This is a genomic window from Petrocella sp. FN5, from assembly GCF_029210395.1.
Lineage (GTDB): Bacteria > Bacillota > Clostridia > Lachnospirales > Vallitaleaceae > Petrocella.
In genome coordinates this window covers 1-47611 of the sequence record NZ_JARGDP010000019.1, presented here as the reverse complement: position 1 = coordinate 47611, position 47611 = coordinate 1, and the positions used below count along the sequence as shown (strand labels likewise).

Genomic DNA, 47611 nt, shown 5'->3' with positions numbered 1-47611 from the left:
TACTAAAATACTGAGGGCTTATGGAGACTTCTTTAGAAATATCCGTCAAGCTCAACTCTTCGTTATATCTCGCATCAATATACTCTTTGGCTTTTAATACAATTTTAGAAATATGTAGGTGACGTTTACTCTGAATCATCTGCGATACATATACCATTTTTCTAAGACACCAATTTTGTAGTTCAATCACATGTTCAATACGTCTTAGCTCCCCTAAGTATGTCGAATACCCGACCTCGCCTTCATCTAGATTATGTCTATATGAGCAACTCAGTACCATAACCATCATTTCCGTCATGATATTGGTTAAATCAATCAACGAACTGCCAAATTTTTTCTCGATTTTATTAAAGAAAACACCCAATTCTTTGACCAATAATTCTTCGTTCCCGTTCTCAATCAGCTGAATGATATGTGTCTCATCACCTTTGATATCCACATATGTATACTCGTTATCATGGGGTTCTCTTTCAAATATATCGTTTATATGCAAACTGTGGTCACCGCTCATTCGGTTAAGGGTATGAAGGGCTTCCTCTAGAGAATTTTTAATCTTGTCCAGTTTATAACAAGAACCAATCCCTATATGAATCTTCACATCCATCCATTCATTAATGGCAGTCTGTATACTCTCCGCTAATTTTATTGCCTTTACCCTTTGTTCATACTCTTTTTCAAACTGGTCCTCATATACCATAATCGTAATTCTATTGATGATCATAGGCCCTATAATACATTTACACTTATACTTAATGATACTTTGCACTTTCGGATAAAAAGACTGGGTTCTAACCCCTGTTCCAATTACATTCTGACTTCCTTCTCCTTCTTCAGTGAATTCTAATACCATGATATAGGCTAACTCTTTATTGATTTCAAACAAATCACGGTACTTGTATAATTCATCTCGATAATCTGTGTTCATTAAGATTGAGTAGATGAAACCATGTTCTAAAACCGGTATGACTTTCTCTAGTTTTTCCCTGTTTTCAATCTCACGTTTTTTTTGCTGTCTTTCTTCCTCAATCTCTGACATGATCTTTATCAATACCTGCTTTAAGTTGTCAAAGCTGACCGGTTTTAGTATATAGTCGCTGACACCTAGTTCAACCGCCTGTTTAGCATATTCAAACTGTTCATAAGCAGATATTATTACAAATTTGGTATTATGGTGACGCTTCTTTATGTTGGTAATCGCTTCAATACCATTGATACCGGGCATCTTGATATCCATTAGAACAATATCCGGCACCGTTGTCATGGTTGCTTCTATGGCTTCTCTGCCGGAATTCACTTTAGCAACAACCTCTATATTATCAAATAAATCCTTAACCATGAACTCAATGCCGTCTACGACAATCTGCTCATCGTCTGCTATCATTAATTTAAACATCACATCACTCCTTAACATGAGGAATCTTCATAATAATTTTTACCCCTGTTCCTTTTTCACACTCAATTTTAAATAGGTCGGACTGATGGAAAAATAACTCCAGACGGTCACGTACATTTCTAATACCAATTCCGAATTTAGTATGGGCATAATCTTCTCTTGACTTATTTAGAATCTGATCGGCCACATGGGCCGTCATACCTTTTCCTGTGTCCTTTACTGTAACAAAGGTAGCATCCCATTCATCTACAACATTTATGGTTATCGTTCCACCTTCTTCTAAACCGCTTAAGCCATGAACATAGGCATTCTCAACCAATGGTTGAAGAATCAGCGGCGGCACTTTCATATCCAAAGCTTTGGAGTCAATGTTGAACTCAAAGCGTATGCGATCACCAAATCTGACCTTAAGCAACTCATAGTAATCTTTGATATTCTCGATTTCTTCTTTCAATGTACAACTCGAATCCATTTTTTGAATATTATAACGAAACAAACTTGCCATGGTTTGAAAAAACTGGCTGGTCTTGGTCGCTCTTTCCATAATCGACATCTGGACGCCTGCATTAATGGTGTTAAAGAGAAAATGGGGATTGATTTGAGATTGTAATGCATAAAGTTTTGCATTATCAAGTAAATGCTCCATTTTTACATTTTTGAGCTGCTCATCTTTCAACTTAGCTTCCGTCTCTGCGCTCTTCCTAATTTCACCAATATAACTCTTAATACTGTTTTTCATATGATTAAAAGCAGTCGCAAGCAACAAGAATTCATCTTCTGACTCCACTACAATATCTTCTGTATCAAAATTCCCCAGTGCAATCTCTTCTGCTGCATGAGATAGATTGTTAAAGGGTTTTACCATTCTAGAAGTAATTAAGTAAACAATCATTAAAGATAAACCAATTAAGACAATGACAATCATATAGGTAATATTCTGAAGGATCTTTATTTGTCTAACCAACTGGGTATATGTTACTGAGTTGCGATTGAGCTGTCTATTATTGAGTTGATCAATATAGTCTGCGATAAACCCTTTAATTGTGACACTTTTTTGATAGTGCTCATAATATTTAATTACATTTCTTTGTCTTTTGTAGGCAATGGCCTCATCTGCTTCAATAATATAAGCATCAATCAAGTTCACAATATTTTTCATCATCATATCTTCCACATTATAAGTCATCTGATAAGCATCTTCTACCAGAAGCTCTAACTTTTCACTGTTGATGATATAATCATTAAGCCTCGTCGAGCTTTTCGAACTCAAAAAACCAAGTAAATCTTCATCTAGGCTAATCATTAAATTACCTACTTGTGAAAGAAAAATGTGTTTTTCAAACATGGTTTCTATTTGACCCTGATAACGTTCCATAAAGGTTAGTGAATAGATACTTAACACCGTCATCAGGAATATAATGCTTAAGGTATAGACAATCATGTTGTTTCTTATAGAACTGAATTTATTGATTTTTGTCATAGGCTTCACTCTTTTCAGTCATATAGGCGGCAATATTTTCTTCATCAATCACTTGAAGGCTTGTGTTGATATAGCTTGGAACATAACTGTTGGTTTTGTACTCATAAAAAACCTTCAAAGCTTCCTTCCCAATACCTTTGTAATCGGTAACGACGGAGCTTTCAATGATTTTTCCTCTTTCAATATAGCCCAAAATCTCATCATCATCACCATACCCTACCAAAGCAATGCGATTCACCAAATTATTGTCTACCAATACTTGAACCACACCAAGGGTATTTTCAGCGTTGGTACAAAAAATGCCATTAATATCTGGATGATTTCTAAAGATTTCTGTCGCCAAAATCTCAGCATTCAAAAGACCTTGCTTAGTGTATCTTACCAATTCAAGGCTTAGGCCCGGGTAATCTCTTAATGCATCCGTTATACCAAGAAGTAATAGGTCCTGTTGTTGATTACCCAGCTTTTGATAGTTTTGTTGCTCAACAACAGCTATTTTTCCTATGCCATCTGTCGCTTTTGCTAGTGCGCCGCCTGCCTCTAAGCCAATTTTATATCGATTCACACCCACATAACTAATTCGGTCCGATTGGGGTAAATCTTCATTTAATGTAATTACTGCAATACCTAAGCTCATAAGTTCATCGATTTTATTAATAATTTTAGGGTTGTCAAAAGCATGAACAATCACACCATCAGCTTTAGCGTAAATCGCTAAATCCATTATCTTTAGTACTTCGTCTTCAACATTCTCGCCTTCAAACATAATGACTTCGACGGAGATTTTATAGTCCTCACTAGATTGTTTTAAGCCTTCTCTAAAAGATTGATCATAGGTTTGATTGGACCTATCTAGTATAGCCATAACGTGATACTCTGCCGGCAACATAGATTCCCACAAATATTCACCTTTAGTTGCTTCTGCTATAGTATTTGACAGATATAAACCCATTCCTAAAAGAAACAGGAGAATCATGGACAATATTAAAATCGTCATGGAAGTGATTCTTTTATTCATGGTTTCACTCCTTTGTTCATTCTTATTCTATTTTACATGGGTTTCATGATGATTTAGAACTAAATGCATAGACATTCTTATTGGATGATAGCATTTTTTTAATATCCTAAGGATGGTTAAGGCATCAAAACTATTTAGTGGAACTTGGTTTTGACACTTTAATCAATATCGATTTCTTTTTATTAATTGATAACGTAAGACTAGGTACTCTGCAAAAATCACCATCAAAATAACAAAAATAGTCGTTATTATTACAGAGATATAATCTCCTTTATAACCTTCCTGTGATAAGTGCTTAATGAGAATGCCAATGTAAGCCCATACTATAACAAGCCCATAAGGCATATCTTTTAGGCGAATAAGGGTGATTATACCTATGGTACCTCCGACAATTAAGATGATGTTCATCCAAAAAGGCTCTGAAAGACCAAAACCCTCCCACTGGGAATAAACCAAATAAGTGGTTACATTTGCTATGGTAGCTATTGTAATCCAACCAAAATAAATACTAAAGGGTAATCTAATCAAGAGTTTTTGAGTAAAATTCAAAGTATACTTTTCTATTCTTATACGAATTACAATAAGTAATGATAGAAGCATCAACATTAAGATTAGGGTGATGCCAATAAAATCATAATGCCACATAAAAATCCAAATTGTATTTATAACCGATGATATAGAAAAAAGAATCCCAATCTCGTAAAGCATTTTTTTGGAATGTCGATCGGTAGTCCTTACCTCTATCACTTGATAGACTACATGACCCAGTAGTAATAAGTAAATCAATCCCCATATGCTAAATGTAATGCCTGCCGGCGCAAATAAATTACTATAGCGTTCCGACACAGCCCCTGTACTCATACCATTAATTGGTAAAATATTGGCTAGGGCATTGATTGCAATCATTAAAATATACGTCACAACAGTGATTAGTACCATCCAAGTGTGTTTTGAAACGCTTTTCATAATCAAACCTCCTCTAATACTGTTGATATGGAATAACTTGTTACCTAATACCAGATAGTCTCATCTTGTAGTCCATCAATAATTCCGGATTGGTTTTTCTAAGTTCATGTGGCACCTCAATATTAATTTTTTCTATAATTTTCATCGGTGGCCCATCGAGTATGTAGATGTCATCGGCAATGTATAAGGCATCATCAATATCATGGGTGATAAAATAAGTAAAGGGCTTATGAAGTACCCAATACTTGTAGATGGCGTCCATTAGGTTTTGTTTTAACTTCAAATGCAGTCCCTTAAAAGGTTCATCCATGGCTAACACATCCCCTTCATAGGCGAATGCTCTTGCAATAGATACCCTTTGTCGCATACCCCCACTTAACGCACTGGGATAATACTGGGAGAAATCGCTTAGTTCTACCAACGAAAGGCTTTCCAACACTTTTCTTTCAACATATGCTGGGGCTTTTTCTTGAAGCACGAGGGCTACGTTTTCTTTAACTGTCATCCATGGTAGCAATCTTTCTTCTTGGAATATATAAGAAAAACGTACATCCGAAGACATAATGATTTGCCCTGAATCTGGCTTCAAAATTCCTGCCATCACATGCATCAATGTGGTTTTGCCACAACCTGAAGGTCCGAAAAAACAGTGAATACGGCTTTTATCCAGTTCCAGATTGAAATCTTCTAATACTTTTAACTCTCCATAAGATTTATGTATGTTTTTTATAGATAGATTCATAATGTTTTCCTACTTTCTTTAGCCCACAAAGCAAAAAAGCTTTCAAATATAAAACTTAGTAGGATGACCACTATGGTCCATGCAAAAAGGAGTGGCGTGTCTAAATAGGCTTTTGCACTATGAAGGTTACTACCAATAGCATATTGAGGATGACTCAGTACTTCTGCTGCTACACTGACCTTCCAGCCAAGACCCAATGCCATAATAACCCCTGCTGTAAAAAAAGGCTTTATGTGTGGTAAGTATATTTTTCTAATAATCAAAGATCTTTTTAGTTGATAGACTTTTGCCATCTCAATGAGCTTAACATCTATGTTCCTAATCCCAGAAACCACATTGGTCCATATAATCGGAAAGCACATTAGAAAACTTATAAATATGGGTACATTGGTAGACTTAAACCAAATCAAAGCAATGATAATGAAGGATATAACGGGTGTCGCTCTGATCGCTTTTACAAATGGGTTGATGAAATCAAACAGTAACCCATTCAAACCACACAGAACCCCTATGGAGACACCAAATACCAGCGAAAGAAAGAGTCCTGCCAATACTCGGTATACAGATGCAGCAATAATCTGCCAAAACCGAACGTCTATAATTAATCCTAGTAGCGCCTTCATGACACTCGTTATGGATGGCACATATAAGGCACGATCAACAAGCTTATATGTAATATGCCAAAGCGCTAACCATAAGAGACCTATCACTAACTTTTTTATCCATCTTCTACTTCTCATAATAAAAAGCATGATCTGCCAATTCCCCGCCTATTGAGTTCGGTTCAAAATCATAGAGTACTTCAAAATAGGCATCTAAAAATGGTCTGGCCTCATTGGCGTCGATATATATTATGTTTGATAAAGGGATTGCTTTTTGGGCAATGGCCGCATTAGGGAGTATCCCTGTCGCTTCAACTAGTATTGAAGCTTCTTCTATGTTTTCGTTTACATAAGCGACTGAGCTTTTGTATTCATCTAAAAAAAGATTTAGTGTTTCTTGGTTGGTTTTAGCAAAAGATGTTTGTGCTACAAGAACACCCATTGCCAGTTGATTACCTTGATTAACATCTTCCCACTCTTGGGTCATATCTATAGCAATTCTTAGGTTTGGATTTTTTATCATAGCCGTCGTTACATGCGGTTGTGGTAGCAAGCCAATTGCCACATCGCCTTCTGCCATTGCTGCTGCTAAATCTGCGTGTTGAAGGTTATAGGCCAGTTCTACGTCTTGGTTTATCACTAAACCAGCTTTTTGTAATAAAAACTGTAGAATAAAATCAGGTGAAGCACCTTTACCACTTACATGAACCGTTTTATCCTTAAGGTCGCTAATTTGATGAATCTGATCACCATTTTCCAATAAAGAGAGTACACCTAATGTGTTAACAGCTGTAACTATTACTTTACCTTCCGTCTTATTGTATAACAACAATGCAACATTCGTAGGTACTGCAGCAACATCCACTTCACCGCTAATAATTTTGCTAACCAATTCATCTGGACTATCTAATATTTCAAAGGTATAGTCAAGAGCTGTTTCACCTTTTTCTGATTGATCCATAAGTCTAACCATGCCCATACCCGTCGGTCCCTTAAGGGTACCCACCCTAACAATAGGATGATTTAAAGTTGTAACTCGTTCCGGTTTTTGACAAGCTGTCGTTAATAGGATCATACATACTATGCCAATAATAATTATTTTTAGTTTCCCTCTTATTTTCATTTTGTTCTCCTTATCTGTCTATTGAAACACCATGCCTCTGTTTGACTTAATATCATTTTATTATCACTTTGTTGCACAACACGTAGTTCATCTTCTTCGTGTAATCCTCGACTCTTAATAAACAATGTATGAGCATCCATATACACCGTCTCTATTTCCTTATCATTCAAATACACTTTGCTCCAGGGGGTGAATCCATAACCTTCGATATGAATTTCATCATTGACTTCTTTGATTTGCGTAATACCAATCCCTGAAAATCCCATCTTTAAATTCTTCTGTTTATAAGGTTCCTCTTGATTGTATACATATTTTTCACCATATAACATATCATATTGAAGCATAAGTAATGTCTCTTGATAACTCGGACTGTTACTGCTTATTTGATGTAGCTTTATTAATATGCCTTGATTAATACCGGTTCTTCCTAATACATAAGAACCGAGCTGATAGGTTTCTAAATCTTTTTCACCTTTAATTGACTGATCATTTCGCCAAATAATGTATTCTGTTTGATAGCGGCTGTGATTGTCCAAATCTTCATTATTAATATCAAAACTCGGCAAATGATCCCCATAAAGTACCAATACAACCGATTCATCAAAGTTATTTAATGTATCTATCAACGTACCAATAAACTGATCGACCTCATACAATTGATTGATATAATATTCAAAGGCTACTTTTTTTCCTTCTTCCATAGATGATTGTATCGATATTTTTTGCTCAACATCAACGGGCACTTCAGGATATTTTCCATGGGCTTGTACGGATATTGCAAAAACAAAGTCGCTTTCTACAGTTGACTTCATGGCCTTAAGTATTTCTTCAGTTAGATGTTTGTCTTTGGCCCATCCAATAGGTGAATACGATACTTCACCCATATATTCTATCGAACTAAATGCATCAAAACCAAGATTGGCAAATACTTTGTTCCGATCATAAAACGTTGCTGTATTATTATGAATGGCATGACTTTTATAGCCTAATACATCTAAGTTATTGGGAATAGATTCACTTTGTGATTCTTGAAGAATGGTTTTGTAAGGATACTCACCTGCTCCAAAAAAATCCAGACTCATACCTGTAAGCACTTCAAATTCAGTATTTGCTGTTCCGGCACCTATCGAGGGAACTGTCAAAAAACCTGATGCATATTCCTCTTTTAAATCGGTGAAATTCGGAACTGGATTTTCTGAAAATCCCATATTGTTTAAATAGTTTACATCAAAAAAAGATTCCAATTGAACCATAACAATATTCGGCTTAATCCCTTTTAACTTCTTGGTTTCATCTACATCAAGCCTACTTAATATTTCTTCTATACTTGACTGATTATAGCCATCCGGCTTCTTAATCCCTCTATCTACAACACTTGTAGAAAAACAATATGCAAATCCATAGTCTTCATAAGCATCTGCAAGGTTACCAAAATTGCTTGAGATTGAAACTTTTTCTGAGGCAAGGTTCGGCATGGTGAACATCAAACCTACAAGTGCTACTGTCGTCACAAAAGCTTTTCTATAATAGACTTGCTTTTTGGGTAGTTTTTTCCACGCCATACCAATCCCCAAAAGTGTTAAGAGCACGGCAATACTAATAATTACAATCTGAAAGCTGTTTAAATAAATATGTATGATGCCTAATACAGATTTTATTATATGAAAATCTATAGCCGCTAAGGGTGTTGTCCTAAATCCCAGTACCACAAAATTAATGACGCCTAGGCTTATCCATAATACGGATATCAACACCAAAAAGAAGTCTTTCTTTTTTAGTAGTTCAGCTAATGACAAAGTGAACAACACTATAAGAGCATTATACAAAAACATAGCCGGATTATGAATCGCATATCCTAAGCCATCAACAAATGATCGTCGGTTTAATGCTTCTAATAAAAAAGTGATACCGATAGCATAGCTGAAAATATATGCAATTGGCCAGCTCCTGACCCTATTTCTAGCTTTTGATGATATGCTAAAGTCCTCTACAGCCTTTTTTATAAATGATTTTATTTTAGTGACCATGTTCATACTCGTTTCCTCTTTCTCAAATAAATACTCAATGTAAAAATCAAAAATCTTTCCCCTATAACACATTATACCACTCTAAAAAGACCTTGGCCATACGACGATTAAACCAAACTTATGGCTTTTTGTATTATCATTATTCTAATAAGCCTATAATTTTACCTTTAGATATTCACTTAATACATTGATTACCATTTGGTGGTCTTGTTCTGATGGTAATCCAGAAACCGTTATGGTGCCAATAACACCGGTGTCTCTAATTATGATTGGAAAGGACCCTCCATGAGCTGCAAAATCAGCTGAATCTAAAAAATAGGCCTCTTCCATCGTTCCTCCTTTAATTTCCATCTTAAGACTCATGTACATTGAACTATGCCCAAATCGATTGGCTACATTAGATTTTCTTTTAACCCAGGCATCGTTGTCTGACGAGGTGCCTTCCATGGCTACATGAAAAAGCTGATGATTGTTTCTGGTGATATCAATAGTGACCGGTTTATTCTCTTTTTCAGCTTGTTTTACTAACATTAGGCCTATCTCATAAGCCCTCTTGTTACTAAAAGTATCAAACTGTAACAAGGCTTCTTGATTCAATAAATCCGTCATCTTTTCTTTTATTGTCATGGCTTATCTCCTCGTGTTCGTTGTTTTTATAGCCTTTAAAAGGAGTGCCAAATAGCACTCCTTTTTGCTTTAGCTTAGCTTATTTCCGCATTTATTACAGAATAAGGCATCTTCCGGTACTTGATTCTTACACTGACTACAGATTTTTTCAGCTTGTTGATGTTCTTCTTGAAAGAATGCTCCTAGTTGTTTATTTAACTGAAAGCTCAATTGCTCTTTGGTATAGGCTTGATGGTTGACATAGATCAGACCGTCTTCTTCTTTTTCAATATGAACAAAATGGTTGCATAGGGCTGTAGGTGCTATGAAAAATCTGCCTTTGGTCTCAAAACCATCTTTACCGGCTACTTTAATCTCAATACCTGAGGCTAGAAGCCATGTCCTATAAAACTCAACACCTGTTACATGACCTGCTTCACCAAAGGTCATTATAACATCACCGTCATCTTTTTGTCCTGCATTTTCTGAAAAATTCAAATCCATCAATAGAGAGGCGTGTTTTGCTTCTAACTTTAAGTCTTCTTCTAAAATACTTGGCGTTAAGACCAAGAAGGCAGGTAATAGCCACCTTATATCATTGCTTCCGATTGATTCACTCATCTTTTTTGCAAAATTAGAATACGATAGGGTTAATTCTTCTGTAGATCTATAAGCCAACATATTTTCAAATGTGATCCTTCTAAACATATCAATCCCATGTAATAAAAATAGAAATGCTTCAAGTCTAATTTTAGGCGGCATATAGTTGGCTACTGTGGTCTCGCAATCCCCTCCATAAATTCCCATCCACCAATCTATATAACTTTCTATTTGATCATAAAGGCCTAGGACAAAAATACCCTCTGTGGTTTTTGAAACTGAAACAACAGCCTTACCTTCTGCCTTATTACTATATAGTCTAACTTGGTCAAGATGGGTACTGCCACCACCTATTCTTTGATGAATGATTATATCCGGTGCACCTATGATGCGTCCTATTTTTCCAAAATCAGAATCTTCTAAATAAGCTCTATAGATTTCTTTCAGAGATTTTTCCCTTTCTTTACTAATAGGCTTTAGACCCATAAGGATGGATTCTTTTTGTGGGTTAATACCCAGTTCTTCTGTGAATAAAGCTAAGAGATCTTCCTCATCAACTTCAAAGACTTTTAGTCTTGTACTCTCTAACATCTACCCCTCACTCCTTTCAATTGCATCTATTATTTTCATATACTCACCCTCATCTAAAGCATCCTCTTCAAATTCAAAAGCCATATCATCATCCCACATCTGTCCTTCTTGAATGAACTTGAGCTTATGACTGCCCTCAAGTTCTAAGTAAGGACAGCCTTTAACCATGCTTTTTAGTTGTAGTGACGCATCTTGTGGTTCAATCCACAAAAGCTTTCCACTTCTTATATAAGGGGCCAAATCAAAATCATAATCCATTAAAGAAGGCGTCACACTAACCCATTGTCCAGGTGTTAACATGCCAGAGAAAGCATCTGTTTCCTCCCAGTATCGATCGGTACCCCAGTCATTGACACGTTTTTCACCTTCCAGCATGGGATCGGCATAATAAACCATCATATAACCGGTATGGGCACCTATTTTAACCGTTGATAGTACGGCTTTTATTTGATCAAAAGCCAACAGCCTCGGTATGACAAAAGGAAGATCCGGACCGGGTGTAACTATGAAGGGAGCCACTTCCAATACCGCTTCTAATTTCATCGCCCCATCCATGGCAAAATATGTTTTTGGTAAGTTAGATTCAGGTCTTTTAGGGGATTCATTGTTCCACCAAAGCCCATCAATCCCCCCCACATCCATCCTTAAGGTCATCATTTCTCCTGTAAATGGACATCTAGATACATTGACTTCTGACAATTGGTTCAAATAAGTCTCCACAAGACCTTCCATCTCCAAATTCACTTCTTCAGTGGACATCTCTGTTTCTACAAGTTGCTTCCATTTGACATCCAATTCAAATAAGCGTTCTAATAGCTGACGACGTTCTAATCCTTTTGATATTTGCTCCATATTATCCCACCTCCATGCCTGAGCTTCTAAACAATTCTATAATTGCCTCCACCTCGTCATCGGGTATACCGCTCCAATCACCCTTTAACACTTGATCTAGCTTGTCAACAGGTATCTTAGCACCCGTCTGATAAGTAGAAGTTGGTTTGTTCAGTGGATTAAAAGTTGTTAAACCTTTTTCGCCTTCTTTTGCTGCGTTGATCATTTTTGCTTTTGCTTTTAGATCAAAGGCGGCCTTTTCTTCATTAACCCATGACATCAGATCTTCATGCATAACGTTTGAATCCGGTGTTTTTCCAAGCTTATCCATGACTTGTTTCTTAATTGAAGGCCTAACAGGCGTACCATCAAAATTAGTAACGTCAAAACCATCTAAATCGCCCGTGATGTATTTTTTGCTTTTAATATCAAAAACACGTCCCTCAATAACCTTGTACTTGCCTTGAGCCTCATACTGCTTCATGACTTTGCTAAGCTTATGGTATTCTCTTCGACGTTCCACATATTTCTTAACAATTTCTTTTTGTGTGTTCGGGTGCAAGGACCGCATAACATTCTTAGGTGGTAACTTGGGCTTATAGTAGCCTACTAAACCTTCTGTGTTTTTAGGTCCACCAAGGATTTCATCCACGACATCCAGTGTCTTAGCTTTCATGTCTTGAGCTTTTGGAACGGCCTTACCGGAATCAATCCATGTTTTTGCATTTTTGGTTGTCGGCCGAGCATGAATCTGAACCCCAAAATCATCGGCTGTATTTTGAACAATAATTTTAGATTTTTGAGTTATGCCATCCATATTAGGTAGTTTCTTACCAGTTTTATAGCCGAGTCCAGATTTGATTTTTAGAGCCGGCTTAATGCCTTTTGTTATCTTCGCACCTTTTTTTGCCATACTCTTACCACCAATATTAACCAAATCATCTACCAAACTGCCAAGCTTGCCTGCACCTTTTTTAATGGCTGCGCCTGCTTTACCCGCTGTTGCTATGGTGGTACCTAATTTGATTGTTCCTGTTGCCACATGACCGATACGTTTAACCAAAGGGATATTAGGGTCCCATGATTTTTCAAAATCATCTATGCCGGTAGTACTTTTAATGAATTCCCATGCTTTCTTAGGATCCTTTACTGTATTGATGATGGCCTTTCCAACATTAACAACCACTTTTCCAGTCTTTTTACCTAAATCAACCGCAGTTTCAATGATAATTTCCGGATTTTTAACGATTTGGTCAACGGTTTTTTTGGCCGTCTGTTTTGCAAGTTCATAACCTTTATTGATATCATCAATAGAATCTTCAATGGTTTTTTTAATAATAGAAGGGTCTCTTCTAATGTCATCTATGGTGCGTTTAGCCTCTGATGCTGCATTGGAAATACCCGTACCTACAACAACAGCCGTCTCAACCAGTTCGTCCCCAATATTGACAACCGAATCGCCTATAATTCTGCCTATGTTATTCTGCTTATTGGCCTTTTCTCGTTCATACTCCAACCATTCCATATCGCGCTTTAATTGTTCTAGTTTTCTTTTGTCAATCTCTTGCTGAATGGTGGCCATTTCTTGCTCGTACCTGTCATCAATTTCTTTCATGGCTTGTTGCATACCGGTTTGACCCTTTTGTTCAAGTTCTTTGTTATGCTCATTTTGTCTTCTAACCTCTTCAAACCGTCCTGGTGACTCTCGTTGGTGTTTTTCTAGGTCAAAAGGATTGCCCGACTCAGAATGCACCCATCCACCTGTCTCCGGATCTCTGACAATTAGTTCTTGAGCTCCGTTGTGGGTGGTTGTAATAACCATAGTCTCTGGTTCTTCAGGTCTATCTGGTATAGGTTCTTCATAGCCTTCAGTTTGCGTACTGTCTTCCTTATTATGATTTGAGCTTGTTTCCTGACCACTATAATCTTCGCTTACTTCTTCTTGACCATAATCTTCATTGCCATGGTCTTCATTATTATAGTCATTGCCATAATCTTCGTTTTCATAAGAACCACCGGCATCACCGGTTGATGCTTCACCAGGCACAATCTCATTGTCTCCTATAGAAACCGCATCTTCAGGATCGCCACCGGAATTACCAAGAGCATCCGCCAATTTTTTCCATGCATCCGCTTCTCTTTCATCAATAAGACCTTTACCTAGTGAATTGTTGGCATTTTTCATTGCCTGTTCACCTATACTTAGTTCAGTGACAAGTTCTTTCGGCTTGAGTAGGTCTAATATCACACTTACTACTAAGCCTACTAAAGGCGGAAACAACATACCCACGCCCGCTTCAAAGGGTGTGTTTGGACCTGGGATATTACCCACACCATAGGCTTTTCTAAGGGCTGCCATAACAAAAGGAGGTAATTCTTTCTTGACACGCCCACCGCGCAAGCTTAAGGAATAGGTATTTTCATCAGCACCCTTTTCTTTGCTGGCTGCTCTTGAGTAATAGCCTTCCCCAGCCATACCAATGGTAATCCTACCATTGACTTCTTTTTTAAGCGTCACTTCTGAGATGGCTGCAATATTGGCTTTATAGGGTAGGTTTGTCAGATCTGCAGCAAAACTAAACTGTGCTGTCAAACCGTTTACATCACGTTCTGTTACAGTACAGATTTGTGAAAAAGGCATCCCCTCATATTGGCCTAACAATTCAATGGTATCACCATAATCTAGTACACTAAGGGGGTAATCTTCGAGATAAAAACTACGCTCACCACCTGATACTGGTCCCATTAAGGTTCTAGTCTTATACATATCAAGCCATACCTTATAAGTTCCTGTAAAATCTGTCATAGGAGGTGCCGGTAAAGAGGCACCAATGTAAAACATAGGTTCTCCATTTTCCTCATAATTCAAGGCCATTGGGTTACTCATATCCAAGTAATATTGGCCTGGTGGCAATAAGACATTTGGTGTTGCCGTCCATAATCCATTGGGAACATCACCCAAACTTGCACCTTGGGCGCTCAGACTAAAAAGCTCATTGCCCAGCTCATCTAACACATAGATTATACCGGGTATTGACCCTTGACCTTGATTGTAAGTATTTAGAATAATCTGGTCCAAGGACATTTCATTTTCAAAGTAAAAAGAAGGCGCCAGTAAATCTGCAGTGGTTCCTATTCCCTGATCCACATAACCTGCTTCCCAATCTTCAATATACAGTTCATATAATTCTAATAGTTCTTCTTCCCCAAAATTAACATAAGGATCATATTCCTCATCCGTTATTTCCTCTTCTTCAAGGGTATTTTCCATTAAAGCTTCCAGGTATTTTTCATAGGCTGAATAGTCCATGCCTTTAACAAGAAAAGTACTCATAGGAATATCATTACCGTCTAGAACGAGGGTATAGTCCCCAGCCGGTAGAATCATATCCATCAAGGGTGCGAAAAAATAAGAAGTGTTTCTTTCACTTGCAGTAAAATTACCATCATCATCTGAAACCCCAATACCGCCAATAATATCGGAAGTCCCTTCAAAACCTTGATAAATATTCCCTCGGCTATCTTGGATATAAAGTTCCATCGGACCAATGCCTGTTCCTTCAAACGGTATATATACGCCCGTTATAAGTGTCTTATCACTAATGTTGAACTTCATCGGGCCAATAAAACGCGTGACTTCTGCATAGCTCGTAGGAATCTGCACATTGTGTTCTTCTTCTTGTTCATCCTCATCGTTGATTGACCCTTCAACCATGCCCCCTGTATAGCCCACTATAAGATTGGATTTTCCGTCAAAATCCAGGTATTCACTGTACCACATACCTGATTTGGCAATAACTTTTTCATTGGGCAACCTAGGTTCTTTAGGCGCACCCATTGAGAGAATCGGCAAAAAGTTGACAGCAATCATAAGAATAACCATAATTCTTGCAATACTATTTCTCATAATCCAAAACTCCCTCCCCCTGTAAACGTTCGTATCAAATTAATGCCACCTTCTATATAGAATGGCACTTTTGTCATCAATGGAATACTCAGTGTCCATGCTATTGCAAATAGAAAAGAAACCCCGGAAGTTGCAATTGTATTTTTAATCTCTTGCTTGCCTTTGATTTTGCCCATTTCAATAGCGGATGCTGTTCCGACAGACATGATTCCCGCAGATATGAAGCCTAAAGTCATAGACCACCTTAAAACAAAAGTTGCAAAGATTAACATAATCGTAAAAGGGGTCAAAAAAAGCATACCCATCTCGACCGCTTCTTTTATAACCGCTTTACCTCTTTCTTTTTTGAACTGATGGTTAAAAAGATTTAGAAAGACACCTAGAAATCTTCTGTAAAGAAAACCAAAAAATAGGCCAATAATAAGGCCAAACAGAATGTTATAAATATTAAAAAAATCCATCGGGTTGGCTAAGGCACATATACCAATCCCCATAAAGCAAATCCTACGAATCCATGTTTTTAAACCACTGCTTTTATATGTTAACGTCTCCATAAATGCCACCCCCCTATAATCTTCCAAGTGTGGACCAAGAAAGTAAAACAATCACACCGACCAAAGAAGAAATCGGTATGCTCAGTTTATGATTGCCACCTGTAAGTTCACGTATAGTATACATCATCGGTCCTATAGCCCAAAGTACGCCAGTAACACCAAAAGCCACCGATGTATTCCAACCAAGAGCAATAGAAAAAACTATACCAATCACCCCATAAATTAGTGCACCACTGTAACTTAGGCAAAAGGCAGATATGGTTTCTAATATCGTTGTGTCCGCCTTAGATACCTTTAAAAGTAGCCATATAACTGTGGCGAAAAAGGGGATGGCTAACAAACCATACAATAAACCAAGAATGAAACAAAATAGAACAAACCAAAATCCTTTTTGCCCTGTCTTGTATAAATCTAAGCCTGTTTGAATGAAAAATAAGCCAAAAGCAAGGGCGGAGACCCCTATAGAAAAATACCATTTTGTCCCTTTTAGTGCGTTCTTTAGAACCCCTGCCGGATTGATCATCATACCAAAGACGGTGCGTATGAGTGTTGTTTTTTTTGCTTCCATTCTTATTCCCTCCTCATAATCCTACTTCAATAATGGGCAACCACATCTAAAACACTGGTCATTTTTTATATCATTTAGGCTTGAACATGCATTACAAAAAATAATGGTGTCCTGAGACTTGTCCTGTTTTTCATATGTATTGAGTCCACCATGGTGTCGAACCCTATCGCCAACATTATAATAATTATATAAGGTAGCATCATCTGTTGCCGTAATATGATGTGTCTTACCTCGATCGTCCCGTATGGTTACGTCATACTGCATATATGTAACTAAGTAAGAATTGTCATCACCGGTATTTTCTCGTCTTCGTTTTTTCTTAAGGGTCTTGTTTATCACAGTGCCGTCCCATGTTTTACTTTTTTTCTTTCCAAGCACTTGAAAAATCGCAATTAGTACAAACATAGCTCCAATGCCAAGTCCAATAAACATAGCACCTGGGTTATCCATCTCTCGACTGGTTTCTCCATAAATAGTGAAGCCCACAATTGCAATGACCGCAATAATCAAAGAAAAAATAACCGCGTACTTATTACTGTTTTTCAAGTACTTTTGAAAAGCAGGATCTTGTATTTTTGAAGAATAGCCAACCAGGCCTTTTTCTTGCTTAAGCCCACATTTGTTACAATATTGTGCTTCCTCTGGTAATATAGAACCACAACCTTGACAGTACATATGCACCACACTCCTATTCTTTTCTACTTAACTATGGTTAAGACGTCAAAACTATATAATGAAACTAAGTTTCGACCTTTTACCTAACTATATTATAAACACTTTTTCTGGTTGTGTCATCCTTTCGTCATATTTTTTTCATATTTAGTATGAACTATTAACTGACTTCCGAATAATATCTGTTAAAGCTTATTTACAATATATCGTTATGGGTATATCAAGTTTACCTATATGCTGTATGTGATTTGGAGAAACTTATTTTTGATCCTTTAACCATATATTAAATTTTGACTAATTCCACAATAATATGCTTCTTTTTTCATCAATATTTGATATAATACTCTTGGTGTAAGGAGGCATATACTATGAAACAAGAAAAAAAAGTACCCTCAAAAAAACCTGGGCAATTGAGTGCCAGAGAAAAACTAAAACTAAAAAAAGCAAAGAAAGCAAATAAAACTAATAAGAAAGTCTTGTTTAGAAATATATTTCTAGGCATGCTGACACTCGGTGTCATCGGTTTGATTGTCGCCGCCGCTATGGTAGCATCCATCTTAAAAGATGCACCTGAGTTAAATTATGATGATTTGGTTCCAACAGGTTATACATCCTTTATAAGAGACCAAAACGGAACGATCATACAAGAGCTTTCCACAGGTGAGTCTAATCGTATATATGTTGAAATCGACGATATTCCCACTCATGTGAAGGATGCTTTTGTAGCCATTGAAGACCAACGTTTTTATGAACATAAGGGTGTCGATTTAAGAGGCATCTTTAGAGCGGTTTTCGTCAACTTAAAAGAGCGTAACCTTAGTGAAGGTGCTAGCACCATCACCCAACAAGTCATAAAAAATAACATCTTAACTTCCGAAAAAACATTTAATCGAAAAATCATCGAGCAACATTTGGCTATACAAGTAGAAAAAGTCTTAGACAAAGATGAGATTCTAGAGCTTTATCTAAATACCGTGGGTCTTGGTCGCGGTACGAATGGCGTTCAAGCTGCAGCAAACCGTTACTTTGCCAAAGATGTGTCTGAATTAAGTATCGCAGAAGCCGCTGTTATAGCCGGCATCACTCAAAGACCAACCGCTTATGAGCCCGTTGCTCAACCGGAAAATAACCGTGTTCGACAAGAGATTGTACTGACTTATATGAATGAACAAGGTTTGATTACAGATGCAGAACTTCAAACTGCCCTTGATGAAAAGGTCTATGATTCTATTCAAGTTACCCATCAGGTTTTTCTTGAGCAATCGGATTTCTCCTATTTTGTTGATGAGGTCATACGCCGTGTTGCCGCTGATTTGGAATCTGAAAAAGGCTATAGCAATACTCAAGCCATCAACCTTGTCTATCGAGGCGGACTTGATATCTATACCACTCAAGATATGACTATGCAAGGCATCATGGATCAGTCCTTTGCTGATGAGGAAACCTTCCCTCCCTTTGAAGATGACTATAATGTTATGCTCATGTATTCCGTTTCTGTTCAAACAGCAGATGGTGTGAAGCATTACTACGATGAGACCCTTTTCCAAACAGACGAAGAGGCTTATGCACATATGGAACTATTAAAAGACACTTGGGTTACAGGCTCTGATACTATGATTGCAGACAAATCATTGCTGATCCCTCAACCTCAGGCAGCCATGGTGGTCATCGATTACTATACCGGATATGTCAAAGCCATGACTGGAGGTCGAGGTGAAAAAATAGGGAATCAAACTTTAAACCGTGCAACCATGTCCTTAAGACAACCCGGCTCTACATTCAAAGTGCTTGCGGCTTATCTTCCCGCTCTTGACACGGCTGGCATGACCCTTGCTACTGTTTTTGATGATGTGCCTTATTCTGTAAAACTTGGTGACGGCACTACATATTCTCCTAAAAACTGGTATGAAAGAGCAACATTTAACTACTGGGGCTTGTCCACCCTCCGACAAGGCATCGAATGGTCTATGAACATCGTCACCTTAAAGACCATGAACGCTGTAGGTGTCCAGACCGGATTTGATTATCTGAAGAATCTCGGCTTCACTTCCTTAGTGGAAAACGAGACAATTAATGGCCAAACTTATTCCGATAAAAACATCGTCTTACCCCTTGGTGGTATAACAAGAGGCGTTTCACTTCTTGAATTAACAGCGGCCTACGGTGCCATTGCCAACAAAGGGAACTATATTGAACCGACATTTTATACCAAGGTTTTGAGTCATGACGGTACCTTACTTCTATTAAATGAACCGGTAATCCACTCCGCAATGAAAGAAACGACAGCCTTCCTTCTAACGAATGCCATGGAAGATGTTGTAAAAACCGGAACAGGAAAAACAACCAGACTGAGCAATATGCCCGTTGCAGGCAAAACCGGTACAACCAGTGATTCCAAAGACTTGGCATATATCGGCTATACACCTTACTATGTTGCCGGCATATGGCTTGGTCATGATACACCTGAAAGAATGTCTCACAATAAAAGCTATCAACAGATTCTATGGCAAAATGTCATGGCGCAGATTCATGAAAACCTTGAAACAAGAAAATTCATTGTACCGGATGGCATTGTTACACGAAACATCTGTACCATTTCCGGAAAACTGGCCGTTCCAGGCTTATGTGATTCTGACCCTCGTGGCAGTAAGGTGAAAACCGAGTACTTTGCTATTGGTACTGAACCAAAAGAAGAATGTGACGTTCATATTAAGGTCACCATTTGTAGTGAATCAGGGTTAATGCCCAATGAATATTGTCCGGAAGATACTTTAGTTGATAAAGTATACACCCAAAGACTTATTCCTTTTGCACCTGAAGAATGGGATCCTGTTAACCGTCCTAGAATAAGAGACTATGCTTATGAGTTCCCCATCACGATGATTGAAGAATACTGTAATATTCATGGCCCCACACTTCCTGGTGATGATCTTCCTTTTGATGAAGATGGGAACAATGATTATGAGGATGGAAATAATGGCAATAATGGCAATGATAATCGCAATGATCGCGATTATAATAACATTGAGGATGAGGATGACATTACTGATAATCTTATAGATATCAATTTACCTATTGCTATAGATTAAGCCCTTAGCTTAGCCACTAATAAATATTCATAAAACAAGAAAAGAGATGCGGTTCAAATTGAACCGCATCTCTTTTTTCTATATCTTCAATACTTTTTGCTTTAATACTGCTAATTTTTTCCCATTGACAATCTTAAGTGTTTCAAGAATAGCACACACCTTATCGACAATAATGACCACATACGTTTCTCTATATTTTGGCGGAAAGATTGTTAAAGGCCACATGTGTTTAATAATAATATCTTCTTCCATCTTACTGATTTTGAAATACTTTTTTGCATTTGTCAGTGAGGTGGCCGGATGGGTAAATCCATGTAAACCTTCTCTTATATTCGGTATATGCCAATCATATAAATAAAAATCATGTAGCAGTGCACCTCTTGCAGCCAATCGATAATTCATCTTTAGTTTCCTGCAGATTAAAAAACTCCAGTAGGACACAAATAGACTATGGGCCAGTGTATCCACATCATGGTGGGCAATATAACTCTCCATTGATCTAACTTTCTCATGCTTTATAATATCTTTTACACAACCTCTGTATATTCTAATAAGCATAGTCTTCTTTGTCATGGTGTTTGATTCCCTCTGTTTTTGTTTTTATTTTTATTTTTCTTTCTATCTCTAACGTCCTTCAATAATGCTTTGTATTTGATGGACTTCATATCTGGAAAGGCATTGTAGAGTCTACTCTTGGAAAACCGATTGGATAGATTCTCATAATGCTCCAAAACACGCTTAAGCTCAATCTTAGTCTTGACATTTAGTTTCTTATCTTCATCAATCAATTCATTAATAATATTCTTAACCGGATGATCCGGTATAAACTCATGTACTTGTAATTCCTTAAGTTGTTCTTGTATACGTTTTAGAGTTTGTCCTGCTTCATCGGTTTTCTTTTCTACACCTGTTTTTATAAGCTCTGATAGTTCATCCTTCAACCTAATCATCTCAAAAACCAGATTGCTTCTGATTTGCACATACTGTTTTGCTATATTATCCATCTCAAGCAATAAGCTCCTAAAGTCAATCAGCGTTCTGACTGTTGAAGTACCATCTATTATAAAAAACGCCATAAGCATCAGTAATAGAGGATTCCCAATGTTTCTTGGAATACCATCTACTACGTTGGCCATCCTCACATGCACGATTTGCATTAATAGTGTCCCTGCTAATCCCCAAATCAAAGTGAAATCTAGACAAATATACCCTCCAAGATTAAATCTTCGATCTGAATAATCCCACCATCTGGTACCGAACAAATAGCTCATAACAGAGCCCGTAATAAGCTCAAGTCCTGTGGTAACTACCGTCACCATAATAAACAACATCCACCAGGAGGGCGCCTGACCCCCTAAAAAGAGTGTGCTTAATTTATGAATCGAAAGATATATTGTTATAACACCTACACCATAGATTGGACAGATTGGCCCATATAAGAAACCCCTGTTTACATATTTCCCATGTTTAATAAATGCATATACCACTTCAACAAGCCAACCTAGAAACCCATAAACAAAAAAATAGAAGGTCAAATTATATAGATCTATAGTATGATTTAACACCGTGTATCACCTCTTGTTCAATTTTTTCATTAAGATTATCCTATGACACTTTAACCTTATTGAAAACGTATGGCTTTTTCTATCTGGATATATAGCTCTTCTAAAGTGAGTTGATGTTCATAAATGTAACTGGCTAAGTCCAAACCAATATATCTTAAGTGCCATGGTTCATAATCATAGCCGGTAATTGGCGTCTTATCCTTCCCGTATCTGACAATGAAACCATATAAATGTGCATTTTCTTTGACCCAAATGCCTTCTTCAGTTTCTCCAAAAGCATAAATCAAGTTAAACCCTGCGGATTCACTGGTAACATCCATGGCCAGTCCACTTTGATGTTCACTGTGACCAGGTCTTGCACTCACTTTATCCGTCGCTTCAACGCCCCGGGTACTTACATTATTATTGTATATGTCTCTTTGCCTATTATATGAACGGTAACCGGAGAGGGCAAATAAGTGAATCGATGCCCTATCTGCTGCCTCAAACATGGACTCAAGGCCTGATGCTGCTATATCTCTTAGATTTCTTTTTTCATTTGGTCCTGAGAAAGTAAAGCGTACCTGGGGTTCCCGTAAATCATCCGGAATATAGCTCTCCGGTAATTGATTTAACTTATTCACTAATACAAATAGATGATCCGGTTCTGTCACCTTACCAATCTGCTTCAAAGTATGATTATATGGGTTGTTTTTTAGATGTTCTACCAAATCTGACAATCTTGGATCGCTTATATCTACATCTATGTAGCTATCTGATAAATCAATAATCAAATCATGATAATCTACTATATTTTCTTCCACTATTTCTTGATTGGAAGCCATCGAATCTGTATAATCATCGTCTTCAGTATCCTCTACCCTTTCCTCCAAAACACCTTCTATATCCAAGTATTCAGTGTCATTTTCATAATCTTCTTCATATATTTTTTCTGTGGCACCTGTCTGATCATCCACTGGTGTTTCCAGTGAGATTTTTGTGCCACATCCTGTCATAACGATCAGTAGAATAAAGCTGATTGGCCATATTTTTTTCATAATGCCTCCATATTAATTAGGTTAATTTCAAATTATAGTTTTACGCTTTAACCCGGTATTAAACGTGCTGTAAAATGCCTTAAGACCTTAGGTTCATACTCAAATGTTAAGCCCTTTAAAGTTCTAGCCCTCGTGTAAGTTTCTATAACCGCATCGGCTACCACATCCATATGCCTATTGGTATAGGTCCGTCTTGGTATGGTTAAGCGCATAAACTCAAAAGGTGACTCAAGTTGTTCATCTGTGTCAGGGTCTCTCCCTAAGAGGAAAGAGCCTATTTCTACAGCTCTAATACCTGCAATGAGATAAATTTCATTGCAAACCGCTTGTGCCGGAAATGCATGGTATGGTATATGAGGACATATTTTTTTACAATCCACAAAAACCGCATGCCCACCTGTTGGGTACTGAATTGGGACACCTGCAGTTCTTAACTGGTCACCTAAATAGGCGACTTGTGATATACGGTACGACAAATATTCCAAGTTAGTCCCTTCTTCAAGTCCAACCGCTAGAGCTTCCATGTCTCTACCGGACAAACCACCATATGTAGGGAAACCTTCAAGTGGTACACATAGAGACCTTGCTTTTGTATAAAGTGCTTCATCTTCGCGAATACCAATGAGACCACCCATGTTGACAAGGCCATCCTTCTTAGCACTCATCATAAAGCCATCTGCCAAAGCAAACATTTCTTTACATATTTCTTTTATGGTTTTATCCTGATAACCTTCTTCTCTTATCTTTATAAAATATGCATTTTCTGCATATCTGGCTGCATCCAGCATCACTTTGATGCCATATTCATCTGCTATTTCTTTAACTTTTCTAATATTTTCCATCGATACCGGTTGGCCGCCGGCTGAATTACATGTTACAGTAATAATGATGAGTGCTACCTGCTTTGCTCCTTTTTCCTCTATGGTTGTCTTTAGCAAGGTCAAATCAAAATTCCCTTTGAAATCATCATAAGTATCTGTATCAAAGGCCTTTGCATCTATTACATTTACGGCTCTAGCACCTGCAAGTTCCACATGTGCTTTAGTCGTATCAAAATGCATATTGCTTATAACATAATCACCCGAGTTCTTAACTAAGATTGGCAGCATGATTTGCTCTGCGCCTCTTCCTTGATGGGTTGGTATGATATATTTACATCCTGTAATCTCTTTTGCCACTGACTCTAATCTGTAAAAACTCCGACTACCGGCGTAAGACTCGTCTCCCATCATCATGGCTGACCACTGATGATCGCTCATAGCACCCGTTCCACTGTCTGTGAGTAAATGCTCTGAGAGAAAATGGGTTGTAACCAGCCTCTTTTAATCTAAGACTTCTATCTGCCTCAGATATGAGATGAATCGGTTCCACCATTTTAATCTTAAAAGGTTCTGCTGTTCTGATTTTCATTTTTGTATCCTCCTTAATTTATGAGATTGCTCTCTTTAGAAAATAAGAAAGGATTTTTTTAAAACATGCTCTCGGGTTTTCTTGCCCCATGTTTTGCAAATCGCAATTGCCGTCACTTTAGCTGTCCTCTTTATGTCATCGATACTAATGGGATGTTATCATTTTGCCCCAAAAAAGTCAAACCCTAAATAGACATATCATACTGATACACCTGGTTAGGATTCGACTTTTTCTAAAGGGTCTTTACTGATCTATTTGTTTCACCCATATATTCATAGATTCTATGTTACCTGCGATTTGAGTGTTGTTCCACAATGTACCACCATAATGATAGCCCAAACTGCTAAAGGTCATATTCATAGGCAGCGATTGGCTTCTAGCTATTGTATAGTAAGTTGAGATACCTTCCTGGGCCATCGCTTTTTCCATGGTTATAAGTAAAGCTTTCGCTAGTTTATGTCCTCGATAAGAAGGTAAAACAGCAAAATCGGTCATTTCAACATTCTTCTCTTTATGGTTGATTTCACATGTACTAAGGCCAATTAAGCCTTCTTGATCAAATACACCAAAATATTGACAATGTTCCATCATAGTTTTTCTAATATAATCAGGGTCATATATAGGGAAAGGATAGGTCTCAAAAACTTCTTCATAAACCTTAATCATTTGTCCAATATCTTCTTCACCCAAACGCCTAAAAGTATAGCTCGGCCACTTGAATCTATCCAGTTCTACCTTTTTTTCTTTTGCTTTATCAATCGTATCTAGAATTTTCGCCTTCTTGCGAACACCTCTTCGATCTGCTTTTAAATATTTGGCCATAAAAAGACAATGATTTGTGCCACTATAGTAGCCTTCAATTTCCCCTTCCTTTGAGAAACCTGCCCCTTGAAGTAGCTCTCTATCTATTTCCCGTGCTTTAATAATTATCTTTCCGTAGTCCTTTTCTTTACCCAGTTTTCGAACATAATCCAACATCATTTTTGCTTGTTCCGGGTCATAAGACATGACGTAAATACGGTCACTATAAGTGCCATGATGGATGGTGATGCCTTCTTTTTTTTCAATGGTATCTTTCATAGCCTCTACCTCCTATGCTTTGACATCTTCCGGCATGAAGGTCATGACGTCTGTATAATCCGACAACAACTGTTCGATACCTGTAGCTTCATAGGGACTATCCAAACTGGTTTTCATATGTAAGTTGCAATCCGCACAATTCAAATCACAGTCTCTGTGACCGTAATCTCTAGGTTCTGTATATGTGGTGATGACGCCTTCATAATTTCTTAGAATAATCTTATTGGTTGACCATGATATAAGATAATTCGGCATAATAGGAATCTTACCACCACCACCTGGTGCATCAATGACATACGTCGGTATAGCAAAACCACTTGTATGCCCTCGTAAACTTTCCATAATCTCAATGCCTCTGCCTACACTGGTGCGAAAATGCTCAAGTCCTTCTGATAAGTCACATTGATATAAGTAATAAGGCCTAATACGATTGGCTACCAACTTACGAACCAAAGCTTTCATAACTTGGGGACAATCATTAATATCTGAGAGAAGCACCGACTGGTTGCCTAAAGGTATTCCGGCTTCAACTAACTTGTCAATAGCTTTTATTGAGTCTTTAGTCAGTTCTTTTGGATGGTTGTAATGGGTGTTAATCCATAAGTTCTTGTGTTTTTTAAGTATATTTACCAAAGTTTCTGTTATCCTATAGGGTAATACCACCGGTGTTCTGGTTCCTATTCGAATGACCTCAACATGTTTTATACTTGAAAGCCTTTCTAATAAGCTTTCAATTAATTCATCCGGAAGCAAAAATGGATCCCCACCTGAGAGCAGTACATCTCGCACTTCTTTATGTTCTTCAATATAAGCGATACCACTTTCATAATCTTTAAGAGATGGACAGTAATCTGTATCACCGACTTTTCTTTTACGGGTACAATGACGACAGTACATAGCACATCGATTGCTTACATGAAATAAGACACGATCAGGATAACGATGGGTTAAACCTTCTACTGGACTGTCTTTATCCTCTCCCAAAGGATCTTCAATATCAGATGAGCATATATCCAGTTCTCGAACATCTGGGAAAGCTTGTCTTAATACCGGATCATTTATAAAATCTTTTTGGTCAATGAGTGAAAAATAATAGGGTGTAATAGAAAGTGGAAAAATATCAACGGTTTTTTCTAACTTATCCCTGTAATCTTCTCCAAATTCTTTACTAAAATCCGTTTTCAACAGCTTCTCAACTTCTTCTATGGATGTAATGGCATTTTTTAGTTGCCATTTCCAATCATACCAGTTTTCTCTTGAACTTTGGTTTTTTAGTGCCTTCATATGTTTCCTCCTTGGTTTTCATACCTTTTTACAAAAAAAATTAAAGATGACTGATGGTGTTGATCAAGCAGACAACTTAATTCTTAGGTTCTTGTTATGTACTTTCAAAAATAAAAAATACCCTAACTCTGTAATAGAGTTAGAGTACTTAAACTTCGCTTGCGCTCGTTTTATACCATTATATATAGTATAGGTCATGACCTTTTGATCCTAACCAAGTCCCAGTTCTAATTATAATTTTTCAAGCACGCTTTCACTTAGCAACACATTTACTTCAATCCACATACGATAGATGCACATATACGTAAAAAAGCTCATGCATTCAATACTCACGTCTTTACTTCATTTCATAACTATGACTAGTATAACAAATATTAATGATAACGTCAAATCTGGCTTAAATCATCATTGTAAAGACCGGTAATATTTTGGAAAACACTTGGATTTATGCTTTAAGCAAATCTCCTTAGCGTCCTTTACTTGCAACGGCAACTTTCCTTGTGATTGCTTATATACCTGCTTGTTTATTTTCTGAGCAAAACATCCGATCTTAGGTATTCCTATGGTATTGTTCATTTCTTTCCATGCTCTTTTTACCCCTTTGTCTTGAACCTTTCCAAAACTCATGGGTACAAAATCACAAGGGTACAAATCTCCCACTGCGCTAATATATGAATGCTGTGTTCCGGCGCCACAACCAAATTTTGCTTCACTTTCCGTGTAAGCAAAAGATGTTATTTTAGGTAAGTCTTTTCTTTTATTCGCTTTATGCTGGATCTTGATTGATTTTGCCCTAGAGTCTTCATCATATAATATTTCATCTAAATTTTTTTCATCTAAAAGACTACCGCTTAAAATAGGCTCCAATACTTTAACTTCATGAGCCCCATGTTTTTTTGCTAAGGCAAATAATTTAAACATCGCTTCCTCATTAATATGATCCTTTAGTATGACTGTTTGAGCAAATGTATATAGACCTGCTCTATTTGCGTTTTTTATGGCTTTCAGGGCAAAATCAAATGCATTTTTATCTTTTCTATTTCTATTATGAATCTCTTTATCGTGAGAATCTAAGCTAATTCCAATACCAAACAGACCGCTTTCTTTTAATGCTTTTGCTTTTTTATAAGTCAAGTTATAACCGCTGGTAAAGAGTATGGCTGTACTTCTCTGATCAATGGCCTGCACAATTTCCAAAATATCTTGTCTAATCAAGGGTTCTCCCCCTGTCAAGCCAATGATACAGGTTTTCATTGCTTGTAGATCCTTAATGATTGTCTTCCATTCCTGAGTTGTTAACTCTGCTTCATCTTCTCTATTTTTTGCACTGCAATATACACAATTATTGGGACATTTATGCGTTAAGGATAGATAACAAGAGATAGGACCGGACCTTTTTGCATAAGCTTGTTGGGTAAAAATGTTCTTCTTTTCTACTACTGCCATTAAATTCGTATAAAATGCTTCCGATGGAAAAGGGGGTAAAAATGTACTGATGATATATTGACGATTAAACTTAATGATCTTTTCACCTTTTTGCATGTTGTATAGTAACTTAATATATTTAACAAGGTTGAATTTTTTGTCTCCTTTGAGAATTTTATGTATTTTCAATAGATGCTTGATTACTTCTTTATCCAGACTCATTTTTATTAGAGTATTCATTTTAGTTATGTTCATGTTGTCCCCCTTGAGTTAAATATCCCATAAACAAATTTATGATTAATAATATACTTTCCATTGTCATATTTTAGCTTTTCTATTTCTTCGATTAATTGTTCTTTCACTTTATCATAATCCTTAAAAATCATTTTCGTTCCAGCCGTAACGCCGGTTTGATTGAGCCAGTCTAATAACGCTTCCCCAGTATCAAAGGGAAAAACGCTCTCACCTTCATGTAGTTCTAATGGATAGAACCCTTGTTGGTCAAACCATCGTTTTAATCCCTTTTCTCCGTTGGGTAAATTAAAAGCAATATTCATTGGTTTGTGTACCTCTTGAGGGTTTTTTTCCATTATCTTCAAAAATATTTTATCCATTTTATCCAGTGTCCCTTTACTATTGGCTATAACACCGATGACCCCGTCTTTTTTTAACACCCTCCTAAAGTTTTTTAATAATTTTTCATGTGAGAAATAGGGCAATGCCCATCCACATAAAATCAAATCAAATTGGTCTGTGGTATTTTCTAAAAAGGTCATCCCATCCATATGAATAAGTTTTACCCCTTGTAGGGATAAATCCTTGCATGCTTCCAACATTTTGTCGGATAGATCCACCGCTGTAATCTCACATGGTATAGATGATAATATTAATTTTCTGCTGATGTAGCCCGTACCACAAGCAAAATCCAAAACTTTTATTGGTTCGTTTTTGTTGGTTGTTTTTTCACATACATACTGAGGCTTTATAATATAATCTGTAAATCTACCCATTTTTTCAATCCAGCACGCATAGGTACCTGCAACATCATTATAGGATGTTTTATAATCAACAACATCCACGACCTCTTTTTTAATTATTTTATGAATCATGTTTATATAGAACTTACATTTATTAATCATTTTTTCTCCTGAAGAATATAATGCTAAAGTTAAGTCATTAACTTGATTGCTGTTGAATTGCTTTACACTTTCTCCTATACTACACCTATGATATTTGAGAATCCTTATTTATATATTAAAATAGGGTTAAAGCGTGAAAACCAAAGATTTCACCCTTTTCAACCTCAAATTGTAAGTTTTGAATGGCCTTTTTTTGTATAATTATTTTCTTGTTATCTTAAAGTATTACATAAGCGGTGAGAAAATTCTCAGAAATGCTCGTAAAGCGGTCTTTAACAAGGGTACTTTTTTCATGCAATCCAAGCTTACTCTTTGACAGTGGGTTATCGTTGTCACAAAGTCTTTCTTCATTTCATTAATGGTAGGTGTTCTCCATAACCACACACCACATTCAAAATGCAGGAACATGCTTCGATAATCTAGATTCACTGTACCAATTACCGCATACTCATCATCCACAACGATTGATTTTTCATGAATAAAGCCCGGTGTGTACTCATAGATTTGGATGCCCTCTTGGACAAGCATTTTATAATAAGAACGCGTGGTTTCGTGAACATACCACTTGTCCCCATGACCAGGTGTAATTATGATAACCTCAACACCAGATTTTGCTGATAAGGATAAGGCAGTGTATAAACCATGATCGATAATGAGGTAAGGTGTCTTAATATATATATACTTTTCAGCTCTATTAATAAGGTTCAGATATATATGGTTTCCTACTGGCTCTAAATCCAGAGGATTATCAGAAAAGGGTTGAACAAGTCCCGTTTCCGGAAGAATTTGGTCTCTAAGAGCAATAACGTTGAAATGATTATAATCTGATGTCCTATGATGTATATAGTCCCACATCGTCAAAAACATAACTGTAAGACTCCAGACGGCATCACCTTGTAATCTTATAGCCGCATCTTTCCAATGACCCCGCTTTTCTATTACATTAATATATTCATCTGCAATATTGCACCCGCCAGTATATCCGATTATGCCGTCGATAATTACAATCTTTCTATGGTTCCTGTTATTGTATTTAGAGCTCATTTTAAGCTTTAATGGGTTGAACACAGCTGTCTCTATACCTATAGCATTCAAATATGTATCATAGTTCGATGGTAGTGTCATTATACAACCAAAGTCATCATAACAGACCCGTACATCCACACCTTCATTAACCTTTTCAATAAGTATATCAAGAATGCCTTGCCACATTTTACCGGTAGCTATAATAAAGAATTCCAGAAAAATATACTTCTTAGCAGATCTAAGGTCATCTAGTAACACTTCATACATCTCTTCACCTGATGGAAAATAATGAGAATGTGTTTGAGAATAAGGGGGTGCAAAAGCATAATCTTTAATATAATGCGCCTGACTATAGGCTTTTGGATCATTCTCTCTTAAGTTGTTCATTATTTCTGTATTCAATGGCATATTTGCTTGGCTACTATCGGCAATAATGGCAAGCTTACTACGATCTTTTTTGCTGAGCCCATTGTTACCAAATAACCAATAGAATACAGCTCCAAAAACCGGGAGGGCAATTATTGGGATAATCCAAGCCATTTTATACGCGGGATTACTTTTTGAATTAATCAGCCATAAAACGATGATGAAGCTAAATAGTAACATCCCTCCATAAAAGATTGACGAATAATTATTAAATCGTGAGACAATCATAATTAATACAACAAGTTGTAGCAGCATAGCCATCACGAAAGTAACAATGCGATGTGTCAGTAGTTCAAAGAATTTCTTCATATGAGACCCCTTCAATATTGAATTCCCTAGTTTTATGAAAATATTATTTCATCTAATAGTCCTATTATAACCTTCATGAATATAATAGGAAAGTACCTATAAAATAAGTACTCTTTTTTGAGCATCTACTTTATAGGTACTGTTTTGGAACTTACTCTTGCTCAAGGGGCGCATTCAAGATAACAAGTGGAAACGTCAGTCTTGCTTTAAATAAATCACCATCAATTCCAATATCTAGGCTGGCACCCATAGCTTCTGACAAGCTTCTTGCAATGGATAAGCCTAAACCATTCCCTTCTGTGTGCCTTGATTTATCTCCTCTTACAAAACGCTCTGTTAATAACTCCGGTGCCATGTTAAGTGCTTCTTTTGAAATATTCTTAATTTCAATAGCCAACTGTGATAGATTTTCTTCTTTTATAAAGCTAATATAGACTCGAGTGTCATCGAGGGCATATTTGGCGACATTAGCCATTAGATTGTCCATAATACGATGTATCAAGCGTCCATCACCCTTAATTGAAAATGGCGGAACCGGCTCGTTCATCATCATAATTAAGTTCTTCTCTCCAAAGGCCTCTTCATACTCTCCAATCACCTGCTGTAGCAGAACATAGGGGTCAAGTGTTTCAAGAGCTACCTCAACATTACCACTTGAAGCTTTCGAAGCTTCCACCAACTGCTCTATCAAACTCTTTAATCGCAAAGATTTATCTTCTAGAATTTGTAAGTAATTCTTTCTTTCTTCCTCATTTATAGCTTCATTTTTTAATAAATCCACATAATTAATGATGGATGTTAAAGGATTCTTTAAATCATGGGTCACATTCGTAATTAACTCTGTTTTCATCCTCTCACCCTTCATTGCTTCCTCAAGGGCTTTTTCCATACCTATCTGTTGTTGATTAAGTTCTTCTCCCCATTGACGAAATTCTCTCGTCAGCTTCTTCGTTTCAAGCGGATAATTAATCTGTCCATGCACCCGCGCCTTAGTTGCATGCATCATAAGATTAAGTGTGCGAATTCTCTCATTCACAACTATGAGTACGATGACGTTAAATGCAATAAAAAAAGGTAGAGCTAATAAAATGGTTATACCTCTATTCAACCCTAGGAGAAAAAGAAGAAGAAAAAACATATTCATGCCGCCATAGGCCACGATTAGTAATAATAACCACGGTTTCAGTCTTCCCTTGCTTTTATCAAAGGTCATGGCGCCAATGAGCTTCATCAGTAACTGACTGATTAATAGTTCTTTAAAAAAGCCACCTCTTTTTATCCTTCTTACCGTTGATAAGTAACAGAAAAACCAAAATAACAAACTAATCTCCAGTGCTACAAGGATGGGTATTAGATCCATGAACTGATTCAAAGCATGCATGCTCTCACCAATGACATAGACCGGTATGATTGAAACACCTGCTAATATAACTTGAATTTCAAAAGGAACATGGTCATAAGGTCTCTTACGTCCATCTTCATCGCCTACAAAAATGGTAAAATATATCGTTCCGGATAAAATAATAAGTAGACCGATAATTAACCCAAGGGAATATTCATTTTGGTGTCTTTTAAAATCTGTAAAAGCTTTATAAGGCGCACCGAAATAGGTTGATAATGGATCTAGCTCCGGTTTTAATGCCACAACCAACTCATGTTGGCTTAATCCTAGTAGCCTCTGAATATCCTCATTTGTGCTATATGAGTAATAATTTTGTCCAAAACTTTGGTTGAAACTTGATTCAATCGATGCATAATCCCATTTCACATATACTGCACGACTTAGGATTGATCCTTGTTCCGTTTTTGGTACATTGCTGATGACCCGCTGAGTTGTTTTTGATACCAGCATGTAATCCAAATCTGATGCCTGTTTTAAGTTTTGTTCAATTCTTCTTAAACGTCTTACTTTTTCACTCTTTTCTTCCTCAGATATTTCAAGAGCAAGAATACTGGCTTCATCTGTTAAAATCAGTTCTTTTTCAACGATGTTATGTGCCAATCGTGTTAAATTGTTTTCAAATTCTTGTGTTTCATAAAAATGTTCACTTTGGTATGCATCCTGCATAATCGCAATATGATAAAAACCCCAGGTTGCCAAGAAAACTGCGCCTACCATCACCAATAAAACAACTGCTTTTGTTAACACATGTCTAAGTAATTTTTTCAACTTTATAGCCAATGCCCCATACCACCTTTACGTATTTTGGATTTTTAGGGTCAATCTCGATTTTTTCCCGTATACGGCGTATATGAACAGCTACAGTATTTTCGGCAGCAAATGCTGCTTCTTCCCATACCTGCTCATAGATTTCCGTTATAGAATAGACACGACCCATGTGACGCATCAACAGTTGTAGAATCCCAAGTTCTGTAGGTGTTAGATTCACTTGCTCGCCATCCACGAGGAGTACTTTGCATTCCATATCAAGCTCTAGTCCTCCCGTTTTCAAGATGTTTTGATGGCGGGGAACGCTTCCAAGATGGTTGTATCTTCTCAGTTGTGACTTCACCCTTGCTATCAACTCCAAAGGGTTGAAGGGCTTCGTCATATAATCATCCGCGCCAAAATTGAGTCCGATGATTTTGTCCGTGTCCTCTGACTTTGCTGATAATAGAATTATAGGACAATTCACCGTCTCACGAATTTTAAGTGTTGCCTTAAGACCATCCATCTTCGGCATCATGATATCCATAACTATTAACTGAATCTCATGTTCTTGCATCGCTTTTAGCGCTTCATAGCCATCATAAGCCTTTATAATGTCAAATCCTTCCTGGTCTAAGTAGATTGCAATCGCATCCACAATCTCCTTATCATCATCACAAACAAGTATCTTTATCTTCTCCACACACACTTACCTCTTCTTTCCTGTTGACTCATTCATAGTCTATACTACAAAATAGTCAAAGAACTTGCTATTTTTCTTACGATATTCTTAAATCAAAATTTTATAGTCCTATCCTATATTCTTATACTTTTTTTATTTATTCGTCTCATCGTCATGAATTGATACAACTTCTTCTAAGGGTACATTTGACCCAAGTATTTCTTGGACAAGTTCCGCATTAGCAGTAATAATACCATCAATATCAAACTGAAGTGCCTTTTTAATCTCTGCTTCACGGTTTAGCGTCCATACCCATATACCACGATCCATCTGACGTGCTTTTTTTGCAAATTCTTGACTTAACATATCCTTTTGAACTGTATAAAAATCAACATCAAGTAAATCAAGATTACCAATTGCATAATACATAATCTGACCGATTCTAATATCCGAGTTCAATAGCCTAATCTCACTTAGCACTTTGTAATTGAAAGATTGAATGTAGCTGGCTTCAACTGCATTTTTCTCTTCCAAGATTTCAACAATAAGTTTTGCCATTTCCGCTTCATACCCATAAGCTTTAATATCTATTAATATCAAAGCACGACCATCAATAAATGTTATTACATCTTCTAGTCGTGGTATTCTTTCATTCATATAATCTATAGAGATGCCACTACCAATATCAAGTTCTAACAACTCGCTGTAGGTCATTTCAGAAACGCGTTTGGATATTCCTGCCATTTTCCTAAGATTCAAGTCGTGATGTAAAACAACAACGTAATCCTTTGTTAATTGAACATCCAACTCTATTACATCCACTCCCAAATCTAATGCCAATGCTATTGCTGACAAAGAATTCTCTGGTGAATTTCCGATTTTTCCTCTGTGAGCCGCCACCGCAATATCTCTGCCTTTATATAATAAATCTTGATTTAGGGTATGACCCATATAAAATGATACTATGAGGCTTAATATTACTAAAAAAGCCGACAAATATCGACGTGGCTTTAGTTGATCTCTCAAATAACACTCTGCCCTAGACATTAGTGGCCACCTGATGGGTCTCAAAAAATCTTTGTAAATGGCACCATCTTTTCTTTTTACTTCATAATAAAGTCTGGTTAAAAACAAAATATTAACAGGAAAAATCAAAAGTGTGTAAATCCATAATAAAAAACCTGATAAAGTCGTTAAAATCTGGTTTATTTGATAGTTAGCGTCTGTATTAAGTCCTGTCAATAGAAAAGAAATAATGGCTAAAATGCCTGTCAACAAACCAAAAAGTATTAAGTTCAACATCAGTATTTTAAATATTATAGCCTTTTGTAGTTTTTTTGTTAGTTTTAAGCTGGACCGGATTGCCTGCCATGTGCTTTTTCCCGTCAATAGAATCTCATGGAAGACAAAAATACATCTCAGCAAAAAATAAGCTAAAAGGAAGACGACACCCCCATAAACAACTTTTATTAAATTGTATACCATAATGTTTTCGATGAAATATGTTGGTACCTTAATCTGGTTGAAAATTAAGGGCTTAACCGGAAGATTGACAAGCGGTATGACCACCAGAAACTGAAGTGTAAGCAAAAGGAAACCATAGCCTAAAATGCGAGGTAGCACATGAAATGTAGTCGCCATCGCCTCCGTAATTAGAATCGGTTTACTATAATATTTTTTATGAGCTATGACCGTTAATGTACCTAGTTCAATTAATATGAATACAACCGCCAGAATCATTAATGAAAATATTCCCAATGCATTTTTATAGTTTAGGAATATCTTGAAGATATCTCTATTAAGAAGTACCCCTGTTTTTGACACAATCAATAGACGGTTAAACAAATATGCCAACCCCGGTACAAACAAGTAGCTCGTTATCAATAGATAGCCCAATCCAAGAGCGATATATTTCCTCCATGAACGACGGAAATCCATTAAACTATTGATGATCATCAAGAACATTTATGTCACCTTCCAATGTAGTGAAACTTGGTTTTAATCCTATAACCTAACTACAAAATGATGCTCTGCTATAATATTAAACTAACCGATAAGAAAACCTGCAATTATAAACGTTAATACCATAAGCGGTGCTGGTACTTTCTTGGTCAGTAGCAACAAGACCGTCAGAAACGTAACGATAATGTTTTCCAAACTAAAACCACTTTGTTGCATTAAGACGATTGCAGCCACGCCAATCATGCCACCTGCCACAGCATTAATACCCTTTATAGAAACTTTAACACCTTTGATTTTCTTTAGATTTTCCCACACCGGATAGACAAAATAAATCAACAACAATCCTGGCAGAAATATACCTATACCACTGGCTATGGCACCGAGAATCTGAATCATGGGGCCACCCACTCTAGCCGCCATCCCTCCTGCATAAGCGCTAAAACTAAACATTGGTCCCGGCAAGCCTTGAACCAATCCATACCCAGTCAAGAATTCCTGATTGGTCATATACTGATTGACTTGTACAAGCTCACTATGCATAACAGGTACCACAACCTGCCCACCGCCAAAAACCAAATAGCCATAACGGTAAAAGCTTTCAAAAAGGTGCACAAGTAGATTGTCCCAAGTTAACGTCAAAACAATGCTGATTAGGGCAATCGAAGAAAATATAACCAAGTAAACCCATGGAGGGTTTAGTTTTACACGTTGCCATAGTTCTTTTTCTTTACTAACTATTACACTTATAATACCACCTATAATAAGTACAAGTGGAAAAATCCAAGGTGCCCTTATCAAATAGGTTACAATAGCACCAAACAAAAATATGACAAAAGTCATTTTATCTGTCACCACTTTTTTATTGATACGGTAAGCCGCCATCACGATAAAACCAACTGCCATCGGGCCGATGTAACGAAGACTGTCCTTATCCCAATTCATTTGTTCAAAAAACTGATATAAAAACGAAAGAAGTGTCATGAGGATCAGTACTGGAAGTGCCCAGACCAACATGGTTAATAGTGCTAAGAAAGGGCCACCGGTTTTATAGCCTATTGATACAATGGTCTGTGTACTGGTTGGCCCCGGTAAAATGCTACATAAGGCAATAAGCTCTATTAATTCTTCTTCACTCAGATAATGCTTTTTCACCACCATCTGGTCGATAAAAACACCCATATGGGCTTCAGGTCCGCCATATGCACCTAAGGAACAAACAAGCACATCTTTCAAAAACTCTTTTCGACGAATCGGTTCTCTTTCTTGAGGGTTTTTCATATGCCTTATCCTTTCTCTGTCAAATAACTTAACCAACTATTTTCCATAAATAATTTTTATCATTCTATAGAAATCAATAGGCTTACTGATATAGTCATCCATACCGGCTTCTATACATTTCTTTTGATCGCTTTCCATCGTATTGGCTGTCATGGCAATGATTTTTGCACGTCGTTTTCCATCTTCTATTTGTCTGATTCTTTTTGTAGCTTCATACCCATCCATTACAGGCATTTGACAATCCATAAAAATGATATCATAGGTTTTGTGAATGATGGCTTCCACCGCCTCCTTACCATGACAAACCAAATCACATACGAGGCTCTTAGATGCCAACATCTTCACAATTAACTTCTGATTGATTTTATTGTCTTCAACAACGAGAATCCTCGGTTGTTTCGTAGGAGAAATCATGACTTCACTTAATTCCAAAGTATCGTCCATATCCTTTTTACAGTCTTGGTCTCCCTCTTCTTTTATTGATTGAAGGATTATGTTGAAGGTAAATACCGTGCCTTTTCCATATTGACTATCTACCCGAATTTCTCCACCCATCATGGTGACCAACTCTCTTGAAATCGTCAAACCCAGCCCTGTACCACCATATTTTCTTGTTGTCGACACATCACTTTGACTAAAAGACTCAAAAAGTAGGTCCAAACTATCTGGCGCAATACCAATACCAGTATCCTCAACTTCAAAAGTTAAATGTATCTGCTCATCCTCATCCATAACACCTTCTATTCGAAGTTCAACTTGACCTTTATGGGTGAATTTTATGGCATTGCTTAATAAGTTATACAAAATCTGTCTAAGACGCATAGGATCTCCAATAACATGAGATGGTAAGCCACTTTGGATATAGATCAAGAGTTCAATCCCCTTTTCAACAGCGTTTGGTTTGAAAATGGAAACAGATTCTTTAACCATTTTTTCAAGACTAAAAGGTATATACTCTAACTGCAATTTTCCAGCCTCTATTTTTGAAAAATCAAGTATATCGTTGACAACATGAAGAAGCATATTGGAGGACACCTTCGCACCATCGATTAGTTCCTTTTGTTCTTCACTCATAGGATAGGCTTGTAAGAGTTGTAAAAATCCTAACATTCCATTAATAGGCGTTCTGATTTCGTGGGACATGTTCGCAAGAAACTTGCTTTTTGCTGAATTTGCCTCATCAGCTCTTTTTTTGGCTTTATCAAGCTTGTAGATCAATATTGAAAGAATAACTACAAAAATGAAAAACATGAAAATAGCTGATTTATAGTATAATTGCTTGACTTCTTCATTATGAATCTCTTCTGTCACATCTCTTATTCTTGAAACCAGTACATTTTCACCCTCTAGCATCATTGCATAAGAATTAACATGTACGTCTCTAATCTCTCCATTTGATAGTCTATGACGAAAATGGAAAAAATTCCGATTTTCCAAATATGCATGGTCCATTTCCTCATCTACTTCTTCCTCCGACAAAGTATTAATTGATTTGATATTCATGCCATCAATATTCTCGTACCCATAATAGATCTTGGCTCCTTTGCTGCTGGCTAGAATATCACCATTTTCTGGATTGATGATTAACATAATCGTCTCATATTCATTTAAAGAATCTATGGTGAAATAGATGGCTTCACCATAAATGGTCAAACCAGTAGGCGCAAAAAAGCACAGCACTAAAAGCAATCCTATACCTAATTTCATATTTATGAACATCTCTCTTATTATATGCCTTCTCATTGGTCTAATAACCCTCATTCAAGATACCCTCTTTGTCTGTTATTATCATCTGCTTATAGAAATTATACACTATAACAACCCTATCCTCAACCACCAACATTTTCAACATTTATCATCCCATCATTATACAAACCCATTCACATATGGTTTTCGACACCACGTCGGATATTGTCCTCATTCCCCGACGATATGTCGTATTAAAAGTTACCTGTTTGGATTAATAATTTTCATAAAAAAAATAAAGACTTGACAACTCTTACTAGTTAGTGATATATTGACTATATGATAAATACATTCTCTTATGGCGATGAAAATGATGTACATTTAAAATCAGTTGTGGCTTTATCAAGGACGTACTTAAGCTTCACTCGAACTTTACAAGTTTTTTTGAAGACTTATGGTTTAACTGTTCCTCAGTTTGGCGTTTTAGAATCCTTGTACCACCTTGGTCCTCTAAAAATCTGTGAATTGATCCATAAAAATCTTTCTACAAGCGGTAATATGACTGTGGTTATTCGGAACTTAGAAAAGGAAGGCTGGATTAAGAAAAGTCCGGATGATGAGGACAAACGCTCTTATAAAGTGTCCTTGACAGAGCAAGGCGCACAAATTATTGAAGAAGCTTTTTTAACACACCTTCATTATCTGAAAGATTTTTTTCATCGTCTAACCATGGACGAAAAGCAACAGTTACTTCAATTACTTAAGAAACTTAATGGCCTTTAATGGCCATTATCATTCAACATATATCACTAATTAGTAGTTTATGCTTAGTGATTTACTTAATAAGGAGGAAGACAAATGTTAAAAATAGGAATTATTATAGGAAGTACAAGACCAGGAAGAAATGCAAGTGCCGTTGCCAAGTGGGTCAATGACATTGCTGTCAAAAGAGAAGATGTGGCTTTTGAGTTGGTTGATATCGCCGACTATGACCTACCTTTACTGGACGAGCCATATCCACCGGCTATGGCCCAGTATACAAAGGACCATACTAAAAAATGGGCCGAGAAAATCAATTCACTTGATGGCTTCATATTTGTAACACCTGAGTATAACCATTCTATTTCAGCAGCCTTAAAGAATGCAATCGACTTTATCTATGCTGAATGGAACAATAAAGCTGCAGGCTTTGTCAGCTATGGCTCAGCCAGTGGCACCAGAGCTGTTGAGCACTTAAGACAAATTATGGCTGAACTTCAGATTGCTGATGTTCGTGACCAAGTCATGTTATCTCTGTTTACAGATTTTGAGAATTTCTCTGATTTTAAACCCGATTCACGACATGAGGAAAGTGTTCAAGCTATGCTGGATCAATTGATAGCATGGAGTGGTGCTTTAAAGGCAATACGTTAATATATTTCAAAAATATAAAGAGGTTCCTAGGATAACTTAGGAGCCTCTTTTGTCGTTAATGTCTGAATAGGACAGATCATACACCATGTTCTTGGTAAGTATAAGTAAGCCAATACACTACCGATTATGGTCGATGTTAACATCATGGAATAGATCCTGTACCCCAGGTGAATGATGGCACTGGGTGCCGCATACCTTAATAGCTGTGGTAATGAAAAAGGTATCTCAAACAAGATTAAAAAGCGAACATGATCGATAGGGTCTATACGTCCAAGACCAACCATAATGGTTGACATGGCTGCAAAAAATAGATTTATTCCAAAATAGTATAGAACCATTTGTTTTCCTTTTCCATTTTTAATCCAATTTGGAATTTTTTTCTTGAGACCGATTTTTCCAAAGATGACTTTAAACAAGCCTGCTCTGGGACAATAGTATTTACACCACATTCTATCCTTATATTTTAAGTATTGGTAAAAAGGTAATGTAAAACATATTAGACCAAATAAAGCTAAGCTAATATGTAAGATCCCTAATACAAAAAATACGATTGTTACAAAAAATAATTGATTCTGAATATTTTTCTTCATCTGTCAAAAAACCTTTCTTAAGGACTATTAATTTATATATGGTTTAAGGATCAAAACTAAGTTTCACTAAATTCACATAGAATGTTAGATTCCGTTGACACATTCTTAATTATATATGGTATGCGAAAGTTCAACTATAGAGTTTTGATGCTTTAGCCATATATCTAAATATATAAAATTAACGTTACTGAAATATACCATGAATCTCATTTTTTTGTCAACCCACATGCTATAGAAGTCCTAAAGAGACATGATATCGACACTGAAAATCTCCACCCGAAACATCTGAATCAATTTCTAAATGAGGATATCGATATTGTCATTAGCCTATGTGACAAGATGCATGAGCAATGTCCTACTTTTCCAAATAAACCCATCTATGCCCATTTCGGATTTAATGACCCGGCAGCCATGACTGGTACAGAGTCTGAGATTCAACAGGTTTTTAACAAAGTCTTTGCAGAAATCAGTAACCGAATTGATCTCTTGCTCGTTGTATTGAACAAGAATATTTCCAGAATGGACGTACAAACCGAACTTGATACCCATGCTACTAAGCCATCTGAATCCAGTAAGTAACTTAAGGCTTAAACTTCAGAACAAAGAGGCTATGCCTCGCTTTGCAAAGCAAATTGTTCCGGCAGGAAAGACTTCCTTGAGAAGAACAAATAAACATAAGATCAGCCACTATAATTAGTGGCTGATCTTATATTAACTTTCTGGATATGTCTTTTTAAGAAATATGATGGACTGCTTTATTAATTGAGTTCATACATTAGTAGCTTTCACCACTGTCTAAATCAAACTGCCAGATGATGCCGAATTTATCTTCTACACTACCAAAACATTTGCTCCAGAAAGTCTCTCCCAGTTCCATATCAACACGTCCTTCTTCTTTTAACTGATCAAAGGCATCTCGAATTTCTGTCTCATCATCTGTTATCATCGTCAAACTTATATTATTACCAACAACAAGGGGCATACCAGGAAAAACATCAGAAAACATAATTGTACTGCCGCTAATCTCTAAGCTCGTATGTAGTACCCAATTTTTCATTTCTTCAGATACAATAAAATCCGGATCCGGCGGCATTTCATCATAGGTCATAATTTCAGGTTCTTTTGTCTTGAACACTTTTGCATAAAACTCTACCGCTTCACGGCAATTACCATTAAAATTAACATACGCTTGTATCGCCATATCTTCATCTCCTATCTTGCCATCATCACAGATGGCGCTTGAGCATTTAACCATTATTAATTATAGAACGATTATGTTACAGTTTCAATACAATCCATAAAATTTGAGAACCTATTTATTTTTTCATCGTCATAATTTATGTATTAGGCCTAAAAGGGAAAGTAGCGCTTTCCAAATAAATAATATATAAAGGAGCATCTTATGAAAAAAATCAGTACACTTTTATTACTTATCACATGCATGAGTCTTGGAACCATTACAAGTGCATTTGCCCAGTCTCATCCTAACAATGAAACACCAATATCGGTTGCTACCGAAATACAAGTTATTGAGGGCATCACGATGATACCCCTAAGAAAAACCCTTGAGGCTTTTGGTTATCAGTTCATTTGGCATGAAGCTAGCAAACGTGTGGATTTATCAAAAGGTCCCTTATGGACCTCCATCGCTATTGGTGAAAATGCCTATTTTAGGCAAAAAATGGCACCTTGGGCTCTAAGTCGTGCACCTATTATTTTAGATGGACATACATGGGTGCCAATAGAATTTCTATCTGAAATTACAAGTTTAGGCATTGAAATAGAAAATGAAACCCTAAAAGTGACCCAATCAGAGCCTACTTTTCATGAAGGTTTCATAAAGGAGATCACTTCTGATGATCAGGGCAACTTAAGCTTTTCAATAGTCCAAGATCTTGAAGAGAAAGACTATGCCAATCGTATTGTCATTCACACTTCAGAAAAGACCACAATCTTCCAAGTCGACATTCAAGAAAATGATACTGTTAAAGTCATCTCTCCAAATTTCTCCACTTTAAGTTTACCCCCTCAAACCCCTGGTTATATCATTTACTAAATCAATCTTATAACATGGCTCAAAGGTTGAAACTACGTGTTCTTGATGCTCTCATACACATATATGAAAGCTTAGGCACGTAGTTTTTATACCCAAATATATGGTTATAGGGTCAAAACTAATTACTAAGAATATAATCGGTCAAACTAACTGGCTCCCACTGGGTTCCAACAGGGGCGTTATTTGCATATAAAGTCATTACATCTTTTTCATCTATTACAATCTTAAGCTGAAAATTCATTTCTCTTGGCGCTAAATACTCATCGTACATCAATTGATAATTAACATTCCCTTGTTCTTTGGCTTCTTTGATATAGCCTACTGTATCTGGGTCTCGATCATAGTTTTTTTGAATGAGCTTATAAAAGAATAATACTTCAAGGTGGTCCCCTATTTTCTCTTCTTCATAGCCGGTAATCTCATGATTTAATAGCTCATAATAAGGTGAAAAAGCTTCTATGCTTTCCTCCCACATATACCCACTTATTTGTTCATATACTGTCTCTTCTTTGTCTGTTTCGTTTATTTCGTCTATTTCTTCTTTATCTATTTCTCCGATCTCCTCATTGACTGTTTTTTCCCTTTCAATCATCAGTGCATTTTCAATGGCTTTAAGATAAGCTTTTGTTGTATAGGTAGCGCCTGAAACAGCGTCTACATCCAACGATTGTTCTGATAATATCTTATCCTTAATTTCTAGTATAAGTGCTTCATTGCTGCTTAGTACAGGTTTTGTGACCTTTATGTCTCTTATTTTTTTATCTTTAATTTCGACCGTAAGTTCATTGGAAAATCGACCGTTCTCATATTTCCCATAATAGTTTCCATCGTCAAGATTTTCTAAATCAAATTCATCAAGTTCAACCGCTTTAATAGCTGACAAATCTTTCGTAGCCCATATTATTGACATTAATACAAGAACACCTACCAATATAAAAAACCATTTAATAACACGCTTCATTATTAATCCTCCTGCAATTCTCATTCTATAAATATATGGTTAAAGGGTCAAAATTCCATTTCTTCTAACCAAATCGCTAACGCTTTATCCCTGTCATCATCCATATCAAATTCTTTTTGTGCGACTTAGATATATTAACGCCCGCTCTAAGATCAAGAAATACATTATAAGCTTCTACATTATTCTCCTTGAAATCAAAGTTTGTCTTGGCGGTTTTTCCACCATAGGTGATATCTTGATATATACCACTGACCGTAAACCTTAGTTTTAATACATCCCATTCTCAACTTTCAGTTCTTGATTCATCATTAACATCACTTTTGATATAATATTAACATGCCATCTTTAGAAGCAAATGTGGGAATGCTTAAATAATGATTAGATTTTAGGTTAAAGACCTTATTCATCTGCATCTAAGTACTTCTCATCGATTTGTTTTTGCTTTTTCTTATTAATCATATATAGTAATTGGAACACAATAAACGATAGCAAGGCCCCAAAAGCAAAGGTTATCAATGTCGTTATTGCTAAGCCACCAATGCCTCCCATTTGTTCTACGCCATGATTTATGACATTAAATGTCGTTGAGATCGCAGCAATGGCCAAACCGGATACAAGACTATGTATCATAACAAGTGTTTGTCCGCTGAGATCAACACTATAAGTACCACTACCTACGATAATGTTTCTGCCCTCTACATAAATTGCTGATACCATGAGAAGGATGAACTCTGCTGCATACTGAGAAAATGGTGCATTAAACATAATTTTTTGTAGTAATATCGAGATCAGTAGCCCCACAAATAAGACCCCAAATGCATCACTTTGTATTTTTCTTCTTAAGGATATAATCCTTTCGTCTTGAATGTTTGTTTTTTTCATTTTTATTCCTCCCAAAATAAATCATTTAGTGTTTTACCCAATGCTTTGCAAATTGCGATACAAAGATTAAGTGTTGGGTTATAGTCACCAGCTTCTATGAGTCCAATTGTTTGTCTTGTTACACCAACTTTTTTTGCCAGATCTTCTTGTTTCATATCCCATTCCATTCGAGCTATTTTCATGCGTTTATTTTTCATAACAAGCCTCCTTTACATTACATATTGTACTATATATGTTTCACAATGTAAAGTATATATTGCATTTAGTGGCAAAAATAATCGAAAAATCGTATTCATACATAAGAGGACAGCCAGAAGTTCCTAAGATTAACCAACTTGGTCATCACGCCTATAATAATTAATAATTGGAAGTATGTTTTTTCTGTTTGTAAAGTCCAAAGGGTAATCAAAGGCAGCCAGCATACCTTTTTCGTCTGCGGTACGTTCACCTTCTTTCTTCTTCATAATACCTCTTTTCATCATAGACATAAGCATCTTATCTATTGGATTTAACCGATCGTAGTTAAAGCCACCTCTCATGAAAAAAATCTTAACCATGGACCTTTCTTCTTCTCCTACATTTTTTTCTGTTAACATCTTTTCAAGACCAGCTACTGGGGGTGTCGCACCAACTGCAAAAACCAGAAGCTTTTTGGTTTTTGAAAAGTCCAATTTCTTTTTGATGTTCTTTAGTCCCAGTATTCCCGAAGCGTGTAGACTACCCCCAAATATAATCGTATCAAATTGGGACAAGTCGAGTGACATTGCCGATTTGTAATCATAGGATTGAAATCCCAGTTCCTCAGCAATCCAATCTGCATATTTCTTTGTGTAACCTGTTCTTGATTTGTAAATAATTATTGTACCCATAAAACCCTCTCTTTCCGCTCTAAAATACAAGCATGGTTAAAGGGTCAAAACTAAGATTCACTAAATTCACATACAATATATAGATTACGTTGATACGTTCGTAACTATATATTGTATGTGAAAGTTCAACTATATAGTTTTGACACCTTAACCAAGTATTTAATTAAACATTATTCTTCTTAATAATCAGACAAACTGCAATTCGTAACTTTGGTTATAATATTAACACACCAATTTTAAAGGGAACGGTGTAAATACTTAAATCTTGATTAGAAAAAAATACACCTAAAAGCATGAACCGCTCTTAAGTGCATTTTGTCAAATGGCTTAGTTTATGATTATAATATTACACACATTCATCATGATGCTGATGTTCGTGACAAATTGAGCCGGTTGACTTAAGTGCGCCTTGTAAATAGGCTTCTGCAACCGCTCTGGCACTGCCTCTTGCACCGACTACAACTTCAATACCTTTTTCATTGAAAATATCCACAGCACCACCACCCATGCCGCCAGATATAATGACATTGACACCCAGATCATTTAAAAAATTGGGAAGAAAACCTGGTTTATGTCCAGGATTAGGTATGGATTCCGTCTTAACAATCTGATTGCCCTCCACATCAAAAATGTTGAAATTAATACAATGTCCAAAATGTTCCGTTACCACGTCTTTTTCACTTGCAATCGCAATCTTAATCATTTTGTTCTCCTTTTATATTCTTATTTTTAGTTATCTTTCAGATTCAAAAAGTAGTGCCCTGGTCTTTTGATAAATAACCCTAACAGCTCTACCGGAATCACATTCAACATCCACAATGGTTTGTCCCATATTAATCGCTTTTACCGCTTCCGAATCGTAGGGAATATTGCCAATAAAAGATAGACCTTTTTTTTTGCAAAAGTCTTGTATTTTTTCTGTATTTTCTAGGTTCGTATTATATTTATTGATACATACAGCTGTTTTTATTCCAAATTTTCCAACGGTTTTTATGATGCGCTCCATATCACTGATACCGGATATAGAAGGTTCAGTTACAATGAGCACCATATCCACCCCACTAAGGGAAGCTATAACTGGACAACCAATCCCTGGGGAACCGTCAATGATAGCTAGATCTGTGTCCACGTCGATTGACTTCATTTGTTTTTTTACTTTTGTAACCAACATACCTGAAGTGCCACTACCCATTTTTAGTTGTGCTGTAGAAAATACACTGGCATCTTGGGTGTATAGCATTAAGGCACCTGCCACAGCCGGCTTCATGGTTATAGCCGCCGCCGGACACACCATCTCACAAACGCTACACCCTTCGCAAGCAAAAGCATCCACATGGTAACCGTCCTCAACATAAATCGCATCGAAACGACAGTTTTGCCTGCAACGATCACACTCAATACATAAGTCTTGATCGAATTCTGCTTTGGGCAAGCCATAATAATCTGTTACAAGCGGATCATATCTTTGTCCTGTTATGAGGTGAAGGTTAGGTGCATCGACATCACAATCCCCGTAGGCTTTCGCCTCTGAAAGTCTAATGAATGCACTTGCTATGGTGGTTTTTCCTGTACCACCTTTACCGCTTAGAATGAGAAGTTCTTTCATAATCCAC

At 36.7% G+C, this 47611-nt stretch carries 43 protein-coding genes; 5 read left to right on the top strand and 38 right to left on the bottom strand.

Annotated elements, in window-relative coordinates:
- From P0N36_RS06970 to P0N36_RS06900, 15 genes are all read right to left on the bottom strand, one after another.
- Positions 1–1393: response regulator (locus tag P0N36_RS06970; protein WP_275842124.1), on the bottom strand; the 1393-nt coding region annotated here is incomplete at its 3' end.
- Between the two features lie 4 nt (positions 1394–1397).
- Entirely contained in the window at positions 1398–2873 is a 1476-nt protein-coding gene (locus P0N36_RS06965; RefSeq protein ID WP_275842123.1) for a sensor histidine kinase, read from the bottom strand.
- Positions 2857–3891 (bottom strand): sugar ABC transporter substrate-binding protein, encoded by a 1035-nt coding sequence (locus tag P0N36_RS06960; RefSeq protein WP_275842122.1) that lies wholly within the window; start codon positions 3889–3891, stop codon positions 2857–2859. The genes P0N36_RS06965 and P0N36_RS06960 overlap by 17 nt, the downstream gene beginning before the upstream one ends.
- Before the next feature lie 162 nt (positions 3892–4053).
- Positions 4054–4857, bottom strand: a complete 804-nt coding sequence (locus P0N36_RS06955) for a tryptophan-rich sensory protein (protein ID WP_275842121.1) — start codon at positions 4855–4857, stop codon at positions 4054–4056.
- A gap of 40 nt (positions 4858–4897) precedes the next feature.
- Positions 4898–5599, bottom strand: a complete 702-nt coding sequence (locus P0N36_RS06950; RefSeq protein ID WP_275842120.1) for an ABC transporter ATP-binding protein — start codon at positions 5597–5599, stop codon at positions 4898–4900.
- On the bottom strand, positions 5596–6351 hold the full coding sequence (locus P0N36_RS06945) for an ABC transporter permease (RefSeq protein WP_275842119.1): 756 nt from the start codon (positions 6349–6351) through the stop codon (positions 5596–5598). Before P0N36_RS06945 ends, P0N36_RS06950 begins: the two co-directional genes overlap by 4 nt.
- Positions 6329–7324, bottom strand: coding sequence for an ABC transporter substrate-binding protein (locus P0N36_RS06940; RefSeq protein WP_275842118.1), 996 nt, complete (start codon positions 7322–7324; stop codon positions 6329–6331). The genes P0N36_RS06945 and P0N36_RS06940 overlap by 23 nt, the downstream gene beginning before the upstream one ends.
- Positions 7321–9357: an LTA synthase family protein gene (locus P0N36_RS06935; RefSeq protein ID WP_275842117.1), complete on the bottom strand. Its 2037-nt coding sequence runs from the start codon at positions 9355–9357 to the stop codon at positions 7321–7323. Before P0N36_RS06935 ends, P0N36_RS06940 begins: the two co-directional genes overlap by 4 nt.
- A gap of 147 nt (positions 9358–9504) precedes the next feature.
- The gene (locus P0N36_RS06930) at positions 9505–9978 is read right to left on the bottom strand and encodes a heme-degrading domain-containing protein (RefSeq protein WP_275842116.1); all 474 of its coding nucleotides are present in this window, start codon (positions 9976–9978) and stop codon (positions 9505–9507) included.
- Positions 9979–10047: 69 nt separating this feature from the next.
- Positions 10048–11148 (bottom strand): zinc ribbon domain-containing protein, encoded by a 1101-nt coding sequence (locus P0N36_RS06925; protein WP_275842115.1) that lies wholly within the window; start codon positions 11146–11148, stop codon positions 10048–10050.
- Entirely contained in the window at positions 11149–12000 is an 852-nt protein-coding gene (locus P0N36_RS06920) for a hypothetical protein (protein ID WP_275842114.1), read from the bottom strand.
- 1 nt (position 12001) lies between these two features.
- The gene (locus tag P0N36_RS06915) at positions 12002–15886 is read right to left on the bottom strand and encodes a hypothetical protein (protein ID WP_275842113.1); all 3885 of its coding nucleotides are present in this window, start codon (positions 15884–15886) and stop codon (positions 12002–12004) included.
- The gene (locus P0N36_RS06910; RefSeq protein ID WP_275842112.1) at positions 15883–16440 is read right to left on the bottom strand and encodes a hypothetical protein; all 558 of its coding nucleotides are present in this window, start codon (positions 16438–16440) and stop codon (positions 15883–15885) included. The genes P0N36_RS06915 and P0N36_RS06910 overlap by 4 nt, the downstream gene beginning before the upstream one ends.
- Before the next feature lie 13 nt (positions 16441–16453).
- A complete protein-coding gene (locus P0N36_RS06905) occupies positions 16454–17008 on the bottom strand; it encodes a hypothetical protein (RefSeq protein ID WP_275842111.1) in 555 nt (184 codons plus the stop codon).
- 21 nt (positions 17009–17029) lie between these two features.
- Complete coding sequence (locus tag P0N36_RS06900; protein WP_275842110.1) at positions 17030–17683, bottom strand: hypothetical protein; 654 nt, start codon at positions 17681–17683, stop codon at positions 17030–17032.
- Positions 17684–18048: 365 nt separating this feature from the next.
- On the opposite strand from P0N36_RS06900, the gene P0N36_RS06895 reads away from it, so the two are divergent.
- Entirely contained in the window at positions 18049–20769 is a 2721-nt protein-coding gene (locus tag P0N36_RS06895; protein ID WP_275842109.1) for a transglycosylase domain-containing protein, read from the top strand.
- 78 nt (positions 20770–20847) lie between these two features.
- On the opposite strand, the gene P0N36_RS06890 is transcribed toward P0N36_RS06895, so the two are convergent.
- The 15 genes from P0N36_RS06890 to P0N36_RS06825 all read right to left on the bottom strand — a co-directional run bounded on the left by P0N36_RS06890 (position 20848) and on the right by P0N36_RS06825 (position 39248).
- The gene (locus P0N36_RS06890; RefSeq protein ID WP_275842108.1) at positions 20848–21342 is read right to left on the bottom strand and encodes an HD family phosphohydrolase; all 495 of its coding nucleotides are present in this window, start codon (positions 21340–21342) and stop codon (positions 20848–20850) included.
- A complete protein-coding gene (locus P0N36_RS06885; protein ID WP_275842107.1) occupies positions 21339–22334 on the bottom strand; it encodes a putative ABC transporter permease in 996 nt (331 codons plus the stop codon). Before P0N36_RS06885 ends, P0N36_RS06890 begins: the two co-directional genes overlap by 4 nt.
- A gap of 56 nt (positions 22335–22390) precedes the next feature.
- Positions 22391–23371, bottom strand: a complete 981-nt coding sequence (locus P0N36_RS06880; RefSeq protein ID WP_275842106.1) for a M15 family metallopeptidase — start codon at positions 23369–23371, stop codon at positions 22391–22393.
- Positions 23372–23418: 47 nt separating this feature from the next.
- A complete protein-coding gene (locus tag P0N36_RS06875; RefSeq protein WP_330683983.1) occupies positions 23419–24630 on the bottom strand; it encodes a tryptophanase in 1212 nt (403 codons plus the stop codon).
- A complete protein-coding gene (locus P0N36_RS15625) occupies positions 24575–24781 on the bottom strand; it encodes a hypothetical protein (RefSeq protein ID WP_330683982.1) in 207 nt (68 codons plus the stop codon). Before P0N36_RS15625 ends, P0N36_RS06875 begins: the two co-directional genes overlap by 56 nt.
- 243 nt (positions 24782–25024) lie before the next feature.
- On the bottom strand, positions 25025–25861 hold the full coding sequence (ablB, locus tag P0N36_RS06870; protein ID WP_275842105.1) for a putative beta-lysine N-acetyltransferase: 837 nt from the start codon (positions 25859–25861) through the stop codon (positions 25025–25027).
- A 12-nt stretch (positions 25862–25873) separates the two neighbouring features.
- A complete protein-coding gene (gene ablA / locus P0N36_RS06865) occupies positions 25874–27145 on the bottom strand; it encodes a lysine 2,3-aminomutase (protein ID WP_275842104.1) in 1272 nt (423 codons plus the stop codon).
- A 405-nt stretch (positions 27146–27550) separates the two neighbouring features.
- Entirely contained in the window at positions 27551–28825 is a 1275-nt protein-coding gene (locus P0N36_RS06860) for a radical SAM/SPASM domain-containing protein (RefSeq protein WP_275842103.1), read from the bottom strand.
- A complete protein-coding gene (locus tag P0N36_RS06855) occupies positions 28822–29709 on the bottom strand; it encodes a class I SAM-dependent methyltransferase (protein ID WP_275842102.1) in 888 nt (295 codons plus the stop codon). Before P0N36_RS06855 ends, P0N36_RS06860 begins: the two co-directional genes overlap by 4 nt.
- A gap of 225 nt (positions 29710–29934) precedes the next feature.
- On the bottom strand, positions 29935–31470 hold the full coding sequence (gene cls / locus P0N36_RS06850) for a cardiolipin synthase (protein ID WP_275842101.1): 1536 nt from the start codon (positions 31468–31470) through the stop codon (positions 29935–29937).
- Positions 31471–31621: 151 nt separating this feature from the next.
- Positions 31622–33652 (bottom strand): sensor histidine kinase, encoded by a 2031-nt coding sequence (locus P0N36_RS06845; protein WP_275842100.1) that lies wholly within the window; start codon positions 33650–33652, stop codon positions 31622–31624.
- Positions 33624–34322, bottom strand: coding sequence for a response regulator transcription factor (locus P0N36_RS06840; protein ID WP_275842099.1), 699 nt, complete (start codon positions 34320–34322; stop codon positions 33624–33626). Before P0N36_RS06840 ends, P0N36_RS06845 begins: the two co-directional genes overlap by 29 nt.
- A 132-nt stretch (positions 34323–34454) precedes the next feature.
- Positions 34455–36266 carry a glycerophosphoryl diester phosphodiesterase membrane domain-containing protein gene (locus tag P0N36_RS06835; RefSeq protein ID WP_275842098.1) on the bottom strand — a complete coding sequence of 604 codons (1812 nt, stop codon included), beginning with the start codon at positions 36264–36266 and terminating at the stop codon, positions 34455–34457.
- 81 nt (positions 36267–36347) lie between these two features.
- Positions 36348–37541, bottom strand: a complete 1194-nt coding sequence (chrA, locus tag P0N36_RS06830; protein WP_275842097.1) for a chromate efflux transporter — start codon at positions 37539–37541, stop codon at positions 36348–36350.
- 36 nt (positions 37542–37577) lie between these two features.
- Positions 37578–39248 (bottom strand): ATP-binding protein, encoded by a 1671-nt coding sequence (locus P0N36_RS06825; protein ID WP_275842096.1) that lies wholly within the window; start codon positions 39246–39248, stop codon positions 37578–37580.
- 318 nt (positions 39249–39566) lie between these two features.
- On the opposite strand from P0N36_RS06825, the gene P0N36_RS06820 reads away from it, so the two are divergent.
- Both P0N36_RS06820 and P0N36_RS06815 read left to right on the top strand, forming a co-directional pair.
- A complete protein-coding gene (locus P0N36_RS06820; protein ID WP_275842095.1) occupies positions 39567–40010 on the top strand; it encodes a MarR family transcriptional regulator in 444 nt (147 codons plus the stop codon).
- A gap of 75 nt (positions 40011–40085) precedes the next feature.
- Positions 40086–40640 (top strand): NADPH-dependent FMN reductase, encoded by a 555-nt coding sequence (locus P0N36_RS06815; RefSeq protein ID WP_275842094.1) that lies wholly within the window; start codon positions 40086–40088, stop codon positions 40638–40640.
- 26 nt (positions 40641–40666) lie between these two features.
- Here the strand turns inward: P0N36_RS06815 and P0N36_RS06810 are convergent, their stop codons facing one another.
- Entirely contained in the window at positions 40667–41089 is a 423-nt protein-coding gene (locus tag P0N36_RS06810) for a hypothetical protein (RefSeq protein ID WP_275842093.1), read from the bottom strand.
- A 309-nt stretch (positions 41090–41398) separates the two neighbouring features.
- Here P0N36_RS06810 and P0N36_RS06805 point away from each other — a divergent pair, with 309 nt between their 5' ends.
- Positions 41399–41809: an arsenate reductase ArsC gene (locus P0N36_RS06805; RefSeq protein WP_330683984.1), complete on the top strand. Its 411-nt coding sequence runs from the start codon at positions 41399–41401 to the stop codon at positions 41807–41809.
- 196 nt (positions 41810–42005) lie between these two features.
- Here the strand turns inward: P0N36_RS06805 and P0N36_RS06800 are convergent, their stop codons facing one another.
- The gene (locus tag P0N36_RS06800) at positions 42006–42431 is read right to left on the bottom strand and encodes a VOC family protein (RefSeq protein ID WP_275842092.1); all 426 of its coding nucleotides are present in this window, start codon (positions 42429–42431) and stop codon (positions 42006–42008) included.
- Between the two features lie 201 nt (positions 42432–42632).
- Here P0N36_RS06800 and P0N36_RS06795 point away from each other — a divergent pair, with 201 nt between their 5' ends.
- Positions 42633–43286 (top strand): copper amine oxidase N-terminal domain-containing protein, encoded by a 654-nt coding sequence (locus tag P0N36_RS06795; RefSeq protein ID WP_275842091.1) that lies wholly within the window; start codon positions 42633–42635, stop codon positions 43284–43286.
- A gap of 118 nt (positions 43287–43404) precedes the next feature.
- Here P0N36_RS06795 and P0N36_RS06790 read toward each other — a convergent pair whose 3' ends face one another.
- The 6 genes from P0N36_RS06790 to P0N36_RS06765 all read right to left on the bottom strand — a co-directional run.
- Positions 43405–44247 carry an FMN-binding protein gene (locus P0N36_RS06790; RefSeq protein WP_275842090.1) on the bottom strand — a complete coding sequence of 281 codons (843 nt, stop codon included), beginning with the start codon at positions 44245–44247 and terminating at the stop codon, positions 43405–43407.
- Positions 44248–44646: 399 nt separating this feature from the next.
- Positions 44647–45129: a DUF6773 family protein gene (locus tag P0N36_RS06785; RefSeq protein ID WP_275842089.1), complete on the bottom strand. Its 483-nt coding sequence runs from the start codon at positions 45127–45129 to the stop codon at positions 44647–44649.
- Between the two features lie 2 nt (positions 45130–45131).
- Positions 45132–45326 carry a helix-turn-helix transcriptional regulator gene (locus P0N36_RS06780; protein ID WP_125137548.1) on the bottom strand — a complete coding sequence of 65 codons (195 nt, stop codon included), beginning with the start codon at positions 45324–45326 and terminating at the stop codon, positions 45132–45134.
- Between the two features lie 129 nt (positions 45327–45455).
- The gene (locus P0N36_RS06775) at positions 45456–45998 is read right to left on the bottom strand and encodes a flavodoxin domain-containing protein (protein WP_275842088.1); all 543 of its coding nucleotides are present in this window, start codon (positions 45996–45998) and stop codon (positions 45456–45458) included.
- 346 nt (positions 45999–46344) lie between these two features.
- The gene (locus P0N36_RS06770; protein WP_125137546.1) at positions 46345–46701 is read right to left on the bottom strand and encodes a NifB/NifX family molybdenum-iron cluster-binding protein; all 357 of its coding nucleotides are present in this window, start codon (positions 46699–46701) and stop codon (positions 46345–46347) included.
- Positions 46702–46731: 30 nt separating this feature from the next.
- The coding region (locus tag P0N36_RS06765) for an ATP-binding protein (RefSeq protein WP_330683981.1) at positions 46732–47611 on the bottom strand (880 nt) is incomplete at its 5' end.

Excerpts from the sequence above, each read along its gene's own strand:
- P0N36_RS06965 (WP_275842123.1), bottom strand. The coding sequence starts at position 2,873 with ATGACAAAAATCAATAAATTCAGTTCTATAAGAAACAACATGATTGTC.
- P0N36_RS06960 (WP_275842122.1), bottom strand. The coding sequence starts at position 3,891 with ATGAATAAAAGAATCACTTCCATGACGATTTTAATATTGTCCATGATT.
- P0N36_RS06955 (WP_275842121.1), bottom strand. The coding sequence starts at position 4,857 with ATGAAAAGCGTTTCAAAACACACTTGGATGGTACTAATCACTGTTGTG.
- P0N36_RS06950 (WP_275842120.1), bottom strand. The coding sequence starts at position 5,599 with ATGAATCTATCTATAAAAAACATACATAAATCTTATGGAGAGTTAAAA.
- P0N36_RS06945 (WP_275842119.1), bottom strand. The coding sequence starts at position 6,351 with ATGCTTTTTATTATGAGAAGTAGAAGATGGATAAAAAAGTTAGTGATA.
- P0N36_RS06940 (WP_275842118.1), bottom strand. The coding sequence starts at position 7,324 with ATGAAAATAAGAGGGAAACTAAAAATAATTATTATTGGCATAGTATGT.
- P0N36_RS06935 (WP_275842117.1), bottom strand. The coding sequence starts at position 9,357 with ATGAACATGGTCACTAAAATAAAATCATTTATAAAAAAGGCTGTAGAG.
- P0N36_RS06930 (WP_275842116.1), bottom strand. The coding sequence starts at position 9,978 with ATGACAATAAAAGAAAAGATGACGGATTTATTGAATCAAGAAGCCTTG.
- P0N36_RS06925 (WP_275842115.1), bottom strand. The coding sequence starts at position 11,148 with ATGTTAGAGAGTACAAGACTAAAAGTCTTTGAAGTTGATGAGGAAGAT.
- P0N36_RS06920 (WP_275842114.1), bottom strand. The coding sequence starts at position 12,000 with ATGGAGCAAATATCAAAAGGATTAGAACGTCGTCAGCTATTAGAACGC.
- P0N36_RS06915 (WP_275842113.1), bottom strand. The coding sequence starts at position 15,886 with ATGAGAAATAGTATTGCAAGAATTATGGTTATTCTTATGATTGCTGTC.
- P0N36_RS06910 (WP_275842112.1), bottom strand. The coding sequence starts at position 16,440 with ATGGAGACGTTAACATATAAAAGCAGTGGTTTAAAAACATGGATTCGT.
- P0N36_RS06905 (WP_275842111.1), bottom strand. The coding sequence starts at position 17,008 with ATGGAAGCAAAAAAAACAACACTCATACGCACCGTCTTTGGTATGATG.
- P0N36_RS06900 (WP_275842110.1), bottom strand. The coding sequence starts at position 17,683 with ATGTACTGTCAAGGTTGTGGTTCTATATTACCAGAGGAAGCACAATAT.
- P0N36_RS06895 (WP_275842109.1), top strand. The coding sequence starts at position 18,049 with ATGAAACAAGAAAAAAAAGTACCCTCAAAAAAACCTGGGCAATTGAGT.
- P0N36_RS06890 (WP_275842108.1), bottom strand. The coding sequence starts at position 21,342 with ATGACAAAGAAGACTATGCTTATTAGAATATACAGAGGTTGTGTAAAA.
- P0N36_RS06880 (WP_275842106.1), bottom strand. The coding sequence starts at position 23,371 with ATGAAAAAAATATGGCCAATCAGCTTTATTCTACTGATCGTTATGACA.
- P0N36_RS06875 (WP_330683983.1), bottom strand. The coding sequence starts at position 24,630 with ATGAGCGATCATCAGTGGTCAGCCATGATGATGGGAGACGAGTCTTAC.
- P0N36_RS15625 (WP_330683982.1), bottom strand. The coding sequence starts at position 24,781 with ATGAAAATCAGAACAGCAGAACCTTTTAAGATTAAAATGGTGGAACCG.
- ablB (WP_275842105.1), bottom strand. The coding sequence starts at position 25,861 with ATGAAAGATACCATTGAAAAAAAAGAAGGCATCACCATCCATCATGGC.
- ablA (WP_275842104.1), bottom strand. The coding sequence starts at position 27,145 with ATGAAGGCACTAAAAAACCAAAGTTCAAGAGAAAACTGGTATGATTGG.
- P0N36_RS06860 (WP_275842103.1), bottom strand. The coding sequence starts at position 28,825 with ATGAACATAACTAAAATGAATACTCTAATAAAAATGAGTCTGGATAAA.
- P0N36_RS06855 (WP_275842102.1), bottom strand. The coding sequence starts at position 29,709 with ATGATTAATAAATGTAAGTTCTATATAAACATGATTCATAAAATAATT.
- cls (WP_275842101.1), bottom strand. The coding sequence starts at position 31,470 with ATGAAGAAATTCTTTGAACTACTGACACATCGCATTGTTACTTTCGTG.
- P0N36_RS06835 (WP_275842098.1), bottom strand. The coding sequence starts at position 36,266 with ATGTTCTTGATGATCATCAATAGTTTAATGGATTTCCGTCGTTCATGG.
- chrA (WP_275842097.1), bottom strand. The coding sequence starts at position 37,541 with ATGAAAAACCCTCAAGAAAGAGAACCGATTCGTCGAAAAGAGTTTTTG.
- P0N36_RS06825 (WP_275842096.1), bottom strand. The coding sequence starts at position 39,248 with ATGAAATTAGGTATAGGATTGCTTTTAGTGCTGTGCTTTTTTGCGCCT.
- P0N36_RS06820 (WP_275842095.1), top strand. The coding sequence starts at position 39,567 with ATGATAAATACATTCTCTTATGGCGATGAAAATGATGTACATTTAAAA.
- P0N36_RS06815 (WP_275842094.1), top strand. The coding sequence starts at position 40,086 with ATGTTAAAAATAGGAATTATTATAGGAAGTACAAGACCAGGAAGAAAT.
- P0N36_RS06810 (WP_275842093.1), bottom strand. The coding sequence starts at position 41,089 with ATGTGGTGTAAATACTATTGTCCCAGAGCAGGCTTGTTTAAAGTCATC.
- P0N36_RS06800 (WP_275842092.1), bottom strand. The coding sequence starts at position 42,431 with ATGGCGATACAAGCGTATGTTAATTTTAATGGTAATTGCCGTGAAGCG.
- P0N36_RS06795 (WP_275842091.1), top strand. The coding sequence starts at position 42,633 with ATGAAAAAAATCAGTACACTTTTATTACTTATCACATGCATGAGTCTT.
- P0N36_RS06790 (WP_275842090.1), bottom strand. The coding sequence starts at position 44,247 with ATGAAGCGTGTTATTAAATGGTTTTTTATATTGGTAGGTGTTCTTGTA.
- P0N36_RS06785 (WP_275842089.1), bottom strand. The coding sequence starts at position 45,129 with ATGAAAAAAACAAACATTCAAGACGAAAGGATTATATCCTTAAGAAGA.
- P0N36_RS06780 (WP_125137548.1), bottom strand. The coding sequence starts at position 45,326 with ATGAAAAATAAACGCATGAAAATAGCTCGAATGGAATGGGATATGAAA.
- P0N36_RS06775 (WP_275842088.1), bottom strand. The coding sequence starts at position 45,998 with ATGGGTACAATAATTATTTACAAATCAAGAACAGGTTACACAAAGAAA.
- P0N36_RS06770 (WP_125137546.1), bottom strand. The coding sequence starts at position 46,701 with ATGATTAAGATTGCGATTGCAAGTGAAAAAGACGTGGTAACGGAACAT.